We start from the raw sequence: 57,671 nt of genomic DNA on the forward strand, positions 1-57,671 counted from the left end.
GTGTAGAAGCCGGTGAGGTGGTCGTGCTCCGGGTCGCCGACCCCGAGCGCCCCGGAGCGCGCGCCGGTCAGCTCGGCGGCGGCGGCCCCCCGGGGCGGGGGGGGGGCGCGGGGTGGCCCCGGGCCCCCCCCCGGGGCCCCCCCGGCTGCGCGGCCACGCCGTGCGCTCTCGACGCCACAGTCCGAGATCGTCGTCGATCTCACACACGAAAGGTATGAACCAATGTTCGCTGTTCAGTTCGATTCTCCTGGATACATCGATGTGCTCCAGGTGCGAGATATTCCAGTCCCCAGTCCGGGTGAGGGTGAAGTACTCATCGCCCTCGAAGCATCGGCGATCAATCCCGCGGACGTGAAAATTCGTAGCGGGATGATCACACCTCAGGGAAGTGCGCCGTTCACGCTCGGATACGACCTGGTGGGCACCGTCAAGGAGACGGGCCCGAATGCTGACCGATTTCTGCCCGGTGATCGGGTAATTGGTGCCTCGACGTCGGCCGTCACCGGAAACGGGACATGGTCGGAGTTCGTCTGCCTCCCGGAAACGTCCCTCGCCCGTGCCCCCGAAGGCGTCGACCCGGCCATCCTTGCCCAGTTACCCCTACCCGGCCTGACAGCGATGCAGGCCGTCGATGCTCTGCAGTTGACTCAGGGATCTGACGTGCTCGTCGCCGGAGCCGCCGGCGCGGTCGGACGTATCGCCCTGCAGCTCCTCCACCTCCGCGGACACCGCGCGCACGCGTTGGTTCGGCGGGCCGAGCAGGCGGAGTTGTTGCCGACCGGCGTAGCCGCGGAAGTACATGTCGGCTCACTGCCGGTCTCTCGCGTCGACGGAGCGATCGACACCGCCGGAATCGATCTGTCCGACGCGTTACGGCCCGGGGGGCACTACGTCACCGTTGTCCCGGGAAGCCCGCCCCACAGCGGGTCGAAGGAGAACCCGACGCTGGTGATCACTCACGAGTCGGGCCCGATGTTGCACGCACTCGCCGAACTGCTCACCGCCGGTGAGCTCGACCTTCCCGAGTCGACGACGTTCACGTTCTCAGAGATCGAGGCTGCTCACCACGAGTACGACCGCCAGCTGGGACGCCGCATCACGCTCGTCGTCTGACCGGCACGGTAGTCGCTCACCCGGGAACCAGTACAAGACCGCACTCCCGCTCCTCCGGCCGCGCCCGGTCCCACAGACCGTGTGCGGTTGCGGGTTTCGGAAACAATCACCGATACCGACATCGACCCGAAGGGCGTAGCGTTTGCACTTACTACGTCCCAGCGACGTCACCGAGTTGTTGGAGCAGGGCATTGCCCGCAGCCCACTGCCGTGCCGCCGCGTCCGGTTTCGGCGAATAGCTCCGGGTCTCCAAGCGTCGCCGCGTTCTCCGGGCTGACGACGTTCCAGTGCCCACCGAGATCAGTGAAGGATCCATGGACGACGAATCCAATCGAGCCGACCCCGCGGGCGGGCCGGCCGAACCCACCCCGGTGCCCCCGCCACCCACCAACACGACCACGCGATCGGGCGGCGGCTCGGGTCATTCGATACCGGTCCGGGGGCGAGGCAGAACCGGAAACCTGCCGGTGGAGCTGACCAGTTTCGTCGGCCGTCGCCACGAGATCGGCGAGGCGAAGAAGATGCTGTCCGCGTCCCGTCTGGTGACATTGACCGGGATCGGGGGCGTCGGGAAGACCCGGCTCGCGCTGCGAGTCGCCACCGACTCGCAGCGGGCGTTCACCGACGGGGTGTGGCTGGTCGAGCTGGGCGAGCTCTCCGATCCGGACCTGGTGACCGGTGTCGTCTCGGACGTCCTTGGACTGAGGAATCAATCGGCGGGAGCACCGTTGGTCCTACTGACCGACTACCTGGCCGATAAGCAACTGTTGCTGGTGCTGGATAACTGTGAGCACCTGCTCGAGGCGGTGGCGGCGCTGGCGGATACCGTGTTGCGGACCTGCCCGGGGACGCGCATCCTGGCAACGAGCCGGGAGTCGCTCAGACTCAGCGGGGAAGCGGTGTTACGAGTTCCGCCGATGCAGGCCCCCGACCCACGCCGCGCGTCCTCGCTTCGCGGGTTGCCCAGCTACGAATCGGTGGCGCTGTTCGTGCAACGGGCCGTCGCCGCCGTACCCACGTTCGAACTCACCGAGGACAACCAGGTGACGGTGGCGCACATCTGCGCTCGCCTGGACGGTTTGCCATTGCCGATCGAATTGGCCGCAGCCCGGCTGCGAGTCATGTCCGTGCAACAGCTTCTTGACCGCTTGACCGATCGATACCGACTCCTCACCGGCGGTAGCAGGGCCGCACCGGCACGGCAGAAGACGCTGCGGTGGTCGATCGACTGGAGCTACGAGCTGTGCACCCCGGAGGAGCAGCGCCTGTGGGCGCGGTTAGCGGTCTTCGCCTGCAGCTTCGAACTCGACGCCTGCGAAGCCATCTGCGGCGACGGTGATCGGGGCGGCGACCTCGTCGACGTTGTGACGTCACTGGTCGACAAATCGATCCTGATCCGGGAAGAGGCCGGTGACGTGGTTCGGTACCGGCTGCTGGATATCTTGAAGGAGTACGCTCAGGAAAAACTGCAGCCCACGGGCGAATACCCCAATCTGCGCAAACGATTTCAGGACTGGTACCAGCAGCTGATTCTGAGGGCCGCTAGCGACAGCATCAGTCCGCGCCAGCTGCACTGGCTCCACCATCTCGATCGGGAAAAGCCGAATCTTCGTGCTGCCCTTCAGTTCTGCGTATCCGAACCGGGGGAACTCGACGCCGGCCTGCGCATGGCGGTCGGGTTGTTCCCGTTCTGGTTCTTCCGCGGATACTTCCGTGAAGGCCGGCTCTGGCTGGATCGGCTCCTCGACGAATCCAGCACGGATCTGGCCAAAGCCCTGTATCTGGACAGTCTCTTCGCGGGAGTGCAGGGAGACGTGGCTGAAGGATTGAGCCTGATGTCCCACGCCGACTCCGTCGAGGGCCGACCCGGCGACACCTCGATGCCCGCGCTCCGGGGGCACGTCCGAGGATTCCTCGCTCTCTACAACAGCGACGCTGAATCGGCGGTGACACATTTCGAGGAGGCGATCGGCGCCGCAAAGGAAACTGAGGGTGCCGTCTTCTTTCACGTTGGGAGTCTGTTGGGTGAAGGGCTCTCCTACGTGTCGCTTGGCGACGCGTCGAAGGCACGCGTCTGCCACGAGGAGACGCTGGCCCTTGCCGGGACACTCGGCGACGTCGTTTACTGCGGACGGTCCGCGATGATTGGGGCCTGGGCGTGGTGGCGCGACGACGATCTCACCCGGGCGCGAGCGGTCATCGAGGAGGGAATCCGACAGTCGGCTCGTGCCGACGACTCGTTCGGCATCGGATGCAGCCTGCAGGCCCTGGCGTGGATCGAAGCCGGCCGGAATCCCGAGTGTGCCGCAGTCCTCCTAGGTGCCGCCGCCGCAATTTGGGGGGAGGTTGGCGGAACGATGGCCAGCTATCTCACCCGTCTGAGTTACCACGAAGACTGCGAGCAACAGGCTCGCCGGGCGCTCGGTGACCGACAGTTCGAGGAGAAGTTCCGGCATGGCAGCGTTTTGAGCGTCGGTGATGCCGTCACATACGCCTTCGATGAAATACCCAGGCCTGCAGGGCAAGCACCAGAAGTAAGCACCCTGAGCCGACGCGAACAACAAGTTGCCGAGCTCGTCGCCGAAGGACTGACCAATAGGGCCATCGCCGCAAAGCTGTTCATCTCGCCGCGCACAGCGCAGGGCCACGTCGAACGTATCCTGTCCAAACTCGGCTACACCTCGCGAACGCAGATCGCCGCCTGGCTCATCGAACAGAGACACCAGCAGAGTCCCAACCCCGAGGCACGAACTCGCCTCTCATGACCATGCGCGGCGCAATACGCCACTCAAATACGGCCAATCACTGCACGCTGCCGCCACTGATCGCACCGACGAACCACCGGGCGACCGCGACCGATCGCCCACACTGTGCGTCTCTTCTCTTGTCAGGTGGGTGGACGAGCGATACCATCACGATTACCAAAACTGGAAATAAATTTCGAAAGTAGGAAATCTTGAAGGTCCAGCGAATTGCCGTGATCGGCGCAGGTCCCGCCGGGCTCAGTGCCGCCAAACACCTCATCGGGCGGGGCTTCGACGTCACCGTCTACGAGAAGGGGTCCGAGCTCGGCGGGCTCTGGGTATACGAGAACGACAACGGGATCGGCGCCGCATACCAGTCGCTGCGGATCAACTCCGAAGCGAGGGACACCGGTTACCGCGACTTTCCGATACCCGCGGAGGCATCCCTGTTCCCCACTCACTATGAGATGAGGGCTTACTTCAACGCCTACGCTGACCACTTCGGTTTGCGTCAGCACATCGTGGTCAACACGGCGGTCGACAGCGTCGAGCCCGTAGCAGCAGCACCCGGCGCCCCGCGCTGGAAGCTGAAGCTGAGCGATGGCGCGGAACCCGAATTCGACCGTGTGGTGGTAGCGAACGGACACCAGTCGATCCCGAGCCACCCCCCGTTCGCAGCCGACTTCACAGGTGAATACCTGCATTCACGTGACTACCGGGTCCCGGATCGGTTCGCCGGAAAGAAGGTTCTCGTAGTCGGGACCGGAAACAGCGGCCTGGACATCGCTGCGGATGTCTGCATTGTGACGGACCGGACGGTGCTGGCCGCCCGCTCTCCCGTTCTGATCATGCCTCGGATGATGTTCGGTGCTCCGTTGTCACGTTTTCTGGCGAAGGTGGAGCGACCCTGGCTGCCTTGGCCGCTGGCGCGCCGGGTCCGAGAACTGGTCACGCTGGTCACGCACGGGCGGATGGAGCAGTGGGGCTTCACGACACCGAAAACCCGGACGCACCCGGCCAGTCACCCCACCGTGATGTCCCATATCGCGTGGAACCGAATCGACGTTCGTCCCGGAACAAGCAGCGCCGAAGGGACTACCGTTCGATTCGACGATGGAACGGAAGAGGATTTCGACGCCGTGATCGCCGCGACCGGTTACCGGTTCGACATCCCGTTCCTCAGTAGCGAGGTGTCGCCGATCAACGGTGGACGCATCGACCTGTACCGACGGGCCGTGTCGCCAAGTTGGCCTGGCCTCTACTTCGTTGGGCTGTTCGACGTCAGCGGCGGCGCCAATATCCGGATGATCGATATCCAGAGCCGTTGGCTCGCCGCTGTCATCTCCGGAGACGTCGACCTTCCCGACGAGGCCGCGATGCGGCTGGCGATCGCTGAAGAACACCAGCAGATGGCTCGGCTGTATCCGTCGGGGCGGCGGTACGGACTCGAGTTGGACCCACGTGAGTACGGTCTCGCCGTTCGTGAAGACCTCGCGAAGGCGAACGAGAAAGCCGCTGCATCGGCTCCGATCCCGCAAGCCGTCTGATCGGTTGTGCCTCAACCGATACGAATTAATCGCGGTGTCACCGAGAAGCTGAGGAACGAGATGAGCCACCCCGTAGTAGCCGTCAATCACGTGAGCGTGCCAGCTCGTGAACTGGGTGAATCAGTGCGCTTCTATAAAGACTTTCTCCATCTCGAGCAGGTCCCGTCCCCCACCTTCGCAGTTCCGACCGCGTGGTTCTCGGTCGGTGACAGGACCCTTCATGTATACGAGTACGGGCCGACAACGGACGCAAGCTATATTCACCACTTTGCGCTGGAGGTAAGCGATTTCATGGGCTTGTACGATCACGCGACGAACCTGGGAATCAAAGAAAGCGGATTTCTCAGCACCATATATGAGCTTCCAGATGGCGGGGTCCAGATGTATGTGCGGGATCCGGCGGACAACCTCATCGAATTGGTTTGCCGTGACCGGTCGACAGTAGACCGTGCCCGAATTCCCGAATACAAAGTACTTGCCGACACCATCTCACAAAAACCGGCGTCAGAAGGCGCGCGCATGTTCAATTACCGCTGACCGTCCGTCGTTCAATCCAATCGTGTCGAGAGTCGCGTCTCACGCCGGCGACGCTGTTGGAATCCGCCGACTGATCGGCAAGACGTGGTCTCGAGACGTTCTGAACGAAAGGGTCAACCGATGCAGGTCCACAAAGCTCTCGCCCAAGGGCTGATCGACCATGGGGTCAAGACATTGTTCGGCCTGATGGGCGACGGAAACCTCTACCTGGCGAACCACTACTCCTCGATCCCTGGAGCCACATACATCGCATCGGCGCACGAGGCCGGCGCCGTGTTGATGGCCAATGGCTACGCCAGCGTCTCAGGAGAGGTCGGCGTGGCGACCGTCACCCACGGTCCAGGATTGGCCAACGCACTTCCGCCTTTGATCGACAGCGTGCGGAGTCGCATGCCGATTGTGTTGATCTGCGGCGACACCGCAGCCGGTGACCGAACCACCCTGCAAGACATCGCACAAAGAGAATTGGTTCTTCCGACAGGGGCCGGTTTCGAACAGGTACGGCGCCCCGAGACCGCTGTTCAGAATTTGCGCGAGGCCTTGCGGCGAGCCACCGCAGAACGCAGACCAATCGTTCTCAACGTACCGGTGGACTTCATGTGGAAAGAGGTTGACTACCGACATGACCCTCTGCCGCCTGCGGACCGGAACACCACACTGGACCCTGACGCGATGGACCAAGCGGTCGGAATTGTTGCTGCTGCCGAGCGGCCGATTGTCCTGGCCGGCCGCGGAGCGGCGACGCCGAGCGCTCGGGCAGCCATCTGCCGGCTTGCCGAGCGACTCGGCGCGCCGGTCGCAACCACCTTACGAGGAAAGTCCCTATTTTTGGCGGACCCAGGGGCGCTGGGAGTATTCGGCACACTCTCCACCTCCGCGGCGCTGGACCAGATCGGCAAGAGCGATTGCGTCATCGCGTTCGGTGCGAGCCTGAATTCCTGGACCACGGATTCAGGGCCCTCCTGAACGGAAAGCGAGTCGTGCATTGCGATACCGATCCACAGGCGATCAGGCGACACATCGATGTCGATGCTGCTGTGCTGGGCGACGCTGCGACGATCGCGCACGCGATCATCGAGTATCTCGATGAGGCAGAGGTCCCTGCCCGCCGGTTTCGGGAAGACTGGATCGAGAAGTCTGCTGATCTCGAGGACTACGAGATCCCACCGTCTCCCGCTTCTCTCGAGGGGAATATCCCATTCCACGAGACCGTGCGAGCAATCGACCGATTGATACCCGAGGACCGAGTGGTCGTAGTCGATGCCGGTCGCTTCATGTTTGCAGGCTATAAGCTGCTCCATGTTTCTGACCCCCATTCACTGGTGCATACCTGCAACTTCGGTGCGATCGGCCTGGGCATGGGGAACGCGATTGGAGCCGCGCTCGCCGCGCAGGGCCGGCCCGTATTCCTCGTCTGTGGAGACGGCGGCTTCATGCTCGGTGGAATCACTGAATTCGTCAGCGCCGTACAAAACGGGATCGACTTGATTGTCATGGTCCTGAACGACTCGTCGTATGGTGCCGAGCACATTCAGTTTCGTAACCGGGACATGGATCCCTCCCGGACACTGTTCCGGTGGCCGGATCTCTCGGCGCTTGCAATTGCCCTCGGGGGCGAGGGAGTCACGATGCGAGTTCCGGACGATCTCACATCGGTGGAGAAAGCTATTGTCAACCGCACACGACCGCTCCTGATCGAGGTCAAGCTCGACCCCGACGACGTGCCGACCGAGTGATCGAAGCTATAAGCCGGTCGATGCTCGACTGGTGGGCGTCACCTACCGCAGTACCTGGAGCTGTTGGTGCATGAACGTCGACGAACTCGCCGCACTGCAGCTTCAACACCCCTACAGGAGAGAAATACCGATGAAGATCGTCTACACCACCGAAGCCCTCGTGACCGGAGAAGGCCGCAACGGCCATGCCCGCACGTCCGACGGCCGGCTCGACCTGAACCTTGCGATGCCTACCGAGATGGGTGGGTCCGGCGATGGCACCAACCCCGAGCAGTTGTTCGCCGCCGGATACGCGGCATGCTTCCACTCCGCACTCCAGCTGGTCGCCCGTGAGGCGAAGGCGAATGTCGCCGACTCGGCCGTCGGCGCCCGTGTCGGCATCGGCTCGACGGACGGCGGCGGATTCGGTCTCGCCGTCACCCTCGAGGTCTCCCTCCCCCACCTGCCCCGCGCCGAGGCACTCGAGCTGACCGAGAAGGCGCACCAGGTGTGCCCCTACTCCAACGCCACCCGCGGCAACATCGACGTCACCCTCGCGGTCACCGAAGACTGAGAAACCCCGACGGGCGTCGGCGTGGTCGACGTCGTTGCTCCCGCATCGGCACCCGCTCCCGATGCGGCAGCAACACAGGATCACACGACGATCATCGGCGACATCGTGTTCGATCTGGTGGCACCGCTGGGACTTTCGTGGCAGGAAGTCTGGGAGCTGCTCGCCCACCATTGTCGCCGGGGATTGGTCGCAACACTAAGTCGAGTCTCAAATTTCCAGGGTCGAATACCGTTATGGGTGTGGGTAGTTCGGCATATGCAGGTGTCGACGTCGGTCCAATGTAGCTGATGCGCAGTCATCGACGGGGCAGTCGAGGACATCTGCGCGTGAGAGAAGATTTGTCATGGCGCGGATCGCCGAGATCCGGGGCGCCGATCTGCTGAATTCGTTGCGGATCAGTATGATTGGCACCGTTCTGTACGTATGCCGGGTTGGTCATGGGCGTGGTTGTGGCGGCACGAGCGGATGCGAAGGCCCGCCGCCAAGTCGGGATCGCGAGCGTCTGACGCGGACCTGGGGCGAGGTCAGGGCGAGGTCAGATCGCCCCGAAGGGCGCGGCGCAGCGCCTGGATGCGTTGCGCCCATGCCTGACGGGTGCGCTCCGCCCCGGGAGCCAACTGGTCGAATCCGTGGTACGCGCCGGGGTGGACGTGCAGCTCCAGGGATACTCCTGCTGTCGCCAATGCATTTGCGAACCGCAGGTTTTCGGGGAGGAAGAGATCGAGCGAGCCGACGTCGAGGAAGGTCGGCGGCATGCCTGTCAGATCCGTCGCGCGCGCCGCGGCGGCGTCGGCGGGGACCTCGGTCCCTCCTGCCGTAACGCCGAGGATGTGACGCCACGCTTCGATGTTGTGTTCGCTGTCCCAGACGCCGAGCGCCGGCTGAGCGCCTTGCTCGCCGGTGCGGTCGTCGAGCATGGGCGCCGCCAATGCGAGGAGCGCGATGCGCGGGTCTCTGCGGTGGCGCCAACGCAGGGCGAGCGCCGCTGCGAGCCCTCCGCCGCCGCTGACGCCGTAGACGGCAACTCTGTCCGGGTCGATCCCCAGTGTGTGGCCCGATTCCATCAACCAGGTCAGTGCTGCCGTGCAATCGTCGATTGCGGCCGGGTAGGGGTACTCCGGGGCCAACCGGTAGTCGATGGAGACCGTGGTGGCCCCAGTGCCCGCGGCGAGTTGTGCCGCATATGCGTCCTCGGCCTCGATGCTGCCCATGACCATTCCTCCGCCATGGATGTAGAGCAGTCCGCCCTCGCAGCGGTCTTCGGTAGGTTGGTAGATCCGCGCCCGAACCGTCGAACCCGGCTCCAGAACGACGTCGCTCCGGACGACTCCAGGCTGCTCGGTAGGGGCCGTGACGCTCATGCCCAGCCGGTCGTACAGCCGACGCCTTTCTTTCAGGTCGGCGACGCTCAGGAAACCGCGTGGTCCGAGAGAATCACGCAGCGTCGCCAGCTGTCGACGCATCTGCGGGTCTATCCGGTGTGCCTCCGGAATGTCGGTGTCGCTGGGTGCCCTCATGTTTCAGCGCCGCGCCGCTTTTGCGGCAGACTTCGTGGCAGTCGCGCCGGCGGGCCCGCTACCGGGGGTGGCGGTGCCAGGCGAAACCAGCTTGGCGAGGTCGTTGACGCCGAGATCGTCTTGGATCTCCGCAGCGGTCCGCTGGCTCTGCTCGATCAGCTCGTCTTCCCGGTCGGTGTCGAGGCCTGCACTGAGCGCAGAAACGTGGATCGCAGCCACCATCGCCCCCGCAGCGTCGCGAACCGGAACAGCGATTCCAAAGATTCCCGGATAGCCCTCCTCTCGGCTGACAGACAGTCCACGCTGCCGGATCCGATCGAACTCGGCTTCCAGCAATTCCGGTTCGGTGATCGTCGTGGATGTCAACCGACGTTGCGGACGCGCAAGCACCCGCGCGCGCAAGTCATCCTCATATGCGGCATACAGTTTTCCGACCGCGGTCGCATGCAGCGCCAGGGAATCGCCGATCCTGATGTTGACCGACACGGGCTGCGTCCCGCGAAAACGATCCACGTACACGATCCGATCGCCGACCCGTACCGCCAGGTACACGTCGTTGCCCAGCGTCTTGGCGAGACGTTCGAGATGCCGCCGCCCGAGCGTACGTACTTCGAGCGAATTCATTATCTTGATGCCGACTCGAACAGCTCTCGGTCCGACCGTGTAGCGGAGATCGTCTGTGGCCGCGATAATTTCGGCGGCGAGCATCGTCTGCAGCAGGTTGTGAGTGCTGCTGACCGGCGCACCGACCGCCTGGCTGATCTCGGTGAGCCGCAGCCCGTCAGGTGCATCGACGAGTGCGTCGAGGACATCGAATGTCCTCAAGAATCGATCCGGGTTCATACCTTGACCTCCTGATCTGTTGAGGCGATCGAGCCAGATGCGAGCAGCGCGTCGATCCTTGCTTCATCTATACCCGCTTCGCGGAGCACCTCCACCGAGTGCTGTCCCGGTTCCGCCACGCCGCGCCGCACCTGTGTGGGCGTGCGACTGAATCGGGGAGCCGGGGCAGGCTGAGTGATGTCGTCAACCTTGACAAATGCATTCCTCGACACGTTGTGACGATGACTGGGCGCTTCCAGCATGGACAGGACCGGAGTGACGCACGAGTCGGTGTCCTCCAGCAGCGCCGTCCACGCGTCGCGGGTCCGCGTCCGGAAGACCTCTGCGAACACTTCGCGTAGCGCCGGCCACTGACTACGGTCCCACTGATCGGGCAGATCGCGGCCATCGAGCCCAAGCGCCGAGAGTAGGTTCGCGTAGAACTTCGGTTCCATGGCGGCCACCGCGACATACTTGTCGTCGGATGTGGCGTACACGCTGTAGAAGTGGGCGCCGCCGTCGTTCATGTTCGACTCCCTGTCGTGGTCCCACATGCCACGCCCGGACAGCTCGTACATCATTGTCATCAGCAGCGCCGAGCCCTCGGCCATCGACGCATCCACCACCTGGCCCTGTCCCGAGTTCCTCGCTTCGAGCATCGCTGCGACCATGCCGAATGCGAGGAGCAGGCCGCCACCGCCGAAGTCGCCGATGAGGTTCAACGGCACCGTGGGCGCCTGATCTCGGCCGCCGATGTGGTGCAGCACGCCAGCGACCGCAATGTAGTTCAGGTCGTGACCGGCGCGCTGGGCCAGGTCGCCATCCTGGCCCCATCCGGTCATTCTCCCGAAGACCAGGCGCGGGTTTCGAGCCAGACACACCTCCGGCCCCAAGCCCAGGCGTTCCATGACTCCAGGCCGGTATCCCTCGATCAGTCCGTCCGCGTTCTTCAGCAGTTCGAGCACCGTATCGATCCCATCGGGGGACTTGAGGTCGACAGCCACCGAGCGGCGCCCCCGGCCGAGCCCCCCGGTGGTCATTCGGACCAAGTCGTCCGGTGTGCCGCCATCCGCGGAAGGTACCCGGTCGATGGTGATCACATCAGCTCCCAAGTCGCTCAGTAAGAGAGCGACGAAGGGCGTCGGTCCGATGCCTGCAAACTCGACCACACTGATCCCCGCCAACGGACCCATACTTGAACTCCCATCACTCAACTGTTCATTTTACTACATAAAAACGGATTCGAATTCGATATCTCGAAAGCATGGATCCTTGGGTCAATCTCGAAGCATGCTCACCGCGGCCCCATCCTGATCGCGCCGTCGAGCCGGATCACCTCACCATTGAGCATCGAATTCTCGATCACGTGCTGCACGAGACCTGCATACTCATCGGGTTTGCCGAGCCGACTCGGGTGTGGAACCTGCGCCCCCACCGAGGCGCGCACCTCATCCGCGACTCCCGCGAACATCGGAGTTTCGAACAAACCGGGGGCAATGGTGACGACGCGGATCTGGTGCCGGGCGAGCTCCCTCGCGGCCGGCAGCGTCATTCCTACGACTCCGCTCTTGGAGGCCGCGTAGGCCACTTGGCCAACCTGCCCCTCATATGCGGCGATCGAAGCAGTGCAGACCACCACGCCTCGGTCTCCGTCGGTCTGCGCATGCTCACTCATCGCGGAAGCAGCTTGCGCGATGAGGGCATAGGTTCCGCCGAGATTCACAGCCACCGTCTGGGCGAACAGCTCCCCCTTGTCGCTGCGCGGGCCCACAAGACTCCCGCTGGTCGCAATTCCAGCGGCGGCCACCGCGATCCGCAGCGGAGCAAGCTCCCGTGCCGTCTGCATGGCAGCGCCCACGTCGTCCCAATTCGTCACATCCCCGGGTACGAAAACGGCGGCGCCACCCAACTCTGCGGCGAGCGCCGCGCCTGCCTCCTCCGACCGGGGGAGGTCGAGTAGCACTACGCTCGCGCCGGCTCGGGCCAACCGGCGAGCGGCAGCCGCGCCCAGCCCCGACGCTCCCCCGCTGATCACTGCGGAGCAACCTGCAATCTTCATCTCATGTCTCCTGAGGCACGTTCGGTGGTTCGGAAGTCGCCCAGATCGGCTCGGCGGATCATGTCCCAGAAGTCGACCACCTTGAATGGGTTGTTGACCACGACGCGTCCCTTGGAGTTGCGGTAGTAGACGTCCATCCCGGGGTGGGACCACACCATCCGGGAGTGCGCGTCATCAACTTTGCGGTTGTAGTCGTCATAGACGTCCTGGCTGCACTCCACGGAGTCCAGGTCTTTGGTGATCATCTGATTCATCAGATCGACGATGTAATTCATCTGGAGCTCCATCATGGAGATGAGGCTTCCACCGTGTCCGAACTGGGTGTTGGGACCGTACAGGCAAAAAAAGTTGGGGAAGTCCGGAACCGCGACGCCGAGATAGGCACGCGCGTCGTCACCGTCCCAGGCCGCCTCGAGTGTGCGGCCGCTGCGGCCCGTGATCCGCATGGGAGCGAGGAATCTGACGACATCGAATCCCGTTGCGAACAACAGAACGTCGACTGGATGTGTGAGGCCGTCCGTGGTGAGGACGCACTGATCCTGGATCTCGGCGATCGGTGTCGTCTGCAAGTGGACGTCGTCGCGGGCCAGCGTGGCGAACCAGCGGTTGTCGAGCAGCATTCGCTTTCCGAAGGGCGGATAGGTCGGCAACACATCGCCGAGCATCTCCAACTGCCCGTCGAGCTCCTTGACCAGGTATCGGGTGAGGAAACGCCGGTGGCCGTCGTTCATCGCATTGATCGACCGATGCTGGTGCGGCCATTGAGCATCTCTCTGCAATCCGTCGTGGCCGCGGTCGTTGAAGATCCAGGTCAGCCGGAGCCGATACCACGACCGGTACAGCGGGACCTCAGCCATGAGGTAGCGGATCGGCTCTGGAACATCGACCTTGAATTTTTCGAACGGGGCGGCCCACTGTGGCGACCGCTGGAATACCGTGACCGACTCGGCGGCATCGGCGATCGCGGGAACCAGCTGCATCGCGCTCGCCCCGTTGCCGATCACTCCTACCCGCCGGCCTGCGACGTCCAGGTCCTCGGGCCACCGCGCGGTGTGGACCATGGGCCCGGTGAACGAATCGGTGCCCGGGATCGAGGGGATCTTCGGCTTGTTGAAGGCGCCGACTGCGCTGATCACGATCGCGGCAGTGGTGGTCGATCGGTGACCGTCCTGGTCGATCAGATCCAGTGTCCACCGCCGGGTGTCGTCATCCCAGGTGGCGCCCTCGACCTCGATGCCGAACCTGATGTTCGGGCGAATTCCGAACCGGTCGGCAATCTGTTGGAAGTAACCGTGCAACTCGTCCCGCGAGGCGAACCAGCGGGACCAGTCGTGCCGCGCGAACGAGAACGAGTACAGGTGACTCGGTGTGTCGACACCGCATCCCGGGTAGCGGTTCTCCAGCCATGTTCCGCCGACTTCGTCGTTCCGCTCGAGCACGGTGTAGGAAATGCCCATTTCGCCCAGCCGGTAGGCGGCGCAGAGGCCCGACGCGCCGGCGCCGATGACGATGGCGTCGAAGCCTGGCGGCGGGACCATCGGGGGAGCCTCGTTCGTCTCGCCTGCGCCGACCTGCAATTCGTGGTTGGCCATGTCGGCATACCTGTGGGGCACGTGCTCCCCGACCGAGACGCGCAACATCTCGATCAGCTGGTCGGGTGACAGTTGCGGAACCGCGAGGGAACCGCTTCTGCCCCAATTCAGGATCGCCTCTGCTGCTGCGTGTCGAATCTCGTCCTGGAGCGACTGTTCGAGCCCGGCTGTGTCGTTGTCGCTGAGCCCCCGTACAGGGGTAGGCAGGTAGGGTTCGGCCAACCAACGCTGCTCCCCTGTCATCTGGAACAGCACCATCAGCAAGGTCGGCACGTTGGCCACCGCCACAGCCTCGCGGATCTTTCGTTCGTCCAGCCGCGAGGTCTCCCCCTCGACGTCGGTGTTCGTCACTCTGTGTACTCCTTTGTGTTATTGGACGACGCCCACACTTCTTTGGCTTCGTCCAGCAAAGCGTTTCGAATGAGCTTCCCCGTCAAGGTTCGAGGTAACTCGTTATGCCTCATCACGATTCGGCCAGGAACTTTGTAGGAGGCGATGTGATGGCGGCAGTAGTCCACCAGCGCGGCCTCGTCTGTGACGGCTGAGCCGTCGACGCGGACGAACCCGATGGGGACCTGATCCTTGTCGCTGTCGTCGACCCCCACGACCGCCGCCTCCAAGACCTCGTCGTGAGTGAGCAAGAAGTCCTCCACCTCGAGCGGGGAGACGTTGATGCCACCGGTCCGGATCATCTCCGAGGCACGGCCGGCGAAGTGCAGCCTGCCGTCGTCGTCGAGTTGCCCGAGGTCACCGGTGCGGAAGGCGCCGTGTTCGGTGAACGCAACGGCGGACTCATCCGGCTGGTCGAGATAGCCGGATGAGACGAAGCCGGACACTGTGATCTCGCCGACCTTCCCGGCGGGCAGTTCGGCGCCGGTCTCCGGGTCGATGATCGAAACCAGGTTTCCCGTCAGCGGCGGGCCCTGGGTCGAGCACTTCATATCGAGTGGCCAGTCATGCGGTGTGACCGTGGCGCCGCCGTACATTTCCGTCGACCCGTATGCGTTGCAGATGTCGGTCACGCCGAGTTCCTCTGCGGCGGCACGGACATCGGCGTCCGGGCCGATTGTCATCCCCCGTTGCAGACTCGCGGTGCGGGCGCGGGAGAACTCGGGGTTCGCCAGCAGGCTACGGGTGATGGAGGGCAACGTGTAGATGGCAGTGCACTGGTGCCGCTCGATCTGCTCGAGGATCCCGCCCGCATCGAAGGTCTCCTGGAGGACGATCGTGCAACCGGTGACGAGGGCGACCATCAGTGCGTTGGCCCCGCCGTAACTCCAGAAGAGCGGGACGGGCACCACGATTCGGTCCTCGGGTGTGATCCCCATCCGCTCGGCGACCTCGCGGGCGTGGTCGATGGCATCGTGTTGTCCGAGCCGGACGGCTTTCGGCCTCGATGTCGAACCCGATGTGTAGAGAACCAGATCGGTGCCATCGGTGTCGGTCTCGACGTTGGGGACGGCGCTGCCGCGACGATGTTCGCCCAGGGCTCGGAACGCATACGCCCCCTCGGGGACCCGGTTTCCGATGATCACCACACCGCGCAGTGCGGGGTAGGTCGCGGAACGCCAACCTGGCCCGGCGGCACTCCACGCTTCGGGGACGAGCTCGCGGATCGTGGGCATCAGGTCGGTCGGGCCGAATCCATCTACTGTGATGAGCACCTCGCAGCGCGAGTGTGTGAGTAGGTGATCGAGATCCCACCGCCGCGACCAGGTCGCGAAGGCCGCCACGGTGGCTCCGACCGTTATCGCGGCATAGGTAGCGACGAGCCACTCCCTGCGGTTCGTGCACAGCAGACCGACCCGGGTTCCCGGGCCGACTCCGATCGCGCGCAGCCCAGCCGCAGTCGCCGCCACGGACTCCGCGAGTTGACTGTGGCTGAGCTCTCCCTGCTCGTCGATGACGGCGGGCTGGGAGCGGCGTTGCCGTGAGGTGTCCTGAATGATCTCGGAAATCGACGCGGGCAACGGAGTGTCTGGGGCGTTCATCGGTTCCTCCTGCGTGCAGCGCGACGGCGCGCGGCCACTGCGGCCGCATGCACCGTCTCCACCAGAGACGGATGTGGGTGGATGGTGGCCACCAAATCTTCGGCGCGGCAGGAAGTCTCGACTGCGACTGCGGCCTGGGCGATGAGATCACACGCGCTGGGGCCGACCATGTGTACCCCGAGCACCACGTCGGTCTCCGCGTCGACGACGATCTTCACCATCCCGTCGGCCTCGCCGAGCACCACAGCCCGCCCGGAGGTGGCGAACGAGCTACGGCCCACTACTACCTCGTACCCTTGCTCCTCGGCCTGCTCCGCCGTCAGCCCCACGGCCGCGATTTCAGGGTCGGTGAACGCGATGAGCGGCACCTGCGCGTCGAAGGCGCTCGGCAGCCCGGAGATCGCCTCGGCGGCCACGACTCCCTCGGCCATCGCCTTGTGGGCGAGCGCGGGTCCTGTGGTGATGTCCCCGATGGCGAATACGTGGGGCAGCGCGGTCCTGCACTGCGCGTCCACGGGGATGTGTCCGGTCTCAGTCACTGTGAGTCCCAGCCTGTCGAGCTGCAGGTCGCCGGTGACCGGGCCGCGGCCCACGGCGACCAGGATCGCGTGCGCGGGCACCTGGTCGTCTGTGCCGTCCCTGCGGACCAGCAAGTTGTCGGCCTGGACTCCGACGGCGGTCGTGCCGAGGCGGATGTCGATCCCCAGCTCGCCCGCGCGCTCGGTGACCACCTGCACCAGGTCGGGGTCGAATCCCGCGAGCAACCTGTCGGTGGCCTCGACAACGGTGACACGAGTGCCGAAATGGGCGAACGCCATGCCCAGTTCCATCCCGACGTAGCCGCCTCCCACAACTACGAGCGAGGGCGGCACCTCGTCGAAGGCGAGCACTCCCGTCGAGTCGAACACCCGGATCCCATCGACGGGCAGAGCCGCGAGCTCCACCGGTTGGGAGCCGGTGGCCAGGATCGCCTGCTCGAACCGAAAGTGCTGGACGTGATCACCGCTCTCGACCGAGATCCGGTGCTCATCGAGAAAGAACGCGGTGCCGGACACCACCCGCACCCGGCCCAGAGTGGCGCTGACGCCCCCGACCAGCCGGTCGACGACCTGCTTTCGCCAGGCCTGCAGACCGGAAAGGTCGATTCTGGACTGCAGCTGTGGTCCCTGGACGGGAAGTCGTGCGCTACGAGCAAGGTCGTGCGCGGCGGTCGTGAAGACCTTCGAGGGGATGCATCCGACATTCAGACACACCCCACCGAGATCGCTCCGTTCGACGAGCAGAACCTCTTTGCCCAGCTCCGCGGCCCGGGCGGCGGCCGTGTAGCCTCCGGGGCCACCACCCACCACCAGCACCTCGACCGGCTCGGCCATCTCTCCTACAACCATGTCATCCTTCCTCGACGAGAAGCTGCACCGGCGCCTCTAACAGCGTGATCAGTGCCTGGCAGAAGCCGATCACGACGTCGCCGTCGACCAGCCTGTGGTCGGCGGAGTACGAGATCGGCAGCAACGTACGTGCGACAATTTCGCCGTCACGGACGACGGCCTGCGGGGTAGCGCGCCCGAAGCCCAGGATGCCGCCCTCGGGTGCGCGGATGATGGGCGTACCGAAGTTCCCGCCGAGCGGCCCGTGATTGCTGATGGTGAACGTGCCCTCCTGCATCTGCTCGATCGCCACCGTTCGGGTCCGTGCTGCGGCGGTGAGGGCCTCCACCTCGCGCGCGATGGCCAGCAGCGGCTTCCGATCGGCATCCTTGACCACCGGAATGACCAGGCCGTCAGGGGTATTGACGGCAAATCCGACATTTCGCCGTGCCCGCACGATGATTTCCTGGGCTGCGTCATCGAAACTGGCGTTGGCCATGGGGAACTGGGCCAGCGCGAGCGCCGTGGCCTTCACCAGGAACGGGGTCAGGGTGAGGCCGATTCCCTTGGCCTCGGCTCTGGGCAGCAGCGTCTTGCGCAGGGCGAGTAGATCCCCCACGTCCGCGTGGTGCATCGCGACAGTGTGCGGGATGTCGCGGAGTGCACGGACCATCGCCTCCGCGGTACGCCGGCGCAACCCCCGGACCGGTATTCGCTGGTCTTCTGTGAGACCGGCCGGCTGGTGGGTCCCGGACTCCGGAATCGAACGCTCTGTGGCTGCCGCAGTCGCCGCCCCCGCGGGGCCGGCCTCCTCCTGCGATGCTCCGTGAGCGGCAGCGCGAACGTCGTCGTCATTGATGCGTCCTCCGGGCCCTGTGCCCACCAGACCCTCGAGGCTCACACCGACCTCCCTGGCGAGCCGCCGGGTCGACGGTGTTGCCAGTGGCCGCTTCTGCGCACCGGATCCGTTTGCACTCTGGGGAGTGTGATTGGCCGAGCCGGCCGGCGGCGCGCCTGCCTCGCCGTCAATGGACTGCGCCGGCTCGGCCGGCGTGGGGGCCGAGCCATCGGCGATCACGATGAGACGTTCTCCGACCCGGACCATGGCGCCCTCTGGTGCACAGAGCTCGGCGACCTGGCCGGTCGCCGGGGAAGGCATTTCTACCAGCGCCTTATCGGTTTCGATCTCGGCGACGGGCTGGTCCTCGACGACCTGATCTCCCGGGCCGACGAGCCATCGGACTATTTCCGCCTCTGCGATGCCTTCGCCGATATCGGGCAAGTGAAAGGTATAAGACATGTATCGATCCTCAGAAGTCGACGGCAGCGCGGATCGCGCGCAAGATTCGCCTCGCGTCGGGGATGTAGTGATCCTCGAGCTGGGGCATGGGAAACGGGATGTCATATCCGCCGACGCGGGTGACCGGGGCTTCGAGGTGCAGAAAAGCCTCTTCGGCGACGGTAGCGGCGACCTCGCCAGCAAACCCGCCGGTGTAGGGAGCCTCCTGAACAACGATTGCTCGGCCGGTGCGCGCCACAGCCTCACGTATGGTGTCGCAATCGAGCGGGACAAGTGAGCGCAGGTCGATGACTTGCACATCGATACCCTGCTCAGCGGCAGCAGTCGCGGCCTCCATTGCGACCTGGACCATCGCGCTCCACGCGATGACGGTGACATCGGTCCCCTCACGCGCGATGCGCGCCTTACCGAACGGGACGAGGTGGTCACCGTCGGGAACGTCGTCCCGCACAAGCCGGTAGCCACGGAGCGGCTCGAGGACAAAGATCGGATCCGGATCCCGAATTGCTGTGGCCAGCAACCCCTTCATGTCCGCTGCCGTCGCGGGGGCAACCAGCCGCATCCCGGGGTTGTGGGCGAAGAGCGCTTCGAAGGCGTCGGAATGCAGTTCTGGGGTGCGTACGCCACCTCCGAAGGGCGCGCGAATGGTCACCGGCATTGTCAGAGCACCGTTTGTGCGATAGCGCATCCGGGCGAGCTGATTGCCTAGCTGATGGAACCCCTGCTGAGTGAAGCCGAGAAACTGCATTTCGACGACGGGCACCAGGCCAGAGCCGGCGAGCCCGACGGCGGCCCCGATTATCCCCGCCTCACTGGTCGGCATGTCGAAGACGCGGTCCGCCCCGAACTCCGTCTGCAACCGGTCCGTCGCCCGGAAGACGCCGCCCGACTTCCCGACATCCTCGCCGAGCAGGACAACCCGTTCGTCGCGGCGCATCTCTGCCTCGAGCGTGCTGCGCACCGCTTCCACCATGTTCATGCCAGTCATCGGTTCTCCTCGATACTCGTACGCAGTTCCTCCTGCTGGCGACGTAGTCGCATATCGGGCTCTGCGTAGAGGTGCTGCAGCATCTGCCCGGGGTCGGGCGGCGGCGTGGCATCGAACTCGGCAACTGCCGTGGCAATCTGGTCGTCGCACCAGGCGATCGTGTCGGCGTCAGCGGTGTCGTCCCACTGTCCGAGGCCGACGAGGTAGGCCCGGAACCGGTGGATCGGATCAACCTCAGCTGCCCGCTCGTCGAAGTCGGCGGGTCGGTAGCGCTTGGGGTCGTCGGCTGTCGAATGGGCGCCGAGCCGATGGCATCGCGCCTCGATCAGTGTCGGGCCGTCGCCGGCCTCGGCACGGGCCCGCGCATCCGCGACGGCCGTGTAGACCGCGAGCACATCATTACCGTCGACTGCGATCCCTGGGAATCCGTAACCTGCTGCGCGCGACGCCACGGACTCTGCGGCCGACTGCTCATGCCACGGGATCGAGATGGCCCAGCCATTGTTCTGGCACACCATGACGAGCGGCGTGCGTTTGACGCCTGCGATATTGCACGCTTCGTGAAAGTCGCCCTCATTGGAGGCGCCGTCGCCGAACTGGGTCAGTACCACGCCCGGCTTGCCCTGCAGTCGCATTCCCCATGCGAGCCCGACCGCATGAGGCAGGTGCGCGCCAAGCGCGACCTGCTGCGGCCACAACCGGCCGTGGGACGGCAGGGCCGAGCCTGCGGGGTGCCCCATCCGCTGCAGAAGGTAGGTAGATAGCGGCAACCCCCAGTGCAGCATCGTGAGTTGTTCACGGTACTGGGGCACGAAGTGGTCTACTTCGGCATCCATCGCGTATGCCGTGCCGACCGCGGCGGCCTCCTGCCCGGACAAGGGTGGGTAGGTACCGAGTTTCCCCCTGCGCTGCAAGGAAATTGCCTTTTGGTCCAGGCGGCGTCCAAGCATCATCAGGCGCAGCATCGCACGCAGGCGCTCCGGCTCGATCTGCGGCGGCTCACCGACCAGCATTCCGTTCTCGTCGAGTATCCGCACAGGCGTCAGCACGTGCGCTGACGCCGTGGCATTCGACGTGTTTGTACCGTTCATGACGTCCTTTTCTGCCGTCGGGGGAAGGGTGTCCGCGATGGCGGTCAGCACTCGCCCCATCCGCGTCCTGGTCGGCCGCGTCTTGCCGGCGGCACTGCTCCCCTCCGAAAGCAGACCGCGGCGATGATCTTCGCAAATTCGAAATCGAATTCCTAACATCGAAAAGTGTCGTCGCTCAGGTACGCCATGTCAACCCTCATTTCTTTCGCAGCACCCCCACATCGGCCCCATGTGGCACCACATGCCAGCGAGCCGGAGGCCCGTGGACCTCCGGCTTACCGACTAGCTATCGACCCAGCGCGCCTGCATGATTCGGCCCGAACAGCAAGGGGCCATATGCATCCCGGTGCCTCCACGAACAGCAAGGAGACCGAACCCGGTGAGGTAAAGGCATGAACGTGTGTACATGCCGATAAGGCTCGCGATTGCGCGGCGAGTGTGACGGCGGTGATCTACGTGCTTCACTACCTGCATTTCCTACGCAGGTATGCCCCCCCCGTGGGCCCAGCGAAGCATGCCCTGGGTTCAGCCTGGCCCCGCACGCACGAACCTATTTCCCTGCCAGCGCTTCGATCGCGCCGTCGTAGCAGCGGCGTGCTGCCTCGGCTGGTTCGATTCGGGCAAGTTCGTCCGAAATCACCTCGACAGACACCGGCGCGGTCACACCGCCCTCGGTCACGGCGTCGACGAAACCGTCGAGGTCGAAGTCACCGGTGCCCGGCACCGCCCGATGGTGAAGGGTCTCCACCAAGAAGTCAGGATCGGCGGGATCCTTTGGACCGTCGTTGATCTGGATCATCGTGACTCGTCGAGACGGAATCGACCGCAGCATCTCCAGGTCGTTGGCTCCGCGCGTGTGGTGCCACGAATCGACGCAGAGGCCGGCATTGTCCCGGCCGGACTGCTCGATGATCGCGAGAGCCGTGCCCGCGTCCGGAATATTGGTCGTGGGCACGAACTCGAGAGCGATCTGCAGCCCGACGTCGGCTGCACGGTCGCAGAGCGATGCGAATCGCTCCACGACGTCGGGCTCGAGATCCGTTCGGTCGAATGCCCCGACAGCTTGCAAGTGCCGTGCGCCGAAAAGTTCGGCCATGGCCCAAAACTCGTTCAGGTCGTCCGGGGTGGTGTACACGAGCCCACCGCCAAAGGGCACGCCGGTCTCGGCGGTGGGAACGGCAAACCCGAATACTGCTTCGAGTTCGACGATCTCCAGGCCGTTGTCGACCACGACGGCCTGGATCTCCTTCGGGCTCATCTCCTCTGCGACGACCCGACGGTACGTGTCCAGGCTGATGCCCAGCGCATCGAAACCGGCGGCCGCCGCCACCTCGACGCGTTCTCGAAAGCTGGCCGTCGTCACAGTGGTCATGTTGGCCAGCACCACATACTGCTGGCGACCATTCACCTCGATCATTCCCGTACCCGCTACCGAAGAACCGGTTCGGGGGCGCCGGCCGCGGACCCGCTGATCGACCATTTCTCGACGTCACCGCTTCGAGAGAGCGGTGGTTCCTTGTGCCAGACGCCATCCTTCATGATGCCGGTGAAGGTCGACTGATTCTGCAGGATCGCGATGTCCTCCAATGGGTCACCGTCGAGAACCAGCAGGTCAGCGAGGTAACCGGCCTTGATGCAACCCAAATCGTCTGGTTGGAGCATGAGCTCGCCACCGAGGCGGGTCGCGGACTCGATGGCCTCCATCGGGCTGAACTCCAGGAAGTTGACGAAATGCTCCAGGTCCCGGGCATTGTTGCCCATCGGGTTCCAGGGCACGAAGTAGTCGCCGCCGGGCAACACTCGAACTCCACGCTTCTTGAGCTCGATCATGTTCGCGATCAGGCTCTCCAGCTGTTCGTCGAGACCCATCGAAGCAGTGACTTCCGGGGTCAGCCCCCAGTCGCCGGCCTCGTACCTCGACGTGTGGAGGAAGCCGAAGGCCGGGGCCACGAAGTGTTTGTCCTTGTTCTCGGCCACCAGGTCGAGACCTTCCTCGTCGGTGAAATCGGCATGGAAGATGATCTCGATGCCGTGGCGGACGCACATCTTCACCGATTCCGCGCTTCGGGCGTGTGCCGCCACGCGTTTTCCGCGAGCATGGGCCACCTGGCACGTGGCGGCGACCTCCTCGTCGGTCATGGTGGTCATGCGGCCTTTGGCGTATGGAATGAACTCGTCACCAGAGATGTCGAGCTTCATATGGTCGACGCCTTCACGCATGTACCACCGCGTCGTCTGGCGGAATTGATCCACGCCATCGCAGACATGCTCGACGGATTGCCGATGCATGTGCGGCAGCCGGACATCGCCGACTCCTCCGGTGACGGTCAGCTCGGGGGATGCGACCAGCATGCGCGGTCCGATCAGGTTGCCCGCGTTGATTTCGTTCCGGACCACCAGGTCCAGTCGCGGCTTCGCCGATGCGGCGCACAGAATGCTGGTGAACCCCTGATCCAGCATCAGCCGTGCGTTGCGAGCAGTGAGCAACGTGTGCTCCTCGACCGGCAGATCGCCCATTTTGGCAAGGTCGATCTCGGGAAGGAAGCTCGGATGCGAGTGAGCATCGATCAGTCCCGGCATGACCGTCGCGCCGCCGACGTCGATGACTGTGGCGTCGGGGCCCTGCCCGTTCCCGGTCCCCTCGGCAGCGACACTGACGATCCGCTGCCCTTCGATCACGATTTCGGCGAGATACGGCTCTGCCCCCGTCCCATCGATCAGCCGTGCGTTGCGAAGCTTGATCGTCACTTTTTTCTCCTTCTCAGCCTCGAGGAATCCAGGATTGGTGAAGCGCAGCGGCGAGACCCGAACAGGATCGTCCGTTCCAGTTCCGGCGGCATAGGGCGCCGGACGAGCGTCGCCCTCTGTGAGCGGAATACGACGCTGTGCGTACTTCCTAAATTCGGAACCATTTTCCTAGTTGTGAAATGTGTCACCGGACCGCGGCCTTGTCAAGAGAAATCCCGTATCAGTCGGGGGCGGTCATGATGAGGCAAGTCGGCAGACTTGACACCGGCACTGTCCGCCTCGCGCGGCGCTGCCGTCGTGAGGTGAACCGCTGGCTGTGCTCGCATGCGATTAACCTCTCCCGCTTCGCATGTCGCGCCGTCGCGCCGCCGTCGCCCCGGCGGGGCAATTCACGAACACGTGGCGCCAGACGGCCCTGGGCAGTCCGAAGACACCCACCTCCCCGCACCCTTGACGTCGCCACGCGCGGATCGCTAGCATTCGAATACAGGAAAATCATTTCGAAAAACCGAGAGCTTGAGGGTTGCCGGCTCACCGTCGCGAGCTCGCTGAGCAGAACCCCATGAGGAGATAGATCGCAATGTGCCATCACGACTCGAAGAACCATGGCTGACCCACCCGCAGCGGCGAGCCTGCCTGCGCTACTCGCAGCATGCGCTACCGAATCGCCCCAAGCGGAGGCGCTGGTGGTCGACGTCGTGACCGGAAAACTGGTGCGTCGAGGTCTACGCGAACAGGCGGCGGCACTGGTGGAAGCACAACTGATACAGGATCGGAGTTGCGCATGAGCAACAACTGGGGACGATGGGGCGCCGACGACGAAGCCGGTGCACTCAACCTTGTCACAACCGGCGTGACGCGCAGAGCCGCGGGCTTGGTCGCCACCGGACAGACGCTTTCACTGGCCCAACCTCTCGGCCCGAAGACACCTGCGCCCGGCCACCGGCAGCAGCCGTCGCGGTTCATGAACCGCGACGCCGGCGATTACGCGCTCGGCGCACGCACGCCGGGAGGATTCAAATTCGCGGAGGACACAGTGCAATTCGCGACGCACAGTGGTACTCACGTCGACGCACTGTCCCATGCGTGGTCGGGGGACGAACTCTACAATGGGCATTCGTCTGCCCTCATCAGAAGTACGCAGGGCGCACAGCGCTGCGGCGCCGAGAAGCTCGCACCTGTCGCCACCCGTGGCATTCTCGTCGACTTGGTACGCGCATCCGGTGAGCCGCTCGCCGCGCAGACCGCGGTCGGCCCGGAAGACCTCGAGCGTGGCATTTCGGAAGCCGGCGTGTCGGTTGAGCCGGGAGACGCTGTATTGATCCGGACCGGGTGGTGGGAATCGAAGGGATCGAGCGTCTCCTACTTCGCGGACGAACCCGGCATCACCGAAGAGGCCGCCCGCTGGCTCGCAAGCCGTGACGTGGCGTTGGTCGGTGCGGACAATTACGCGGTCGAACAGCAATCGGCTGAACCCGGCTTTCCGGCACATCTGGTGCTCCTCCACCAGTTCGGCGTGCCGCTGATCGAGAACCTGGATCTCGCGGAACTCGGGGAGGCGCTGTCCGTCCTCGACCGTTCGACGTTCTTCCTATTGTTCGCTCCGATCCCCCTCGTCGGCTCGACCGGAACTCCGGTGACGCCCGTGGCGGTCCTGTGAACAGCAACTGGCCTGCCGATCTTGTGCGGCCCGGAGACCTGGTTGTGGTGGCGCAAGGCGTCGGGGAGCCGACGCCACTGCTCAATCAGCTTCTCGCGGCCTGCCCACGCGACGTCGAGATCTTCGTCGGACTCAGCCACAGTGATGCACTCATAGGATCTGCGCCGCAGCGTCCGCTGGTGTCCTTCGGCGCAATGGGGCCGCTCGGCAAGCTCGCGGCCACCGGCCATGCCGAGGTAATCCCCTGCAATTTCGACGACCTGCCACGCCTCTTGCCTTTGCGTGCCCACAGCAACCTCGTTCTCCTGATGCAGGTGTCCCCTGCTGATTCGCATGGATGCTACGGCTTGGGAATGGCGATGGATTACACCTACGAACTGATCGCGGAAGCACGGACCGTGGTGGCCGAGGTCAATGCCGCGATGCCGACCACTTCCGCGCCTACACTTCCGGCCTCCACGTTCGATGCCGTTATCCACACGTCCCGGCCTCTTCCCATTGTGCCCACACCAGCAGTAAATGAAGATCACCACGGAATCGCCAGGCATATCCTGCCGCTGATCCCTGACGGCGGGACCATCCAACTCGGCATCGGCGCGGTCCCCTCAGCCATCGGGAAGGCGCTGACCGCACGCCGCGGATTGCGTGTTCGATCGACCCTCGCCGGCGATTGGCTGCTGGATCTGCATCGCGCTGGATCACTCTGCGAAGAGCCCGGTTCGGTCATCATCAGCGAGGCCGCGGGCTCCGAGGAACTGTACGAGCACATCGCCGCGTCGACAGCGTGGGTACGGCCGGTCGCCGAGGTAATCGGTCCGGCAGCCGCAGCGTCGATCCCGCGACTGTTCGCAGTGAACTCGGCACTGCAGGTGGACCTCACCGGTCAAGTCAATGCCGAAGAGATCGACAGCAGATATTTGGGAGCCACCGGCGGGCAAGCAGAATTCCTGCGGGCCGCTCAGCGCTCGCCCGGCGGGGCCTCGATCGTCGCGCTCGCTGCGACGGCAAACGGCGGTCGAACCTCCCGGATCGTTCGACAGTTGCAGCCCCCGACCGTCACGACGCCGCGAACGAGCATCGACTTTGTGGCCACCGAGTTCGGCGTCGTCGATCTCAGAGGACGGACTCTGCGCGAACGCGCCGAGGCGATGATCGCGATAGCGGCGCCTCAGCACCGATCGAGCCTTCACGAACAGAACGGACACCAACGATGACAGCACCATCCGAGATTGACGACCGTCTCACCAGATTCCTGTCCGACCAACTGGATGGGGTCGGTGCTCGAGTAGTAGGCCTGAACCGCATCGGTGTCGGTAGGTCCCGGGACAATTGGGTGTTCGACCTGGTGACCGACCGCAATGGCACCGAGCATTGCGAGCCGTTGATCCTGCGCAGCGACCCGGACGGAGGCTTGGTCGACACAGACCGCAACGTGGAGTTCGCGTTGCTCGGCATACTGGAGAACAGCGATCTGCCAACCCCGGCTGCCCGCTGGCTCGACGCCGACGGGCGATGGCTCGGCCGGCCCTCGCTCATCATGCAGCGGTGCCCAGGGGACTGCGATTACCGGGTGCTGTCGGACTCGCAACGCTCGATCACTCAGCGGCGGGCGCTTGCCGAAAGCTTCTGCGAACTAATGGCGCAAGTCCACAGCACCGACTGGCAGGCACTCGGATTGTCGGCTGTACTCGATGGTTCCGGCCAGCTCGGTGCGCCCGCCGAACTCGACGCCTGGGAGAAGGTTCTGCGTCAAAACCAGCTGGAGCCTTTGCCCGAGTTGGATTTTGCGATTGCCGGACTACGAGCGTCAGCACCCGAACCGGCTCGCATCGTCCTGGTCCACGCCGATTTCAAACCCGGCAACATTCTGTTGGACGGTGATCGGATTACCGCACTGCTCGATTGGGAGTTGGCTCATCTCGGCGACCCGCTCGAGGACCTCGGCTGGGTGACGCAGCCGCTGCGCAGGGTGGAGCACCTGATCGACGGAGCGTGGGATGCCGACGACCTGATCGCGCATTACGAGCGAGCCACAGGATTCGTGGTCGACCACAGCAGCCTTCAGTGGTGGCAGACCTTCTCGACCTTCAAGACCGCGGTGATGCAGGTCAGCGGTCTGCGATCGTTTCTCGATGGCCGTAGTGACGAGCCATTTCGCCCCACCCGCCGGGTGCTTTCGACATTGCTCGATTTCGTAGTCAAGGAGGATTTCCGATGAGACCGACCATTCACGAGCAATTGTCCGGAGTTGATCGGCTTCTCGATCTCGCTGACGAATCCCATTCGCTTCCGGCCGAGACGTCCGAACTGCTGAGCAACGCCCGCCGACTGATCAAGCGGATTGCCACATCGTGGGACACAGCATTGCCCTTCCTCCTGGACGACAACGCTCGGCTCACCGAACTCCTGGACGCCGGGGTCGAGGCGCAGGCACCTGTCCCGACCGACCTCACAGCCGTCGCCGCGCGAAACGAGGAGCTACGAGGATCGTTGGCTCAGCTCATCTCCACCATTCCCAGAAACCCCGAGTGTCGACAGCGTCGGGCCGAGATCGGACGTTACCTGCAGTGGCGGGTTGCTACCGATCCCACCTGACAGCCAGCAAGGAGAACAAACGTGAACGCACTATCACCAGAATCGATCTCCGGCGACAAGCACTTGGCCGAACAGTTTCCGCTGTCACCGATAGATGACTATTTCGTCCACCAAACCCCGGATCCCGTGCGGGTCATGTGGACAGGGGATCCCCGGGCGTATGAGCGCCACTGGGTGGTGATCCACGACGACACCGGCGAGTTACTGATCGCCACGGGCGGCAGCCTCTATCCGAACCTCGACCGGGCCGAGGCCTACGCGATCGTCAACTCGAAAGGTCGACATACCACTGTCCGGAGTTTCCGCTCGATCGGCGCGGATCGCACCGACCTGCGTGTGGGACCGATCGTGCCCACGATTGTTCGCGGTCTGCGGGAGTGGCGATACGTCCTCGAGCCGAACGAGTGGGGGGTCAGCTACGATTTGACGTTCCACGACACCACTCGGCAGGTCTTTCGCGAGCCGTTGTCGGACTCTGCGCACGGCTTTCCGACTGGCCGCCGCAACGATGTCACCAGCGGATTCGAATGCTTCGGATCGGTGACCGGATGGGTCGAGATCGACGGCGAACGAACCACTTTGGGTCCGAATGCTGCGGGCACGAGGGATCGCCACTGGGGCACCGGCCGCGGCGTCGGGGGACCGGAGTTGTCCCTGGGAGGCCGCCTGCACGTAGGGACCAACGGCAACGCCTTCGTGGCATTTCCGGACTGGGCGCTATGGGGGGACCGACTGTTCTACCCGTTCGGCGACTCGACATCGGGTTCGACACGAGTTTTCAAGCCCACCCGCCGGCTCCGGTTCGAGCCGGACACGGACATCTTCGTCGAAGCCATCGTCGACTACGAGTTCGATGACGGCAAGCAAGTCCAACTCCACTACGAGCGGGTAGGTCAGCAGACGGCCTATCTTCGATGCGGAATGTACGGCGGCACGCCGGATCGCGATATCCACCAAGGCGGTTATGACGGCCCCGACCTGACCGAGGGTGAAACGTATGATCTGAGCCGACCGGAGACCCGGATCGGCATCCGCGGCCTCAACGAGCATCTCTGCCGTGTCACACGTGATGACGGCCAGACCGCTCTCGGGATATACCAGACTATCGACCCCGTGGCCTATGAAGTGTGCATGTCGGGCAGGAAGGGCTGGAACCTCCTCGTCTGAGATGCGCTCCGGTGCGCCCCACCCTGCCTTCACCTTCGAGTGCAGGGTCGGGCGTCCTGGTGGGCAAATGTCGCAATACGACTCCCCTGCAACGGTTTCGGTGCTCGGAGCTGCGCCATTCCGACTGCGCGGCCACGGCTTTCGCGGCCAGGTCAAGAGCTGTGCTGCGCACGTCCTGCGCTGCATCAGGCAGGGACGGTAGGGGCTCGGACGGCCGAAACTTCTCGAAACTCTTGACTTCAGCCATCCGGCGCGACATTCTGATAATCGAAATGCGTTTCGAGTCTATGAACTTTGAATCTCCCATGGCCGTGGCGAACCAATCCAAATTTGGTCGAAGACCATGAGATTGACCAGTTCCGACGCAGCATTGAGCGGTTTCGACCAGTCGCATTCCTCAGTTGCCGGCATTTCTTGCGACGAGAATCTTCCTGAAGGGGCAAATTGTGGTGATTTTACGAGGTGCGCGTCGAGGCGCGTGTGTACTGTCCGCAGCGTTGCTGGCGTCAGTCGGTTTGGTCGCCTGCAGTTCAACGGGTTCCGGCGCATCAGGAGATGCGATCAGAGTTGGCGTGACAACGTCGCTTACCGGATCGTTTGGTACCTACGGAAACATGATCAAGGACGGGTTGGAGGCCGGCCTGTACTGCAGTACCGACGGAACCAACGAAGTTGACGGCAAGCCGATCGAATTCGTCTACGCCGATGACGGCGGCGATCCAGAGCAGACACTCGCTGCGGCCACCAGGATGGTTGGTGACGGGATAAACATCCTCACAGGCACCACATCGTCCGCCGCCGCGCTCCAACTCGGGCACTTCGCCGAGCAACAGAATCTCCTGTACATCTCCGGTGCCGCGGGAATCGATGACGTCACCGGTCTGAACGCCAACACTTTCCGTGCCTCGCGACAGGCGTATCAGGAAGCGGCTGCCCTGAGCAGCGTGCTCGAGAAGAACAATAACAAGACGGTAGTGCTTGCCCAGGACTACGCATTCGGACAGAAGTACGCCTCTACGATCACCGGCATCCTCGAATCGAGCGGATCTGAAGTAGAAGAAGTGCTTGTGCCTTTGGACACGAATGAGTTCACTCCCTACGCGCGGCGAATCAGCGAGTTGAAGCCCGATCTACTGATTGTTGTGTATTACGGCGATGGGGCTCCGTCCATGTGGCAAGCGATGTCGCAACAAGGGATCTTGGACACGACCACGGTGGCGAGCGTGCTGGTCGAGAAGCCACACTGGTCCATCTACGGTGATGCCGCCGAGAAGATCAACTTCGTGACGCACTATTACCCCGGCGCACCAGGTGGCGAAATGAACGAATGCCTGACCGAGCGCGTACCTGATGCGGACCTGTCCACCCACGACGGCTTCGTGGCTGCTCAGCAGATCGTGCACGCAATCTCCACTGCGGGCCCCGACGACGTCGAAGGCATGATCGAGGCACTCGAGGGGTGGTCATTCGAGGCACCGAAAGGACCTATGACAATCCGCTCAGGTGACCACGCCCTACTTCAGGATATGTACATTGTCTCGCTCAGTGACAGCGATGGCGAATTGGCCGCCCACACCGTCGGAAACGTCGGTAGCGAGGCAGCGAAACCATGAAGAATACCGCAGCGCCGGCCCGAAGGGGGCCGGCATCACAGGCACTGGGTCCGGCGATGGAGTATGTGCTCGAGACAGTTGATCTCTCGTGGAGTGTAGGTGGATTCGCCATCGTCAGTGATGTCGGACTCAGTGTTCGGCGTGGCGAGTTTCTCACCGTTATCGGGCCGAACGGGGCCGGCAAGAGCACGTTGATGAATCTCCTGTCAGGGGTATATCGCCCCTCATCGGGTTCAGTCCACTTCGATGGTCAGGACATCACCAAGATGGGAGCCGCACATCGTGTCCGGCGCGGCTTGGGACGGACGTTCCAGACATCGAGCCTGTTTGCTGGATTGACGGTCCTCGAGAACGCACGGTTGGCGGCCCAGGCTGCGCTGGGTGGGAGCATGAACCTTTGGGGCAGGCCATCGGCCCACGATCGAGCCACTGAGCGTGCGCGAGAGCACCTCGAAGAGGTCGGCCTGCACGACATGGGCGCAAACATCGTTTCCGACCTACCGTACGGAGACAAGCGGAAGCTCGAGATAGCCCTCGCGTTGTGCGCGCGCCCGCGCGTATTGCTCTTGGACGAACCGACGGCCGGCGTCTCCGCCGAGGATGTCCACGCGCTGATCGACGTCGTACGGGCGGTGCACGACTCGGGCCGTACGGTGGTAATGGTCGAGCATCGAATGGATCTGGTTCTCGACGCGTCAGATCGTATTGCCGTCATGCAAGACGGCGGTCTTCTCCTGTGCGATGAGCCGAACGCAGTGATGTCCGATCCGCGGGTCCAAGCCGCCTACCTCGGGCCGGAGTTCTGATGTCCGCCGGCGACGCGGCCCTGTCCGTGCGAGACCTTCAGGTGCACCGCGGCGAAGCACATGTGCTGGAGGGCGTGTCATTCGAGGTACGTCCACGTCGTGTCACCGCACTGCTCGGTCGCAACGGTGCGGGGAAGACGACAACTTTGATGACAATTCTCGGTTTGCTCGAGGGCAGCGGCAGCATCAGGCTCTACGGCGAAGAGACCTTGGGCGTGCCGACCCACCACCTGGTCCGCCGAGGTATCGGATACGTGCCCGAGGACCGCGAGGTATTCAGCACGTTGACTGTCGCCGAGAATCTTCGATTGGCTGCTCGGACACCGGAGGCGACCCAACGACTGGATCTCGTACACGAATTGTTTCCAGACTTGCTGCGCCGGAGCGCTCAGCGGGCGGGAGCGCTGTCCGGAGGCCAGCAGCAGATGGTGGCAATCGCGCGTGCCATCCTGAACCCGAACCGCTTGCTCCTCATCGACGAGCCGAGCAAGGGATTGGCGCCCATCGTGGTCGGCCAGGTAGTCGAGGCTCTGGCGAAGGCTGCCAGCGCCACCACAATCTTGCTGGTCGACCAGAACATCCGAGTCGCGCAGCGCCTGGCCACTGATGCGATCGTACTGGACCATGGCGCAGTTGTATTTACCGGTTCGATGGAGGATTTGGCCGCAGATGCGGATCTCACGCAGCGCTACCTCGGTGTCGCACCGTCTTCCCGCGACAGCAACACGATCGGGACCGAAAAGGGGTCTGCACAATGACAACTCTTATCGTCCTCACTGCTACCAGCCTCGGACTCGCGGGCCTGTATTTCCTCCTGTCTTCAGGGCTTTCCCTGATATTCGGCTTGATGGACGTCTTGAATGTGGCGCATGCCGCCATCTTTGGGGTGGGCGGATATGTGGCCTGGGTCGTCATGGACCGGTTCGACTTGATAGATTCCCTCGCTGCACGTTTCGCTGTCGCCATAGTTGTCGCGGTCATATTCGGATGCGTTCTAGGATATTTCGTAGAGCGGACGCTGATAGCGCGCAACTATGGTGATCACCTCACGCAGATCCTTATCACGTTGGGGCTCGCATTCGTCGTGGAGGGTCTCATCGGCGGTATATTTTCGTATTCGCCGCAATCGATCGCACAGCCGGCCTGGTTCACCGACGTCACGGTGATCCTCGGTGGACGCATTCCCAACAGCAGAATCCTTATCTTCGGCATATCAGCCTTGGTGCTGGTGAGCTTGCTGTTCTTCATGAAGAAGAGCAAGTATGGGTTGATCATCCGCGCAGGTGTCGAGAACAGGCGGATGGTTCAGGCGCTGGGAATTGATGTCGCGCGGAGCTTCACCTTCGTGTTCGTACTGGGCGCAGCCTTGGCCTGCCTGGGTGGCGCGCTGGGCGCGGTCTACTTCACGGGAATTACTCCTGCACTCGGTCCGAATTTGTTGATCTTCGCTTTCATCGTGGTGATTATCGGCGGACTCGGATCTATCGGCGGCACCGCCATCGCTGCCGCTCTCGTCGCCTTTACTCAGCAAATCGTGAACTTCTACGTCAGCACCGGACTGGGCGACATCGCGGTCGTCGGTCTGCTTGCGGCTGTGCTATTACTGCGCCCACAGGGCTTGCTCGGAAGGGTTGCATCAGCATGATTCCGTTATCCGGTACCCAAACAGAGTTGCCCGTCGATCGTGGTCCGGGGAAAATGCGTCCGAGTCGGATTTCCGTCGGGGCGCGAGTGGGCCTCACGGTCGTTCTCGTTTTGGCTGCCCTACCGATGTTGGATGTTCCGATTCCGATCCTTCTCCCCGGACAGTTGTCGAGTTCTGGTTCTCTGCTCATCTTGTCGATTGGCCTCGTGTTCGCTGGTGTCGCGATATCTTTCGACGTCGTATTTGGATACACCGGCCTGCTGAGCGCTGGTCATGCCCTGGTTTTCGCTCTGGGAATCTACGCAACCAACCTGCTGATGCACGCAGGCCTGGGGTATTTTTCCGCCGCAGCGCTCGCCATCGTGCTGTCTGGGCTGGTCAATACCGCGCTGGGAGCGATCGCCCTTCGCGTGAAGGCAGTCGCCTTCACAATGGTCACACTGGCGTTCGGCGAGGCCTTCTATATCTTGCTCCTGGTAGATCCTGTGGGGATTTTCGGCGGCGAGGAGGGCCTGCCTGTTGCCTTCAAGCAGATCCCCGATCTGCTCGCGAGCGCCCGCGATGTCCGCTGGCTTTACTGGCTATCGCTTGCATTCGCCGTCGTCGCCTACCTTCTGGCATGGATGGCGACGCGGTCTCGTTGTGGCCAGGTTTGGCAAGCGATCCGCGAGAACGAGGATCGGGTCGAAAGTCTTGGGTTGTTGTCGTACAGCTACAAGCTGGTTGCATATGCTTTCGGCGGCGTGATCGCGGCGGCAGGCGGGGCGGTTTATCTCTTGGTTGCGCGTGGCGCCAATCCGTCCAGCGCGTCAGTGCATTTCAGTCTTGCATTGATCGTCGTGGTGGTACTGGGCGGACGCGGCCGGATCTGGGGTGCAGCGATCGGTGGCCTCGTATACGGAATCCTGACTTTGAGGCTGCCCGAGCTTTCTACATCCGGCGTCCTCGACGGCCTACCTGGATGGGCAAGTCGCACAGTGTCCGAACCGCTCTTCGTCCTAGGATTTCTGTTTATCCTGATTGTGCTGTTTTTTCCAGATGGCATAGTCGGTCTTGTCGACCGTACCAACTCCTGGCTCCGGACAATGCGACCGCAGAACATGAATGAAAATGCACGAATTCTGCCTTCGGATGAACCGATTGGAGTGGATGAGATCAGGAAGAAGCATTAGGGGAAGGCAGGTTTCGCACGGCCTTCCCGGCGTCCAATTTGCTCGCAGTCCCGAAAGGAATGCAAATGGAATCACCGAACGTCTATCACTACGGAATTCTCGTCAGAGACATCGACAACGCAATCAAGCTGTACGGTCAGCTTTTTGGGCTTACCTTCCACGAGCCGACTGAAGTCCATCTCAATAGGCTGGTCGATCCCGACGAACACGAGTTCGATCTGCGAGTTACATATTCTCAACAAGGACCCCCCTATATGGAACTGCTCGAAGCCAAGGGTGACGGAGTTTATTCCACTGGTCACGGGGAGGGCGTGCATCACATCGGCATGTGGGACCCGAAAATCGATGAAAACAAGAAGCGGTATCTCGATTCCGGAGTGGAATCGGATGGCGAGGTTTTGAACCCCGATGGGACCACATTTGCGTGGTACACGAACCCGAAGACTACCGGCGGGGTTCGCTTCGAGTTCGTTGATGAATCCGCACGGGAAGATCTCGAGAAATGGATTCAAACCGGGGTAATGGGGCCGGGCGGTTTCGTCGTCTGAGGCCAATCGCCTCCCGGGTTTGTTCCGATAGTCGACCGGACCGGTCGCTACTCGCGAGAGTGGCGACGCGGTCCGGTGCCAATTGGACGCGTGGTCCTCGCGCTCGATTGCTGAGGTGCGGCCGGCGAATCGGAGTCGGACGCTTGCACCAGCGGGCCTGGCCCCCGTACGAAACAGGTCCACTACACGCAGAAAGCTGAAGTCACTTATCAAAAAGAGTTAGCACTCGCCTCGCATGAGTGCTAACTTCTTTGAAGGGTCCAGTCACAAGCTGGATACCACTCTCGACCGAGTCGTGACTGCCGCCCACTAATCGGCCTCGACACCGTCGCCTGGGTTCGTCAACTGACAGTCCCCGAGAACGCTTCGGTCGTGTGACGCGGACATATGCCCGCCGACTCGTCAACCGCGCGAAGGAGGATCATGACCGCCACCGTCCCCCGCGGCTCACGTGCCGACAACGGCGTGTGCTTCTCCGGCAGCGAGGAGGTATCGACGCGGCATGGTTCACGGTTACCTGCCGTGTCGATCATCCTGGGGGCGATCTCCATTGGTTCGTTCTGGGTGGTCGGACTCGGCTTCGTCCTGGGCGTGACAGCGGTCCTCTGCGGGGCCATCGCCACGTTGCGGTCCTCGGTGGCCGACGACGAGGCCGCATCCTTGCGAGCTTTGCTGGGCGTCGTCGCCGGCGCTGCGGGGATCACCGTCTCCGCGATCGCGCTGTTTCCTATGCTGGCGTTCATGTGAACCGTCAAGCTGGCTCTGCAGCTTGGGGACATGACCCTTCCGCCAGGACAAGAGAGGTTCGGCGCAACCGGATGTCGACAATGTAGCGAACCACGCCAGCCCCCGGATGAGTGTGCACACCGAGGTGAGATCCGCCGACCCGCCCGCTCGTCCGGCTACCGTTTCCGAGTATGGGACCACCTTCCACCGGCTTAGCGCGTGGCCGCACATCACCCGCGCAATCCGCACGCGCGGGCCCCGGCATGCCGCGATCGCCCACCTCGACCACGACGCCCGCCCTGCTGCCGCTGCCTGCCGGTGACGTCCTCGTCGTCAATCGCCTCCAAGGCCGCGGTGCGCGCACATGCGACCTCCTCGCTCGCATCCTGAGAGTCGAAGCGACCTTGCACATACAACCGATTGGTTGTATGTTCTGATTGTGTCAGAAACAGATGAGGACCAGGCCGATGCCCTGTTCCACGCGCTTTCCGACCGAACGAGGCGCGACATCATGCGTCGCGTGCTGGCCGGCGAGCATTCCGTCTCGGCACTGGCAGCGAAGTACGACATGAGCTTCGCTGCGGTACAGAAGCACGTCGCCGTCCTCCAGAAGTCCGGCTTACTCGTCAAACGACGCAGCGGCCGTGAACAACTCGCCACGGGCGATGTGGAAGCAGTTCGCGCGGTGTCGTCCATGCTCGCCGAGCTGGAACAGGTCTGGCGTGGGCGTATCGCACGCATCGACGAACTGATCGCAACGCAACCCCAACGGAAGGAATGAACGATGCCTGTCACCAATGTCAGCCACGACACGGATGCGCTGACCCTGACCATCACCGCCGAGTTCGCCGCGCCCCCGGCGCGGATCTGGCAGATCTATGCCGATCCCCGCCAACTCGAGAAGATCTGGGGTCCACCGACGTACCCGGCGACGGTGGTCGACCATGAGTTCACCCCCGGCGGTCGGGTCACCTACTACATGACCGGACCCGAGGGCGACAAGCATGCGGGGTACTGGAACATCATCTCCGTCGATGAGCCGACCGGCTTCACCTTCACCGACGGATTCGCCGACGCGGATTTCACCCCGATCGAATCGATGCCGGTGTCCACCAACGAGTTCTCCTTCGAGGACAGGGACGGCAGCACCATCGCCACCTACGTCAGCACCTACGCAACAGCCGAGGGTCTCCAGCAGGTGCTCGACATGGGCGTGGTGGAGGGTGCCTCGCAGGCGATCGGCCAGATCGACGACCTCATCAAGGGTTGAAGCCGCCGGTGATGCTGTGGCCGGTCCGACGGCGATGAGTTTCGCAGTGGTTCCCAGTCTGTACCTGTACCGATCACAACCGGACTCGAGGAGAACGACATGACCGCGACCTACACCTTCGACGTCTTTTCCAGCCTCGACGGCTACGGCGGCATCAGCGGCGGCGACTGGGGCGGCTACTGGGGCAAGCAAGGCCCCGAGTTGCTCGACCACCGCCTTGCCTTGTACGAGACGGAGCAGCGGATGGTCTTCGGGGCCAACACCTATCGGGCATTCACGCAGATGCTGGCCTCGAGCGCCGAGGAGTCCGAAGTGCGCGACCCATGGGTCACCCGGATGAGGAGTCTGCCGGCGACGGTGGTGTCGACCACCCTGCATGGACCTCTCGACTGGCCGGACGCGACCGTCGTGAGCGGTGACGCCGTCGACGTCGTCGCCCGGCTCAAGCGGGAGTCCGAGGTGCCGTTGCGCTCGCACGGCAGCCTGTCGATGAACCGGGCGCTGATGGCCGCCGGCCTGGTCGACCGCCTGCAGGTGACGCTCTTCCCTGTGATCACCGGTCAGACCGGTGATGACCCGATCTTCCAGGGTGCGGCCGACTTCGACCTGGAGCTGCTCGAGAACCGGACGCTCGACGGCCACATCCAAGAGCTCATCTACCGCCCTACCCTCCACTGACCTCACTCCATCGCGGTCGAGTCGATGGGCCGTCACGCGGGGTGAGGGCGCCGTCGGAGGTGTCAGTCCAACTCACCGCGGGCGCGCCGGTAGCGCTCGTAGATCACACGCGAGCCGAAGGTCCTGGTCTCGATCAGGTCGAGCGGGACGTCTTGGGTGACCGGCGGCAGGAACGGCGTACCGCCACCGATGACGACCGGATTGCGGAAGATACGCAGTTCGTCGACGAGGCCGAGCTCGATAGCCGCCACGGCCAGGCCGGCGCCGCCGATCGAGACATCCTCGCCGGTCGGGTCGAGCGCCGCAGCGGCCTCCTCGGCCAGTGTTGCCTCGGCGAGCCGGGCGTTGCCCTGGACGCCGTCGAGTGTGCGGCTGAAGACCGCCTTCGGGATCGCGCACCAGACGTCGGCGAACGCGGCCTGAGCTCGTTCTCGCGCAGAGACGGATCCGTCTCCCACGGCAGCATCGTCTCGTAGAGCTTGCGGCCGCACAGGTAGCCGCTGAGCTCGCGTGTAAGCGCGGTGTGGAAACGAAACTGCTCGTCGCTGGGGGTCGTCCACCCGAACGCGCCCTCGCGGTCGGCGATGAAGCCGTCCACGGAGACGCTCATCGAGTAGATCAGCATGGCTTCCTCATCGTCGTGGGCGGTCCAAGCGAGCGTACGGCCATTGCCGGCGCCGTACTGAGATTCCGGAAGCGGAACGGTGACCGGCGGCGATATCCTGGGGTACATCGTCGAGAGGTGAACAGTGTGGCATTTGTCGGCAGTGCCTCGAGCGGGATGAATCGGTGTAGTCGATGACTGATGTCGATCCGTTCGCGACGCAACGCGACGTGTCCGGTTCGGCCACGGCGGAGTTGGCAGCGGCCGGATTCGAGGATGCCGGGGAGATCGGCCGCGGCGGATTCGGCATCGTGTACCGGTGCACCCAGGCTGCGCTCGACCGCACCGTGGCGGTCAAGGTCCTCACCGCCGACCTCGACGAGGAGAACCGGGCACGGTTCCTGCGAGAACAGCGCGCGGCCGGCCGGCTGACCGGTCACCCCAACATCGTCAACGTCCTCCACGCCGGTGTCACCGAGAACGGCCGGCCCTTCATCGTGATGCCGTACCACGCTCAGGGTTCCCTCGACGAGCGGATCCGCCGCCACGGACCGCTCCCAGTGGACGAAGCGCTGCGACTCGGGGTGAAGATGGCCGGCGCCCTGGAGACCGCACACCGCCTCGGGATCCTTCATCGCGACGTCAAGCCCGGGAACATCCTGCTCACCGATTACGGCGAGCCTGCGCTGACGGATTTCGGCATCGCCCACATCGCCGGCGGGTTCGAAACCACGGCCAGTGTCGTGACGGGTTCGCCGGCGTTCACCGCCCCCGAGGTGGTGGCCGGCGAGCCGCCGAGTCCCGCCGCCGACGTGTACGGGCTCGGCGCCACCTTGTTCGCGGCGATCACCGGTCATGCGGCGTTCGAACGCCGGAGCGGTGAGCAGCTGATGGCACAGTTCGTGAGGATCACGTCCGAGCCGGTTCCGAACCCGCGCGAGCACGGCATTTCCGAGGACATCAGCGCCGTCATCGAACGTGCCATGTCCAGCGAACCCGGCGGCCGCCCCTCCGCCCTGGAACTGGGTCGGCAACTCCGTGAGTCCCAACTTCATCACGGCTTCCCGGTCGACGAGATGGCCATGCATGCCGAACCGGGTGCTGCGGAGGAAGGCGCGGGCCGCCGGCCTTCGTGGTCACCGGCGGACTCGGGCCGCACGGGTGGACTTCCGCTGGAGCTGACCAGCTTCGTCGACCGCCGCACGGAACTGGCCGAGGCGACGAACCTACTGGCTACGTCGCGGCTGGTGACGTTGACCGGAATCGGCGGGGTGGGAAAGACCCGGCTTGCGGTGCGAGTTGCCACCAAAGCGCAACGGAACTTCTCCGACGGTGTGACCTTGGTGGAACTGGCCGAACTGCTCGACGATTCGCTGTTGGCAGGGGTGGTGGCGGCCGCACTGGGGTTGCGCGACCAGTCGGCGCGGCCCTCGCACGAGGCGCTCGTCGATTTTCTAGCCCCGCGTGACCTGTTACTCGTGCTGGACAACTGCGAGCAGGTGGTGGCCGCGGCCGCGAAGCTCGCTGAGACCCTGCTTCGCGCGTGCCCTCGGCTGCGAATTCTCGCGACGAGTCGCGAACCGCTCGGGATCGGCGGGGAAACGGCGCTCCTGATCCCCCCGCTGCCCGTCCCGGATCCCGATCACCTGCCGAAAGGACTGCCCCGCAACGATGCGGTCACCCTGTTCGCGGAACGCGGCGCCGCCGCAGTCCCGGGATTCGAGCTCACCGAGGACAACAAGGTCACCATCGCCCGAATCTGTCAGCGGCTGGACGGGCTGCCGCTACCGATCGAGCTGGCGGCGGCCCGGCTACGGGCGATGACGCCCGACCAGATCCTGCAGCGCCTCACCGACCGCTACCTGCTGCTCACTCGCGGCAGCAGGGACGCGCCGTCGCGGCAGCAGACGTTGAGAATGTGCATCGACTGGAGTTACGACCTGTGCACACCTGTGGAACGACGAATGTGGGCGCAGCTCTCCGTTTTCGCGGGCAGTTTCGAACTCGAAGCTGCGGAACAGGTCTGCGATGGTGACGACGCCGTCGACCTCCTCGATACGGTGACGTTCCTCGTCGACAAGTCGATCCTGACGAGAGAAGAGTCGGGTAGCGCGGTGCGGTTCCGGATGCTCGAGACCCTGCGCGCCTACGGGCGGGAAAAAGCGCAGGAGACTGGCGACTACACCGAGCTTCGCCGCCGGCACCGTGACTGGTGCGAGCGGCTGGCGGTCGAGGCGGAATCCGACTGGATCAGCTCCCGGCAGCTCGCGTTGATCGCCAAACTAGGGCGGGAACAGCCGAATATCCGCGAGGCGCTGGAGTTCTGCGTGTCCGACAATCCGGACTCCGGAGTTCGGATCGCTGCCGCTCTGTACCCGTACTGGCTCTCCCGGGGTCTGTTCAGCGAGGGGCGGCGGTGGCTCGATCGCCTCCTTGCTCGACAGCCATCCGAGCCCACGAGCGATCGCGCCAAGGCGCTCTACGCCGGCGCTGTACTGGCCGGAGTGCAGGGTGACATTCCGGCGTCGGACACACTGGCGGAGGAAGCGCAGGCGCTCGCCGCTCGGACGACCGACCCGGTGGTGCGCGCGCACATCGACCACGCGATCGGATACGCGGCACTGTTCGGGGGCCGTCTTCCCGACGCACGCGCACATCTCGAGAAGGCCGCCCAGGTGTTCACAGCACGCAACGACGTCTTCGAGGTCGCCGCAGTCGTGGGCCTCGGCATGACGCACGACCTCTTGAACGACACGGAACGGGCCATCGAATGCCATGAGCGCATTCTCGCGATCACCGAGGCACAGGGCGAATCGGTGTATCGGTCGTATTCGCTGTGGGCGCTGGCTGTCGCGGTGTGGCGGCTCGGGGAGAGAGCACGAGCGGTGCGGATCCTCGGGCAGGCGCTCCAGCTCGACCGTCGGGTGAACGACCGGCTCAATGCCAGTGTGTGCGTGCAGGCCCTCGCATGGATTGCCGCCGACGAGCAGAACATGGATCGGGCGGTCGTGCTGATGGGAGCGGCAGAGGCGCTCACCCTGTCGGTGGGCAGTTCGACGGTGCTGGTGCCCGGCCTGAGCGTGTACCAGGACGAGTGCGAACGCCGGACCCGAGAGGCGATGAGTGGGCAGGCCTTCGCCGCCGCCCACAGAAAGGGTGCGGCGCTCGGTTTCGACGCAGCCGTCTCCTACGCTCTGGGCGAGCAGGTTTCGCCCTCTTCGACGTCCTCCGGTCCGTCGCCCAAGCCGACGAAGCGGGAGCGTGAGGTTGCCGCACTCATCGCCGAGGGGCTGACCAACAAGGAGATCGCCGCTCGTCTGGTGATCTCGCCCCGCACCGCCCAGGGGCACGTGGAACATCTCCTGACGAAGCTGGGATTCAATTCCCGTGCGCAGATCGCGGCATGGGTCGTGGAATCGCAGGGCGAGCTTTGATCAGGGCGGGGCCACGCGGCACGCGAACGCCCGGGATTGCCGTGGCCGCGATGATCCTGACCGTGGCGGCGTGCGGGCAACCGTGAAGCGACTCTGCCGTCGACGACGCCCCGTTGGGGAATCCCACGGTCACCGCCACGGTGGGTCCTGGCCGCTGCGTTGACTAGCGGTGGGTCCTGGACGACCTGTCTGTCAGTGACGTGATGCCGTCAAGTCGCGAAGCGCCTCAATCGAATTCCAATCTGCGGCAGCTGCGCAGTTACGCTGCAACAGCGCGAGAATGAGGCGGTTCACCACATCGTTGTCCGGGAGAACCGCCACGGCGGCGAGCGTGACGTACAGGCCGCTGAGTAGCTGGATCCGGTAGTCGGCGGTCGCCTGATGCTCGTCGTATCCGGACGATTTCTCCGCGAACACCTCGATGTACCTTTTGAGCAATCGCGTTTCGTGCAGACGGCGTTCGGTAACATCGACACTGCCCGACATGAAGTAGCCGAAGTCGTACATCGGATTGCGCAAGCCGGTGACCTGCCAGTCCAGGAGCACGGCGGACACCCCTGCATCCGAGTTCTCGAAGAGAACGTTGTCGACCCGCGGATCGCCGTGAGTGAGTGTCAGGTGCTGCTGAGGCAGGGCATACCAGGTCCGCACGAGTGCGGCGCCGTCCGCGATGGTGGCGAGGAAATCCGGCGGCAGGTCCTCGGCGAAGCGAGTGAGCACAGCGGGTGTCCCTCTTTCCGCCGCATCGGACCAGTAGCCGGAGACCTCGGACATGCGAATCAACCACGAGGGGGCCGTGTCGTCGGTCAAGGGGTAGAAGCTCGAGTGCAGGCGAGCGAGTTCGGTGACAACGGATTCCGTCTCGGCGACACCACAGCCGGCGACTTGGTCGCCGGGGGTCGTCGTTTGTGTCAAGTCCTCCATGACGAGGTTGATGTTCGTTTCGTCGCCGGCCACCCAGTAGCACTGCGGAATCCGACAGGCCTGTCTGCCGCTGACCTCCCGGTAGGCGCCGATTTCACGGTGGTATGCGCCGCTCCGCAATGCGTGCGCGTGCACGTCAGCTGCACTGGGCCGGAGTTTCACAACCACCGCCGCAGGAGAACCGTGGTCTGCGCGTGTGTATTCGATGCCGATTCGTCGAGGAACGGATCGCGTTCCAGGTCAGCGTCGCGAAATCCTTGTCGCCGGAAAGGTTGACAACCTCGAAGTGCGGTTGGTTCGACGCAAGGTCGGCACGAATACGCTCAACCTGCTGATTTCGACTGAGCGCCACCACGTTGCCCGCTTCGTGTCGCAGGACGGGGTCTGCGCAGAGTTCGTGGACGAGTTCGATCTGTCGCTTGTTATAGAGCTCGAAGACGTACTGTTCGACCAGTTCCACCGGCCTCGTCACGTGAGCCTCGTATAGGCTTCGACGACCGGCTCGAGTTCGGCTGGCGTCGAGCAGTGCATGATGACGCCGTCGACGCCCAGTTCGAACTGGGACGAGACCCTCTTGGCGCAGGCATCCGCTGATCCTGTGGCCGCCGCGTCGAGCCACTCGGCGGGCAGTATTCCACTGATGTGTTCGATCTCGGAGGGGGTTGCAACTGCATCGCACCAGCCCTCGAGGCCGGTAACCACCGGATCGTCGCGGAACGTCTGAAGCGCTCCGGGATCCCAGTTGTTCGTTTTCACCATCAGGTCTCCGTAGACCTGTAGGTACGTGGCGAGTCTGGCCACGGACTTCTTCAATTGCAGCTCGACGGGTAGGTGATCTGGAACCGTCGCGAAGCACGACCACACCTTCACCATCGCCGGGTCCCGGCCGGCCTTCTCCGCTGCGTTGCGAACAGCGTTGACACACCGCGCCACGGTCTCGTCCGAGAAGTACGTGTGCAGGACGACGACATCAGCGGCTCGTCCCGCCAGAGCCAACGTGGCCGGTCCGAAAGCGGTCAACCCGATCGGGATGTTCTCGTCGAACGCCGGGTCGAGGCGCAGCGTGGGATAGCTCCCGGCCGGGCCGGAATGCCCATCGACGGTCTCGCCGCGCCACAATCGTCGCATCAGGCCGATGAAGTCCTCCATCTGAGCAGTGGTGACCGGAGGAAGCCCGAAGGCCTTCAGCTGCGGCGCCAGCCCACGACCGAGTCCGAGCACGAACCGGCCGTTCGTCAATCGGTGCATCGTCGTCGCCCACGCGGCGGTAACCATCGGGTGTCTGGTGTTGTGGTTGGTCGCAGCAGTGGCAATGTTCAGTCGCTCGGTCACCGCGCCGGCCGCGCCCGTCAATTTCGCAAGTTCCTTGACGTTGAATCGTTCGGAGAAGAATGCGGTGCCCAAGCCGAGACGCTCGGCCAGCGCCAGTTCGTCGTACATCTCTCTGGGTGACTCGACATGCCCGCCGAGTGCATAGAAGCCAAGTTCAGGCATTGAATCTCTCACTGAGAAGTCCTTTCGTGAGAACTGCTGATGCCCGACGAGGTTCCGGTGGATCACCCGTTGGCGCCGTTGCGCGCCGAACGCCTCGAGCGGGCATAACGCGAGGTCAGCACGATGCGACAACCATGGTTAGTGATATCTTGTTCGCAAACGCGGGGGAAGGCGAGGAACTAGAGATGGCCACACAGAACCCGGCCACGCCGCGATCGCTCGACGACGTCTACACCGACGCCGGCCTGATCGATCCCGCCGCACCCGCACCCAAGCGGCCGAACCGGCGTGGGGAACTCACCCGCGAACGCATCGTGCAGGCCGCGATCGAATGCTTCAGCGAATACGGCTACACCCGCACCCGGGTCTCCGACATCACCCACCGGGCCAAGACCGCGCAGGGGAACTTCTACCGGCACTTCACCGACCTCGACGACGTGTTCCTCGCCGCCATGCACACGGGGTTGCAGGAACTGTCCGAGGCCACCAGCCGTAAAGCCACCACCAGCGGGGAACTCGAGGCGTTGATCGAGGTCAACATCACCTACCTGCACGCGTACTCCCGGCACCGGCACATCCTGCGGTTGCTTCGTGAAGCCGCCGCGGCCAGCGCCAACGAGGGATTTCAGCAACTGTGGCTGAAACTGCGTGAGGACTTCATCTCACGCACCCGGCGCTGGCTGCAGAAGCTGCAAGACCGCGGGGAGATCGGCGAGACCGACCTCGACCTCCTCGCCGAATCGCTCGGATGCATGACCGAGCAGATGGCGTACGTCCACGTCGGCCTGCCCGCATCCACCCCGAAACGTGAACGCATCGACGAACTCGGCCGCGCCCTCGGCGAGGTCTGGTTCCGTGCACTCCCACCCCCGGTCACCGCGCCGGACCATCGCTGACCGAACACCCTCATCCCGGACCCTGCGTGCATGCAGGCATCCGTCAGTTCCCATGCCCTGAGGTGCTGACACGAAGGAACCGCCATGACTACCCTCGCACCCGAATCCCTCGGATACACCGTCCGTGTGGCCGAGGTGATCGAAGAAACCCCGGACGCCTCGTCCCTCGTCATCGACGTACCCGACAACCTCGCCGACCGCTTCGCCTACCGACCCGGACAATTCCTCACCATCCGCATCCCCAGCGATCGCACCGGTTCGGTGGCACGCTGCTACTCCATCGCGAGTTGCCCGCTCACCGACGATCGCATCAAGGTCACCGTCAAACGCACCGCCGACGGATACGGTTCGAACTGGTTGTGCGACAACGTCACCGCGGGTGACGACGTCCATGTCCTCTCGCCGTCGGGAACGTTCACACCCCACCGCCTCGACGGCCACTTCCGCCTGTTCGCCGCCGGCAGCGGGATCACACCGGTGATGTCCATCCTGAAGGCGGTGCTCGAATCCTCCACCGGCACAGTTGCGTTATATTACGCCAACCGGGATCACGGATCGATCATCTTCGGTAGCGAACTCCTCGGCCTCACCGAGCGGTACCCGGATCGGCTGACCGTCGAGCACCGGCTCGAAAGCGAGTCGGGGCTACCGACTCCCGAGAGTCTCGCAACTTTCGCGGGCGGCGGTCAGGAAAGCGACGTATTCGTCTGCGGCCCCGCACCGTTCATGGCGATGGTCAAGGACACCCTCACCGGCATCGGATACGACCGGCACCGGGTGCACATCGAGGAATTCAAGTCCCTCGACGGCGACCCGTTCGCCCCGATCCGGACTCTCACGCCCGCCGACGACGCAGACTCCGCCACCGTCGAAGTGGCTCTCGACGGTGACACCCACGTGCTGCCGTGGCCCGCCGACGCCACACTGATCGACGTCATGGTCAATGCCGGCATCGATGCTCCCTACTCGTGCCGCGAAGGCGAATGCGGCGCCTGCGCCTGCGCCCTCGTGGAAGGCACCGTGAACCCCGGCGTCACCGACGCCCTCGACCCCGACGACGTCGCCGACGGCTACATCCTCGGCTGCCAGGCGAAGCCGACCAGTCGAGTGTTGAAGATCGAGTTCTGAGGCGACCGCTCCGTAGTTTTCGGCCGCGGGCGGGTCGGCGTGCGTCACTGTTGTGTGAGACCGAAACCCGCGGCCACCTGGAGACGGTATGAACGTCGGCGTGACACGAAAAGCGATCGGCGTCGGCGTCGCGGTGCTGGTATTCGGTGAACGGGCCGGATGCGGCGACACGACTGAGACGGCGTCGATGTCGGCGACTACATCGAGCAACGCGACCGACGAGCAGGACGCAGTTCTCCGAGAATATTCGTCGGGATTTGACGTGCCCGGTAGCAGGATCGGCGAATCCTGCGCCAGTCGCTGGTGATCATCGCACTCGATGTCGTCGTGATCCGTTTCCCGTGGCTGTTTCGTCGGGTGGGTAGGGTCACGCTGCCGAGCGGCCCTGGGTGCCGTCCTGGGAGCCGGGTGAGGCCGCACCGGACGGCGGTCCGGCACGGGGCAGGAACGCCGCTGCGCCGAGTCCGATCACACCGACGGCGGCCAGGACGATCATGGCGAGCGCGTAGGAGCGCTCGGGGGTAGTGGTGATGCCAGCGACGAGGATGGTTCCGGCGATCGCGGCGCCGAGGGACGAGCCGAGGTTCGACACGCTGCGGGAGAGGCCGGAGATCTCGCCTTGCAGGTTCTCGGTGAAGGCGGACTGCACGACGTTGACCGACGGGGTGAGCATGACACCGAGACCGAGTCCGATCAGCAGCAGTCCCGGCGCGAACGCCCAGACGTTGGGGGTCCCGCTGACCAGCGCCACCAGGATGGCGATGCCGCCGATGACGACGAGGAAACCGGCCAGGATCAGGGTGCGTTGCGCGCGGCGCTTCGCGAATCGTTCGGCGGCGAGAGAGGCGGCGAGCAGACCGGCTGTTTCCGCGGTGAAGATGACGCCGGTTTCGATCGCGTCGTAGCCGCGGACGACCTGCAGGTAGGCCGCGACCACGAAGGACACCCCGGTCAGCAGCAACCATTGGGCGTTCTGGGTGACCAAGCCCAGGTTGGAGGTGCGGCTGCGGAACAGGGCGGTCGAGAGCAACGGTTCGGTGCCGGCGCGTTCCTTGGCCCGCACCGAGGAGAAGAACCACACCAGTACCAGCGCACCCGCAATAAGCAGGGCGAGCATCACCCAGACGTTGTTGTCGGCGGCGAGGATTCCGGTGACGACGAGAACGAGGCCGACCGCCGAGAGGACCGCCCCACCGGTGTCGAACGGGCGGGTGCGGTCCGCCGGCAGGGGGTCGGTGATATCTCGGGACAGCCACACGATGGTCGCGATGACCAGGGCCTGGAACACGAACGCGGCCCGCCAACTGATCGCCGAGGTGATCAGGCCGCCGATCAGCGGTCCGGCGGCGGCGCCGATGCCGCCCATCGCGCTGATCGCACCGAAGGCGCGTGCGCGCGAGGTGAGCTCGGTGAACAGCAGGGTGGTGAGGATGTAGACCGGCGGGATCAGCAGCGCGGTGCCGACTCCTTCGAGGATCGAGTTGCCGAGGATGAGCACACCCAGGCCGGGGGCTGCCGCGCTGATCACGGCGCCGATGCCGTAGACGATCAGGCCGGCGGTGAAACAGCGCTTGCGCCCGTATTTGTCGGTCAGCTTGCCGCCGGGAATCATCAGGGCCGCCATCACCAGCAGGAAGATGGTGATCGCGACTTGCACCCCTTGCACGCTGGTGTTCAGGTCTTCGCTGATGTCGTTGATCATCACGTTCATGTTGGAGCCGGCGAAGCTGCAGATGAACTGCGCCAACGCGAGCGGAATGAGAACCCGGCGGAGGGCGGCCGAGCGTTGACCTGTCTGATCTTGTGGAGCCATCTCCCACCTGTTCCGGGTCGGCGGCCGTGACAGCGACTCCAAAGCAGCCTCCACGCAGTGCGCCCGCGCGCAAAAAACGGCGTGCCAGGGAATCTGACGTTGAGTGATCCTACCCGCCGGATGAGTTCGTCGGGCGGTGAAACGGCGCCGGGGCCCCAGCGAACGCACGTGCCTGCCGTCGCGCCCGCAAGAATGTTGCCGGGAGGTGAAATCACCTCCATCGCCTGCCCGCTCGGAGGACACTTGCAGTCGGAGACCATTTTCTCACTCGTCCCGGAAAGGGAACGTCATGTCCGAGGAATCGTTGGTCAAACAAGGTGTGGCACAAGGGACCGCGATGGGCGGGGCGGTCCTCCTCGTTACCGTCGGCGTCCTCGAACTACTCCAGGGCCTGTCCGCGATCGCCAAGGACGAGGTGATCGTCACCGGCGTCGACTACACCTACCAGTTCGACCTCACCGCGTGGGGATGGACTCACCTGGTTCTCGGCGCGATCGTCACCGCCATCGGTATCGCCCTGTTCACCGGTGCGACGTGGGCACGGTTGGGCGCCATGGTGATCTGCGCGGTGTCGATCCTCGTCAACTTCCTCTGGTTGCCCTACTACCCCATGTGGGCGATCACGATCATCGCCCTCAACGCCGTTGTGATCTGGGCTGTGTCGAGCTGGAATCCAGCGGACGCCTGAACCGCACGGCCGCACCCATCGCGTCGATGAACACAAAGTGAACAGTACTGCAACTCTTTTCGTCCACGAGGGGAACATCCGAGGATCGGGAGATCGGTTATGCGTATCGAGGACTACGGGCTCATCGGCGACCTACAGACCGCCGCTCTGGTCGGCGGCAACGGCGCCATCGACTGGCTGTGCCTGCCCCGCTTCGACTCCGCGTCGTGCTTCGCCGCCCTGATCGGCGACGAACGGCACGGCCGCTGGATCCTGTCCCCGGCCGGTGAGGTCAGGGTCAGCGCCCGCCGCTACCGTCCGGGGACGCTGGTGCTCGAATCGGACTTCGAGACCGCCGACGGCATGGTGCGCATCATCGACTTCATGCCGCGGCGCGGTGACGGTCCACCCCGGGTGATGCGGATCGTCCAAGGTGTGCGCGGCCGGGTTCCGATGCGGATGGAGCTGATGATCCGCCCCGACTACGGGGCCAGTGCCCCCTGGGTCGAGCCGGCACCGGACGGAATCCGCGCCACCGCGGGACCGGACACCTTCCGCCTCAGCACACCCGTGCCGCTGCACATTGGCAACGGCACCGTCGGGGCCGAGTTCGTCGTCACCGAGGGTGGTCGGGCGCGGTTCACCCTGTGCTGGCACTCCTCCTTCACACCCGCACCGACGATCGAGGACGCCGACTCGGCACTGGCCCGCACCGAGGCGTGGTGGCGGGAGTGGAGTGGACGCTGCACCTACTCGGGCCCCTACCGCGACCAGGTGCTGACCTCCCTGATCGCGCTCAAGGCGATGACTTCGGAAAACACCGGCGGAATGGTCGCCGCACCAACAACCTCCCTGCCCGAGGACATCGGCGGGGTGCGGAACTGGGACTACCGCTACTGCTGGCTGCGCGACTCCGCGCTCGCCCTCGAGGCGCTGCTCGCCGCCGGATACACCGACGAGGCGCTCGCCTTCCGGGACTTCCTCACCCGGGTCGGCACCGGCGACCCGACGAAAATCCAGATCATGTACGGAATCAGCGGGGAGCGGCGCCTGACCGAATTCGAACTCGACGGCTTCCCCGGCTACGAGAACTCCGCACCGGTCCGGGTCGGCAACGCGGCATCCGAGCAGTTCCAACTCGACGTCTACGGCGAGGTCGTCGCCATGCTGTTCGCCGGTGCGCAGATCCTCGGCCGGATCGACCCCCGGCGGTGGCCGCGCTGGCGGACGGTGATCGAACACATCGAAACCATCTGGCGCCAGCCCGACGACGGCATCTGGGAGGCCCGCTGACCACGCCGACACTTCACCCACTCCAAGGTCATGGCCTGGGTGGTCTTCGACCGCGCCGTCCGCCTGGCCGAACGGTTCGAACTCCCCGCCCCGATCGAGCGGTGGGCCCGCGTGCGCGACGAGATCCACCGGGAGGTCTGCGAACACGGTTTCGACACCCGCCGGAACACCTTCACCCAGTACTACGGGTCCACCGAGCTCGATGCGAGCGTGCTCACGATCCCGCTCGTCGGGTTCCTGCCCGGCACCGACCGCCGGGTGAGCGGCACGATCGACGCGATCACCCGGGAACTCGGCCGCGACGGGTTCGTCTCGCGCTACTCCACGGCACAGACCGACGACGGACTGCCCGGCGACGAAGGGCAGTTCCTCGCCTGCTCGTTCTGGCTGGTCAGCGCGCTGGCCCTGAACGGGCGCACCGACCGGGCGCGGGCCCTGTTCGAGCGGCTCACCGCTTTGTCCAACGACCTGGGCCTCCTCGCCGAGGAGTACGACGTCGGCCGCCGCCGGCAGGTCGGCAACTTCCCCCAGGCGTTCAGCCATCTGACCCTTATCGGCGCGGCCTACGCCATCGCCGGCGCCGAAGCCGATGGGGACGCGCGAGAATCGGCGGCCGAAGTCCCCCACGTGTCGATCAGAACGCGCGTCGTCCAGGTCGTTTCCGACACGTGACCCTCGGTGCACGAAGGGAGAATGTCGAGACGAGGTACCTGATTCGGTCGACCGGACCGAGTGAGGATCGCAGGAATGAGATGACGACGGTTCCGATTCACCCGGTGTTTCGACGCACCAGATGACGCAGGCATGAAGTACCGGTAGACATTTCGTGAAGCGGACCGAGTGTGGGGATAACGCGCCCACACTGAGTGGGGGAGTGGGATCAGTGGGCCTCGATCGCGAAGCTCGGATTGACGATGTCGCTTCCTCGCTGGCCTCGTCGACGGAAAGGGCGGTTTCATCGTGGATGTCGCAGATGAGGAAGGCCGGCCCGCGGCTTCGCGCTGGCGGTCGGCGACCCATCCTTTCCTGTACGAGATCAACACGTGGCCTTGGCTGCACCGGCTGAGCACCGACCACGGTCGCCGCGTCCATCTCGGGAGTGTGCCCGACGAGCAGTGGGATGCCATCGCCGACCTCGGTTTCGACGCGGTGTGGCTGATGGGCGTATGGGAGCGCAGCCCGGCGGGCGTGACCATCGCGTTGGCCAACGACGACCTCGTCTCCACCTTCGCGGCGACGCTCGGCGACTACACACCCTCCGACGTCGTCGGATCGCCGTACTGCGTCCGTGACTACGAGGTCGACTCGAATCTGGGCGGTCGGGCGGGTCTGGCGTCCGCGCGGGCAGCCCTCGCGAGGCGGGGACTCGGCTTGATCCTGGACTTCGTCCCGAACCACGTGGCACCCGACCACCCCTGGACGGCAACTCATCCGGAGCTTTTCGTTCAGGGCACCGCGGCGGATCTGCGGCACGACGCCACGTCGTTCGTCGATGTCGCCGGCCGAGTGCTGGCCAACGGGCGGGATCCCTACTTCCCGGCGTGGCCCGATGTCGTACAGCTCAACGCCTTTTCGCCGGATCTGCGGTCGGCGGTGGTGGAGACGCTCCGTCGCATCGCCGACCAGTGTGACGGCGTCCGATGCGACATGGCGATGCTCATGATGAACGACACCTTCGCCCGAACGTGGGGCGCCCGCGCCGGCGACGCTCCCGCCGACGACTACTGGCCGACCGTGATTCCCGCGGTGCGCGCGAGCCACCCGACGTTCCATTTCATCGCCGAAGCGTACTGGGACCTGGAGTGGGCGCTGCAACAGCAGGGCTTCGACTTCTGCTACGACAAGCGCCTCTACGACCGCCTGGTCCAGGGGGACGCCAAGCAGGTGGCCGGCCATCTCCTCGCCGACCTCGACTACCAGGAGAAGCTGGTGCGCTTCATCGAGAATCATGACGAGCCACGGGCCGCGATGGTATTCGACCCGGAACAGGAGAACGCCGCAGCGGTGGCGACGCTCACCCAGACCGGGGCGCGTCTGGTGCACGAGGGCCAGATGGAGGGCCGGCGCGCACGGCTACCGGTCTTTCTCGGGCGCTTCCCCACAGAGCCGGCCGACGCCGACCGGTCCGCGTTCTACCGCTCGCTGCTGACGGCACTCGGCGACACCACGTTCCGCACCGGTTCGTGGAAGCTGTGCGACCGCTCGGGCGGTAACGAGAGCGTCGAGAATCTGGTGGCGTGGTGCTGGGACGGCAACCGCCGATGGCTGGTCGTGGTGAACCTGGGCCCCGACACCGCGGTCGGCTACGTGCGCGTGCCGTGGCACGACCTGCGAGGAGTGCCGTGCCGGCTCGTCGACCCCACCCACGACGCCGTCTTCGACCGTGCCGGTACCGACCTCTGTGACGGGCTGTACGTCGAACTCGGTCCGTGGCAGTGGCACCTGTTCCGCATCGACTCCGCAGAGGAGCACCCATGAGCAAGCATGCATCCCACGGACGGACCACGGCGGAACACGCCCGCCTCGCCGAGGCCACCGGGCGCGCCGAAGACGACCTGTTCGCGGCGAACCCGTGGTACGAGTGGGGTCCCTACCTGTCGGAGCGGGCGTGGGGCACCGTACGCGAGGATTACAGCGACAGCGGCGACGCCTGGGGGTACTTCCCCCACGACCACGCCCGTTCACGCGCCTACCGGTGGAACGAGGACGGCATGGCCGGGCTGTCCGACATCCACCACGACCTCTGCCTGGCGCTCACGCTGTGGAACGGCGCCGATCCGATCCTCAAGGAACGGATGTTCGGTCTCACGGGCCCGCAGGGCAACCACGGCGAGGACGCCAAGGAGTACTGGTGGTACCTCGAGGGCCTTCCGAGTCACGCACTACTCCAGTGGCGGTACCACTACCCCCAGGCCGAGTTCCCCTATCAGCAGCTGATCGACGAGAACGCACGCCGCGGCCGCGGCGACTTCGAGTTCGAACTGCTCGACACCGGGGTGTTCGACGACGGGCGGTTCTGGATCGTCGACGTCACCTACGCGAAGGCCGGTCCCACCGAAGTGCTGGCCCGCATCACCGTCCACAACCACGGATCCGAAGAGGCCGACATCGACGTCCTCCCCACGGCATGGTTCCGCAACACGTGGCGTTCGTCCGGAAGCGCCGAGATCCCCGGGCTGTCCCTCGACGGGGACGCCGTCGTCGTCGACCACCCGCGCCTGCGCGGGTATCGGCTCGAGGCCGCCCCCGCGAGCGACGGCACGCGGCCCGAACCGTTGTTCTGCGACAACGAGACCAACACCGCCCGGCTGTTCGGTGCGGCACCGATCACCCCGTTCCCGAAAGACGGCATCAACGACCACATCGTCTCCGGCACCGACACCGTCAACCCCGGCCTGCGAGGAACGAAGGCGGCGTGGCGCTACCACCTGACGGTTGCCGCCGGGGAACCCGTGGAGCTGCGACTGCGTCTGTGGCGGCCCGAGTCGACCAGCCCCGCACCACAATCGGTGACGTGGTCGACGACCGCCTTCGACAACGTCCTCGCCCGCCGGCACGCGGACGCCGACGAGTTCTACCGCGCCCTCGCCCCGAGCGACATCGACCCCGAACGCATGCGGATTCTCCGGCAGTCGTGTGCCGGTCTGATCTGGAGCAAGCAGATGTATCCGTATCGGATGGCGACCTGGCTCGACGGCGATCCCGCCGAACCGGCTCCACCATCGGGACACCGGAACGGTCGCAACACCGGGTGGCGGCACCTCGACTCGTTCGACCTCCTCGCGATGCCCGACCCGTGGGAATACCCCTGGTTCGCCGCGTGGGACCTCGCCTTCCACACGGTCCCCTGGGCACACCTCGATCCTGCCTTCGCCAAGTACCAGCTCATCGTGCTGCTCAAAGAGTGGTTCCTCCACCCCAACGGCGCACTCCCCGCCTACGAATGGAGCTTCGACGACGTGAACCCGCCCGTTCACGCCCTGGCCGCACTGCGGGTATTCCTCATCGACGGCGCCGAGGACGTCGCGTTCCTCGAACGCGTCTTCCAGAAACTCCTGCTCAACTTCACGTGGTGGCTCAACCGCCAGGACCCCGACGGGAACAACCTCATCGGCGGCGGCTTCCTCGGGCTCGACAACATCAGTCCCCTGGACCGCTCCCACCTCCCGGCGGGGGTACGACTGGAACAGGCCGACGGGACGGGGTGGCTGGCCTACTACTCCGCCGCCATGCTCGTCCTCGCCCTCACCCTCGCCGACAGCAACGACGTCTACGAGGACATGGTCGTCAAGTTCCTGGAGCAGTTCGCGCTGATCAAGGAGGCGCTCGACGAGTCGGGGCTGTACGACACGAACGACGGATTCTTCTACGACCGGCTCGTCGACACCGAAGGGAACGCCACCCCGATCCGGGTGCAGACGCTGGTCGGCGTGATACCGGTCCTGGTGGCGGTGTCCATTCCCGAGCGCAATTCGGAACGAGCGCAACGGCTGAGCAAGCGCTTCGCTCGCATGGTGCGCGCAAACGGAGGCAGCTCGGATCAGTCGTGGCGGGTGCGGGCCGCCGACGGTGAGCGCCGACTGCTGCTGTCGGTGCTGACAGAGCAGCAGCTCCGGACCGTGCTCGCGACCCTCTTCGACGAAGGCACCTTCCTCTCACCGCACGGGCTGCGCTCGCTGTCCAAGCAGTTCGAGTCGCCGTACACCCTGCCGGGCACACCGGATGCGGTGATCGACTACCAGCCGGCCGAGTCCCGCACCACGATGTACGGCGGCAACTCGAACTGGCGGGGTCCCGTCTGGTTCCCCGTCAACTACCTCGTGATTCGGGCGTTGCTGCAATACGCACAGTTCTTCGGTGACGACTTCACCATCGACTACCCCACCGGTTCGGGGCAACGCCTCACCCTCCGGCAGATCGCCGACGACCTCGCCGACCGCCTCGTCGGCATCTGGCTGCCGGACACCGAAGGAAACCGGCCGGTGAACGGCGGCGAGAAACTACTCCAGACCGACCCCGCATGGAAAAATAACCATCTGTTCTACGAATACTTTCACGGCGACAACGGTGCCGGCCTCGGCGCGTCCCATCAAACCGGCTGGACCGCGCTGGTGGCCGATCTGATTCTCGACCGGCCCGGCCGCAGTGCATGGAAGTTCGGATCCGATTCCGCATCCCCCGCCCCCGAAAACCCCGCGACTGATCAACCTCCCTGTGATCACTGTTCGAGCTGAGGGAGCGACGACTCATCAGGGTCGCTACAGCTGCACTTTGGCCAACACCCCGGGCGAGAACGGGTTCGCGTTCGGGCTGCTGTACGCACTCGAACTACAGGCCGCCCAACGGGGCCCGGGCGGACGCCGCACGTCTGGTCCGCTGACCACCCACCGCGCCTGGTTGTGAGCTCGGGTTTCCTGCCGCTGCACGCTCGGCCGGACCGCTGATCGGCCAGGTCGAATGCTCGGTGGGCGGGATCGGCGGCGGCTGACGCGGGTAGTCGTCACCGACCTCGCGTGTCGCCGGTCGGTGCCTGGCCCGGATCAGTGCCCCCATAGGTGCGACGCCCGGAGTCGTCGTTCAAGGCCGGGTTCCAGGTCGAGACTGCCCAGATGACCACGACGTCGAGGGCGATGATCACCAGCGACCACACCGGGTAGTACGGCAGCCACAAGAAGTTCGCCAGAATCGAGACCGCGGCAACGATGATCGCCGACACCCGGGCCCATCCGGCGCCGGTGAACAGGGCGAGGCCGACGATCGCGACGACGGCACCCAGGACGATGTGGATCCAGCCCCAGGTGGTCAGGTCGAACTTGTAGACGTACTCCACCCCGGCCACGAACACTTCGTTCTCGGCGACGGCGGCGATGCCCTGGAAGAACTGAATGATGCCGACGGTGACCATGATGACGGCCGCCGCCATCGAGGTGCCGCCCGCGAAGCCTTGTTTTGCCGAGGGATACTCCGACACGGCTGTCCCCTTCCCGCGCAGATCCGATTGGTTCAGTACCACGATTGTCCGCCGCACCGGACAGTCTTCGCCGGAAAACCCGAATTCCCGCCGGACGCCACCGGCGACGAGCAATGTTCCTGGTCAACGAGATACTTTCCGGCCGGTGCCATCTTGACGCCGCCGATCAGCGGGGCAGACGATATTCAACATGACTGGCGACGACGAAAGTCTCCACGTCGAACAGGTCATCGGGCGGTTGATCGCCCGGTACCCGTCCGTCTCAGCGGGGGACATCGAACACACCGTGCGGACCATCCACAAGCGCTTCGACAACGGGCGGATTCGCGATTTCGTTCCGCTGCTCGTCGAGAAGGCGGCCCGACGGGACCTCGAGAACCACCCCAGGGCCGCACCCGGCGTCGCTGCACCCGGCGTCATCGCATCCGACGCTTCGGTTCTCGGTGAGATCGGCGGGAGAGGACTTTCTCCCCTACCCGCCCCGATCCTCGACTAGAACACTGACGGGTGACCGGGAGGCGTGCCCGTGCCCGGCCGCTCCGCTCGGTCCCAACCGTGCTACCGAGAGCAACCAGATGACCCACCTTCACGCTTCGTCCACGAGCGCACCGCATCACGCGATTCCCACCGGCCGGGTGTTGAGCACGCCGGAGATCCTGCAACGGATCCGGGCGATGTACGCCGACCGCGGCGACCCCGGCTCAGCTGACCCCGACCAGAAGCCGTCGCCCACCTGACCTGCACGTATTCCTGCCCCCAGCCGCGACCCGACACAGGTGTCGCGGTGCACCCCACCGAATCCGATGCACGACTCTCCCCACGCCCGCCTCGCGGCCTCGCCGACGATATCCGATCCCGTGGCCTGACCCCAGCCCGCTCGACTCGTGGTGGCGGCGGGTGATGTCCGACAGCAACGAGCCGGCGCACCCGAGGTCCGCTCTCGCACTCGGGGTCCGGCCCCACGACCCCCGCGACAGGCTGAAACCGACAGGGGACGCGCTGTTTCCGTGAGCCGGTCGCGCGGAGTCGGCGTGTAATCGCCACCGCGCGTCTGGGTTCCCCCCGAGGTGACACTGGTGTCACCAAGAGAGGCGGTGACCGGTCACCGTCCCGCGTCCGACTCGGAGGCGGTCGGAAAGGGGCTGGGGCCGAGGTCCAGTGTGAGGGAGGCCGGGCGCAGGCCGATCTCGGCCCAGGTGGTGGTGACGGTCAGTGACCCGGAGCGGGGATAGGTGCCGATCCAATACATCGGGGTGGTCCGGTACGGCCCGGATCCGTCGGACGGGGGTTCGCTTCGGTGGAGTGGGTCCGCGGGGCCGTCGAGGTCATCGGCACTCACCCGCACGGCCAGGTACGACCACTGCGCCGACCAGTCCTGCGGGTCGGTCAGCGGGCGGGTTTCGTAGCGGGCGAAGTCGGCCCGGATCCCGGTCACCCGCATCGCCAGTTGCAGCAACAGCCCGGAGGCGAACGCGGTGACCGCGGACAATTCGAGGGCCAGGTCCTTCTCGGCCACGATCGAGGTCGGTGCGAGCACACGAAGACCACGGTCGGAGGGCGGCGTGATGGCCGGCCAACGGTGGCGGCGCATGCCTCATCTTCGCACCACTTCCGCCCGCCGTGGTAGGGAACGGACACCCGGGGGGTGATTGCTGCTACGACGGTGCGGCACACTCCCGCAACGCATCCGGCGCGCCGGTACGGGTGAGCTGGTGACGGCTTCCCGAGCCGAACCGGCACCCGGCGGCGGTCGCCGAGCTTCGCGGCGGCGGATTCCGTACGCGTACACCGATTTGAGCAGAGTGGCGTCCCGCATCGCCGCGGTCGCACCCTTGCAGTGGTGCGCGCGGATCTGTTCGACG

At 64.6% G+C, this 57,671-nt stretch carries 52 protein-coding genes and 3 pseudogenes (1 of these 55 cut by a window edge); 34 read left to right on the plus strand and 21 right to left on the minus strand.

Annotated features, from left to right (window positions below; all coding sequences use genetic code 11):
- Positions 1–222: 222 nt before the first annotated feature.
- The 7 genes from ACFVJ3_RS32975 (at position 223) to ACFVJ3_RS33005 (ending at position 8,230) form a co-directional block, all read left to right on the plus strand.
- Positions 223–1,113, plus strand: coding sequence for an NADP-dependent oxidoreductase (locus tag ACFVJ3_RS32975; protein WP_378456061.1), 891 nt, complete (start codon positions 223–225; stop codon positions 1,111–1,113).
- A gap of 314 nt (positions 1,114–1,427) precedes the next feature.
- Positions 1,428–3,878 carry an ATP-binding protein gene (locus ACFVJ3_RS32980; protein WP_378456062.1) on the plus strand — a complete coding sequence of 817 codons (2,451 nt, stop codon included), beginning with the start codon at positions 1,428–1,430 and terminating at the stop codon, positions 3,876–3,878.
- Between the two features lie 191 nt (positions 3,879–4,069).
- A complete protein-coding gene (locus ACFVJ3_RS32985; RefSeq protein WP_378456063.1) occupies positions 4,070–5,404 on the plus strand; it encodes a flavin-containing monooxygenase in 1,335 nt (444 codons plus the stop codon).
- 60 nt (positions 5,405–5,464) lie between these two features.
- Positions 5,465–5,941: a VOC family protein gene (locus ACFVJ3_RS32990; protein ID WP_378456064.1), complete on the plus strand. Its 477-nt coding sequence runs from the start codon at positions 5,465–5,467 to the stop codon at positions 5,939–5,941.
- Positions 5,942–6,061: 120 nt separating this feature from the next.
- Positions 6,062–6,907: a thiamine pyrophosphate-binding protein gene (locus tag ACFVJ3_RS32995; RefSeq protein ID WP_378456065.1), complete on the plus strand. Its 846-nt coding sequence runs from the start codon at positions 6,062–6,064 to the stop codon at positions 6,905–6,907.
- 14 nt (positions 6,908–6,921) lie between these two features.
- A complete protein-coding gene (locus ACFVJ3_RS33000; protein ID WP_378456066.1) occupies positions 6,922–7,677 on the plus strand; it encodes a thiamine pyrophosphate-dependent enzyme in 756 nt (251 codons plus the stop codon).
- A 130-nt stretch (positions 7,678–7,807) separates the two neighbouring features.
- Positions 7,808–8,230 carry an organic hydroperoxide resistance protein gene (locus tag ACFVJ3_RS33005; RefSeq protein ID WP_378456115.1) on the plus strand — a complete coding sequence of 141 codons (423 nt, stop codon included), beginning with the start codon at positions 7,808–7,810 and terminating at the stop codon, positions 8,228–8,230.
- Between the two features lie 524 nt (positions 8,231–8,754).
- Here the strand turns inward: ACFVJ3_RS33005 and ACFVJ3_RS33010 are convergent.
- From ACFVJ3_RS33010 to ACFVJ3_RS33070, 13 genes and pseudogenes are all read right to left on the minus strand, one after another.
- Positions 8,755–9,747: an alpha/beta hydrolase gene (locus tag ACFVJ3_RS33010; RefSeq protein WP_378456067.1), complete on the minus strand. Its 993-nt coding sequence runs from the start codon at positions 9,745–9,747 to the stop codon at positions 8,755–8,757.
- 3 nt (positions 9,748–9,750) lie between these two features.
- The gene (locus ACFVJ3_RS33015) at positions 9,751–10,455 is read right to left on the minus strand and encodes an IclR family transcriptional regulator (RefSeq protein ID WP_378456116.1); all 705 of its coding nucleotides are present in this window, start codon (positions 10,453–10,455) and stop codon (positions 9,751–9,753) included.
- Between the two features lie 3 nt (positions 10,456–10,458).
- Positions 10,459–10,590: pseudogene (locus ACFVJ3_RS33020) on the minus strand (helix-turn-helix domain-containing protein); the annotation flags it as partial.
- On the minus strand, positions 10,587–11,762 hold the full coding sequence (locus ACFVJ3_RS33025) for a CaiB/BaiF CoA transferase family protein (RefSeq protein ID WP_378456068.1): 1,176 nt from the start codon (positions 11,760–11,762) through the stop codon (positions 10,587–10,589). The pseudogene ACFVJ3_RS33020 and the gene ACFVJ3_RS33025, both read right to left, overlap by 4 nt.
- Positions 11,763–11,863: 101 nt before the next feature.
- Positions 11,864–12,628, minus strand: coding sequence for an SDR family NAD(P)-dependent oxidoreductase (locus ACFVJ3_RS33030; protein WP_378456069.1), 765 nt, complete (start codon positions 12,626–12,628; stop codon positions 11,864–11,866).
- Positions 12,625–14,571, minus strand: coding sequence for a flavin-containing monooxygenase (locus ACFVJ3_RS33035; RefSeq protein WP_378456070.1), 1,947 nt, complete (start codon positions 14,569–14,571; stop codon positions 12,625–12,627). Before ACFVJ3_RS33035 ends, ACFVJ3_RS33030 begins: the two co-directional genes overlap by 4 nt.
- Positions 14,568–16,211 (minus strand): class I adenylate-forming enzyme family protein, encoded by a 1,644-nt coding sequence (locus tag ACFVJ3_RS33040; RefSeq protein WP_378456071.1) that lies wholly within the window; start codon positions 16,209–16,211, stop codon positions 14,568–14,570. Before ACFVJ3_RS33040 ends, ACFVJ3_RS33035 begins: the two co-directional genes overlap by 4 nt.
- Positions 16,208–17,599: a dihydrolipoyl dehydrogenase gene (gene lpdA, locus ACFVJ3_RS33045; RefSeq protein WP_378456072.1), complete on the minus strand. Its 1,392-nt coding sequence runs from the start codon at positions 17,597–17,599 to the stop codon at positions 16,208–16,210. Before lpdA ends, ACFVJ3_RS33040 begins: the two co-directional genes overlap by 4 nt.
- Position 17,600: 1 nt before the next feature.
- A complete protein-coding gene (locus ACFVJ3_RS33050; protein ID WP_378456073.1) occupies positions 17,601–18,878 on the minus strand; it encodes a dihydrolipoamide acetyltransferase family protein in 1,278 nt (425 codons plus the stop codon).
- Between the two features lie 10 nt (positions 18,879–18,888).
- A complete protein-coding gene (locus tag ACFVJ3_RS33055) occupies positions 18,889–19,866 on the minus strand; it encodes an alpha-ketoacid dehydrogenase subunit beta (protein ID WP_378456074.1) in 978 nt (325 codons plus the stop codon).
- Positions 19,863–20,879 (minus strand): thiamine pyrophosphate-dependent enzyme, encoded by a 1,017-nt coding sequence (locus ACFVJ3_RS33060; RefSeq protein ID WP_378456075.1) that lies wholly within the window; start codon positions 20,877–20,879, stop codon positions 19,863–19,865. Before ACFVJ3_RS33060 ends, ACFVJ3_RS33055 begins: the two co-directional genes overlap by 4 nt.
- A gap of 628 nt (positions 20,880–21,507) precedes the next feature.
- Positions 21,508–22,374, minus strand: coding sequence for a sugar phosphate isomerase/epimerase family protein (locus ACFVJ3_RS33065; protein ID WP_378456076.1), 867 nt, complete (start codon positions 22,372–22,374; stop codon positions 21,508–21,510).
- Positions 22,375–22,385: 11 nt separating this feature from the next.
- Positions 22,386–23,705, minus strand: coding sequence for an amidohydrolase family protein (locus tag ACFVJ3_RS33070; RefSeq protein ID WP_378456077.1), 1,320 nt, complete (start codon positions 23,703–23,705; stop codon positions 22,386–22,388).
- A gap of 605 nt (positions 23,706–24,310) precedes the next feature.
- On the opposite strand from ACFVJ3_RS33070, the gene ACFVJ3_RS33075 reads away from it, so the two are divergent.
- From ACFVJ3_RS33075 to ACFVJ3_RS33155, 17 genes and pseudogenes are all read left to right on the plus strand, one after another.
- Positions 24,311–24,493 carry a hypothetical protein gene (locus ACFVJ3_RS33075; RefSeq protein WP_378456078.1) on the plus strand — a complete coding sequence of 61 codons (183 nt, stop codon included), beginning with the start codon at positions 24,311–24,313 and terminating at the stop codon, positions 24,491–24,493.
- Positions 24,490–25,365 (plus strand): cyclase family protein, encoded by an 876-nt coding sequence (locus ACFVJ3_RS33080; RefSeq protein ID WP_378456079.1) that lies wholly within the window; start codon positions 24,490–24,492, stop codon positions 25,363–25,365. The genes ACFVJ3_RS33075 and ACFVJ3_RS33080 overlap by 4 nt, the downstream gene beginning before the upstream one ends.
- The gene (locus tag ACFVJ3_RS33085; RefSeq protein ID WP_378456080.1) at positions 25,362–26,579 is read left to right on the plus strand and encodes an acetyl-CoA hydrolase/transferase family protein; all 1,218 of its coding nucleotides are present in this window, start codon (positions 25,362–25,364) and stop codon (positions 26,577–26,579) included. Before ACFVJ3_RS33080 ends, ACFVJ3_RS33085 begins: the two co-directional genes overlap by 4 nt.
- Complete coding sequence (locus tag ACFVJ3_RS33090; RefSeq protein WP_378456081.1) at positions 26,576–27,583, plus strand: phosphotransferase family protein; 1,008 nt, start codon at positions 26,576–26,578, stop codon at positions 27,581–27,583. Before ACFVJ3_RS33085 ends, ACFVJ3_RS33090 begins: the two co-directional genes overlap by 4 nt.
- On the plus strand, positions 27,580–27,960 hold the full coding sequence (locus ACFVJ3_RS33095) for a hypothetical protein (protein WP_378456082.1): 381 nt from the start codon (positions 27,580–27,582) through the stop codon (positions 27,958–27,960). Before ACFVJ3_RS33090 ends, ACFVJ3_RS33095 begins: the two co-directional genes overlap by 4 nt.
- A 21-nt stretch (positions 27,961–27,981) precedes the next feature.
- Positions 27,982–29,127: a hypothetical protein gene (locus tag ACFVJ3_RS33100; RefSeq protein WP_378456083.1), complete on the plus strand. Its 1,146-nt coding sequence runs from the start codon at positions 27,982–27,984 to the stop codon at positions 29,125–29,127.
- Positions 29,128–29,528: 401 nt separating this feature from the next.
- Entirely contained in the window at positions 29,529–30,740 is a 1,212-nt protein-coding gene (locus tag ACFVJ3_RS33105) for a substrate-binding domain-containing protein (RefSeq protein WP_378456084.1), read from the plus strand.
- Positions 30,741–30,796: 56 nt separating this feature from the next.
- Positions 30,797–31,546: an ABC transporter ATP-binding protein gene (locus tag ACFVJ3_RS33110; RefSeq protein WP_378456085.1), complete on the plus strand. Its 750-nt coding sequence runs from the start codon at positions 30,797–30,799 to the stop codon at positions 31,544–31,546.
- Positions 31,546–32,304 carry an ABC transporter ATP-binding protein gene (locus ACFVJ3_RS33115; protein WP_378456086.1) on the plus strand — a complete coding sequence of 253 codons (759 nt, stop codon included), beginning with the start codon at positions 31,546–31,548 and terminating at the stop codon, positions 32,302–32,304. The genes ACFVJ3_RS33110 and ACFVJ3_RS33115 overlap by 1 nt, the downstream gene beginning before the upstream one ends.
- Positions 32,301–33,191: a branched-chain amino acid ABC transporter permease gene (locus ACFVJ3_RS33120; RefSeq protein WP_378456087.1), complete on the plus strand. Its 891-nt coding sequence runs from the start codon at positions 32,301–32,303 to the stop codon at positions 33,189–33,191. The genes ACFVJ3_RS33115 and ACFVJ3_RS33120 overlap by 4 nt, the downstream gene beginning before the upstream one ends.
- A complete protein-coding gene (locus ACFVJ3_RS33125) occupies positions 33,188–34,363 on the plus strand; it encodes a branched-chain amino acid ABC transporter permease (protein ID WP_378456088.1) in 1,176 nt (391 codons plus the stop codon). Before ACFVJ3_RS33120 ends, ACFVJ3_RS33125 begins: the two co-directional genes overlap by 4 nt.
- Before the next feature lie 65 nt (positions 34,364–34,428).
- On the plus strand, positions 34,429–34,911 hold the full coding sequence (locus ACFVJ3_RS33130) for a VOC family protein (protein ID WP_378456089.1): 483 nt from the start codon (positions 34,429–34,431) through the stop codon (positions 34,909–34,911).
- A gap of 423 nt (positions 34,912–35,334) precedes the next feature.
- Entirely contained in the window at positions 35,335–35,658 is a 324-nt protein-coding gene (locus ACFVJ3_RS33135) for a hypothetical protein (protein ID WP_378456090.1), read from the plus strand.
- A gap of 106 nt (positions 35,659–35,764) precedes the next feature.
- Positions 35,765–36,021, plus strand: a pseudogene (locus ACFVJ3_RS33140) (hypothetical protein); the annotation flags it as partial.
- Between the two features lie 55 nt (positions 36,022–36,076).
- Positions 36,077–36,418, plus strand: a complete 342-nt coding sequence (locus ACFVJ3_RS33145) for a helix-turn-helix transcriptional regulator (RefSeq protein WP_005254327.1) — start codon at positions 36,077–36,079, stop codon at positions 36,416–36,418.
- A gap of 3 nt (positions 36,419–36,421) precedes the next feature.
- Positions 36,422–36,907, plus strand: coding sequence for an SRPBCC domain-containing protein (locus ACFVJ3_RS33150; protein ID WP_378456091.1), 486 nt, complete (start codon positions 36,422–36,424; stop codon positions 36,905–36,907).
- A gap of 99 nt (positions 36,908–37,006) precedes the next feature.
- Positions 37,007–37,585 carry a dihydrofolate reductase family protein gene (locus ACFVJ3_RS33155; RefSeq protein ID WP_378456092.1) on the plus strand — a complete coding sequence of 193 codons (579 nt, stop codon included), beginning with the start codon at positions 37,007–37,009 and terminating at the stop codon, positions 37,583–37,585.
- A gap of 62 nt (positions 37,586–37,647) precedes the next feature.
- Here the strand turns inward: ACFVJ3_RS33155 and ACFVJ3_RS33160 are convergent, their stop codons facing one another.
- Positions 37,648–38,043 (minus strand): dihydrofolate reductase family protein, encoded by a 396-nt coding sequence (locus ACFVJ3_RS33160; RefSeq protein WP_378456093.1) that lies wholly within the window; start codon positions 38,041–38,043, stop codon positions 37,648–37,650.
- Positions 38,044–38,383: 340 nt separating this feature from the next.
- On the opposite strand from ACFVJ3_RS33160, the gene ACFVJ3_RS33165 reads away from it, so the two are divergent.
- On the plus strand, positions 38,384–41,623 hold the full coding sequence (locus tag ACFVJ3_RS33165; protein ID WP_378456094.1) for a protein kinase: 3,240 nt from the start codon (positions 38,384–38,386) through the stop codon (positions 41,621–41,623).
- Between the two features lie 192 nt (positions 41,624–41,815).
- On the opposite strand, the gene ACFVJ3_RS33170 is transcribed toward ACFVJ3_RS33165, so the two are convergent.
- Genes ACFVJ3_RS33170 through ACFVJ3_RS33180 form a run of 3 tightly spaced genes read right to left on the minus strand, consistent with a single transcriptional unit; the run spans position 41,816 to position 44,041 of the window.
- Positions 41,816–42,715: a phosphotransferase family protein gene (locus ACFVJ3_RS33170; protein ID WP_378456095.1), complete on the minus strand. Its 900-nt coding sequence runs from the start codon at positions 42,713–42,715 to the stop codon at positions 41,816–41,818.
- Positions 42,684–43,007, minus strand: a complete 324-nt coding sequence (locus tag ACFVJ3_RS33175) for a hypothetical protein (RefSeq protein ID WP_378456096.1) — start codon at positions 43,005–43,007, stop codon at positions 42,684–42,686. Before ACFVJ3_RS33175 ends, ACFVJ3_RS33170 begins: the two co-directional genes overlap by 32 nt.
- Before the next feature lie 8 nt (positions 43,008–43,015).
- Positions 43,016–44,041 (minus strand): TIGR03857 family LLM class F420-dependent oxidoreductase, encoded by a 1,026-nt coding sequence (locus tag ACFVJ3_RS33180; RefSeq protein WP_378456097.1) that lies wholly within the window; start codon positions 44,039–44,041, stop codon positions 43,016–43,018.
- A gap of 185 nt (positions 44,042–44,226) precedes the next feature.
- Here ACFVJ3_RS33180 and ACFVJ3_RS33185 point away from each other — a divergent pair, with 185 nt between their 5' ends.
- Together ACFVJ3_RS33185 and ACFVJ3_RS33190 are read left to right on the plus strand one after the other, a co-directional pair.
- Positions 44,227–44,937, plus strand: coding sequence for a TetR/AcrR family transcriptional regulator (locus ACFVJ3_RS33185; RefSeq protein ID WP_378456098.1), 711 nt, complete (start codon positions 44,227–44,229; stop codon positions 44,935–44,937).
- 84 nt (positions 44,938–45,021) lie between these two features.
- Positions 45,022–46,065, plus strand: a complete 1,044-nt coding sequence (locus ACFVJ3_RS33190; protein ID WP_378456099.1) for a 2Fe-2S iron-sulfur cluster-binding protein — start codon at positions 45,022–45,024, stop codon at positions 46,063–46,065.
- Between the two features lie 367 nt (positions 46,066–46,432).
- Here ACFVJ3_RS33190 and ACFVJ3_RS33195 read toward each other — a convergent pair whose 3' ends face one another.
- A complete protein-coding gene (locus ACFVJ3_RS33195) occupies positions 46,433–47,878 on the minus strand; it encodes an MFS transporter (RefSeq protein ID WP_378456100.1) in 1,446 nt (481 codons plus the stop codon).
- Between the two features lie 289 nt (positions 47,879–48,167).
- Here ACFVJ3_RS33195 and ACFVJ3_RS33200 point away from each other — a divergent pair, with 289 nt between their 5' ends.
- The 5 genes and pseudogenes from ACFVJ3_RS33200 (at position 48,168) to ACFVJ3_RS33220 (ending at position 55,241) form a co-directional block, all read left to right on the plus strand.
- A complete protein-coding gene (locus ACFVJ3_RS33200) occupies positions 48,168–48,566 on the plus strand; it encodes a hypothetical protein (RefSeq protein ID WP_378456101.1) in 399 nt (132 codons plus the stop codon).
- A gap of 99 nt (positions 48,567–48,665) precedes the next feature.
- Positions 48,666–50,510: pseudogene (locus tag ACFVJ3_RS33205) on the plus strand (glycoside hydrolase family 15 protein).
- Between the two features lie 288 nt (positions 50,511–50,798).
- Positions 50,799–52,316 (plus strand): alpha-amylase family glycosyl hydrolase, encoded by a 1,518-nt coding sequence (locus ACFVJ3_RS33210; protein WP_378456102.1) that lies wholly within the window; start codon positions 50,799–50,801, stop codon positions 52,314–52,316.
- The gene (locus tag ACFVJ3_RS33215; RefSeq protein ID WP_378456103.1) at positions 52,313–55,072 is read left to right on the plus strand and encodes a glucosidase; all 2,760 of its coding nucleotides are present in this window, start codon (positions 52,313–52,315) and stop codon (positions 55,070–55,072) included. The genes ACFVJ3_RS33210 and ACFVJ3_RS33215 overlap by 4 nt, the downstream gene beginning before the upstream one ends.
- 37 nt (positions 55,073–55,109) lie before the next feature.
- Entirely contained in the window at positions 55,110–55,241 is a 132-nt protein-coding gene (locus ACFVJ3_RS33220; protein WP_378456104.1) for a hypothetical protein, read from the plus strand.
- A gap of 97 nt (positions 55,242–55,338) precedes the next feature.
- On the opposite strand, the gene ACFVJ3_RS33225 is transcribed toward ACFVJ3_RS33220, so the two are convergent.
- Entirely contained in the window at positions 55,339–55,809 is a 471-nt protein-coding gene (locus ACFVJ3_RS33225) for a hypothetical protein (RefSeq protein ID WP_378456105.1), read from the minus strand.
- Between the two features lie 190 nt (positions 55,810–55,999).
- On the opposite strand from ACFVJ3_RS33225, the gene ACFVJ3_RS33230 reads away from it, so the two are divergent.
- Positions 56,000–56,305: a three-helix bundle dimerization domain-containing protein gene (locus ACFVJ3_RS33230; protein WP_378456106.1), complete on the plus strand. Its 306-nt coding sequence runs from the start codon at positions 56,000–56,002 to the stop codon at positions 56,303–56,305.
- Positions 56,306–56,384: 79 nt separating this feature from the next.
- A complete protein-coding gene (locus ACFVJ3_RS33235) occupies positions 56,385–56,546 on the plus strand; it encodes a hypothetical protein (RefSeq protein WP_378456107.1) in 162 nt (53 codons plus the stop codon).
- A 365-nt stretch (positions 56,547–56,911) separates the two neighbouring features.
- Here the strand turns inward: ACFVJ3_RS33235 and ACFVJ3_RS33240 are convergent, their stop codons facing one another.
- Positions 56,912–57,400 carry a hypothetical protein gene (locus ACFVJ3_RS33240; RefSeq protein WP_378456108.1) on the minus strand — a complete coding sequence of 163 codons (489 nt, stop codon included), beginning with the start codon at positions 57,398–57,400 and terminating at the stop codon, positions 56,912–56,914.
- A gap of 3 nt (positions 57,401–57,403) precedes the next feature.
- Positions 57,404–57,671, minus strand: partial view of a hypothetical protein gene (locus ACFVJ3_RS33245; protein WP_378456109.1) — the final stretch only. The gene runs 386 nt beyond the window's last position; only the last 268 of its 654 coding nucleotides appear in the window; the start codon falls outside the window, past its right edge — the gene reads right to left on this strand; the stop codon is at positions 57,404–57,406.

The sequence above is a fragment of the Rhodococcus sp. NPDC127593 genome (assembly GCF_042671975.1).
Classification (GTDB): Bacteria; Actinomycetota; Actinomycetes; order Mycobacteriales; family Mycobacteriaceae; genus Rhodococcus_F.

What these genes read in the sequence shown, in the direction of transcription:
- ACFVJ3_RS33025 (WP_378456068.1), bottom strand. Translation starts at nt 11,762, where the DNA reads ATGGGTCCGTTGGCGGGGATCAGTGTGGTCGAGTTTGCAGGCATCGGA.
- ACFVJ3_RS33215 (WP_378456103.1), top strand. Translation starts at nt 52,313, where the DNA reads ATGAGCAAGCATGCATCCCACGGACGGACCACGGCGGAACACGCCCGC.
- ACFVJ3_RS33185 (WP_378456098.1), top strand. Translation starts at nt 44,227, where the DNA reads ATGGCCACACAGAACCCGGCCACGCCGCGATCGCTCGACGACGTCTAC.
- ACFVJ3_RS32975 (WP_378456061.1), top strand. Translation starts at nt 223, where the DNA reads ATGTTCGCTGTTCAGTTCGATTCTCCTGGATACATCGATGTGCTCCAG.
- ACFVJ3_RS33115 (WP_378456086.1), top strand. Translation starts at nt 31,546, where the DNA reads ATGTCCGCCGGCGACGCGGCCCTGTCCGTGCGAGACCTTCAGGTGCAC.
- lpdA (WP_378456072.1), bottom strand. Translation starts at nt 17,599, where the DNA reads ATGGTTGTAGGAGAGATGGCCGAGCCGGTCGAGGTGCTGGTGGTGGGT.
- ACFVJ3_RS33135 (WP_378456090.1), top strand. Translation starts at nt 35,335, where the DNA reads ATGACCGCCACCGTCCCCCGCGGCTCACGTGCCGACAACGGCGTGTGC.
- ACFVJ3_RS33165 (WP_378456094.1), top strand. Translation starts at nt 38,384, where the DNA reads ATGACTGATGTCGATCCGTTCGCGACGCAACGCGACGTGTCCGGTTCG.
- ACFVJ3_RS33155 (WP_378456092.1), top strand. Translation starts at nt 37,007, where the DNA reads ATGACCGCGACCTACACCTTCGACGTCTTTTCCAGCCTCGACGGCTAC.
- ACFVJ3_RS33235 (WP_378456107.1), top strand. Translation starts at nt 56,385, where the DNA reads ATGACCCACCTTCACGCTTCGTCCACGAGCGCACCGCATCACGCGATT.
- ACFVJ3_RS32995 (WP_378456065.1), top strand. Translation starts at nt 6,062, where the DNA reads ATGCAGGTCCACAAAGCTCTCGCCCAAGGGCTGATCGACCATGGGGTC.
- ACFVJ3_RS33065 (WP_378456076.1), bottom strand. Translation starts at nt 22,374, where the DNA reads ATGATCGAGGTGAATGGTCGCCAGCAGTATGTGGTGCTGGCCAACATG.
- ACFVJ3_RS33005 (WP_378456115.1), top strand. Translation starts at nt 7,808, where the DNA reads ATGAAGATCGTCTACACCACCGAAGCCCTCGTGACCGGAGAAGGCCGC.
- ACFVJ3_RS33015 (WP_378456116.1), bottom strand. Translation starts at nt 10,455, where the DNA reads ATGCTCGCCGCCGAAATTATCGCGGCCACAGACGATCTCCGCTACACG.
- ACFVJ3_RS33180 (WP_378456097.1), bottom strand. Translation starts at nt 44,041, where the DNA reads ATGCCTGAACTTGGCTTCTATGCACTCGGCGGGCATGTCGAGTCACCC.
- ACFVJ3_RS33195 (WP_378456100.1), bottom strand. Translation starts at nt 47,878, where the DNA reads ATGGCTCCACAAGATCAGACAGGTCAACGCTCGGCCGCCCTCCGCCGG.
- ACFVJ3_RS33200 (WP_378456101.1), top strand. Translation starts at nt 48,168, where the DNA reads ATGTCCGAGGAATCGTTGGTCAAACAAGGTGTGGCACAAGGGACCGCG.
- ACFVJ3_RS32980 (WP_378456062.1), top strand. Translation starts at nt 1,428, where the DNA reads ATGGACGACGAATCCAATCGAGCCGACCCCGCGGGCGGGCCGGCCGAA.
- ACFVJ3_RS33240 (WP_378456108.1), bottom strand. Translation starts at nt 57,400, where the DNA reads ATGCGCCGCCACCGTTGGCCGGCCATCACGCCGCCCTCCGACCGTGGT.
- ACFVJ3_RS33230 (WP_378456106.1), top strand. Translation starts at nt 56,000, where the DNA reads ATGACTGGCGACGACGAAAGTCTCCACGTCGAACAGGTCATCGGGCGG.
- ACFVJ3_RS32990 (WP_378456064.1), top strand. Translation starts at nt 5,465, where the DNA reads ATGAGCCACCCCGTAGTAGCCGTCAATCACGTGAGCGTGCCAGCTCGT.
- ACFVJ3_RS33050 (WP_378456073.1), bottom strand. Translation starts at nt 18,878, where the DNA reads ATGTCTTATACCTTTCACTTGCCCGATATCGGCGAAGGCATCGCAGAG.
- ACFVJ3_RS33030 (WP_378456069.1), bottom strand. Translation starts at nt 12,628, where the DNA reads ATGAAGATTGCAGGTTGCTCCGCAGTGATCAGCGGGGGAGCGTCGGGG.
- ACFVJ3_RS33190 (WP_378456099.1), top strand. Translation starts at nt 45,022, where the DNA reads ATGACTACCCTCGCACCCGAATCCCTCGGATACACCGTCCGTGTGGCC.
- ACFVJ3_RS33055 (WP_378456074.1), bottom strand. Translation starts at nt 19,866, where the DNA reads ATGACTGGCATGAACATGGTGGAAGCGGTGCGCAGCACGCTCGAGGCA.
- ACFVJ3_RS33125 (WP_378456088.1), top strand. Translation starts at nt 33,188, where the DNA reads ATGATTCCGTTATCCGGTACCCAAACAGAGTTGCCCGTCGATCGTGGT.
- ACFVJ3_RS33110 (WP_378456085.1), top strand. Translation starts at nt 30,797, where the DNA reads ATGGAGTATGTGCTCGAGACAGTTGATCTCTCGTGGAGTGTAGGTGGA.
- ACFVJ3_RS33075 (WP_378456078.1), top strand. Translation starts at nt 24,311, where the DNA reads ATGGCTGACCCACCCGCAGCGGCGAGCCTGCCTGCGCTACTCGCAGCA.
- ACFVJ3_RS33120 (WP_378456087.1), top strand. Translation starts at nt 32,301, where the DNA reads ATGACAACTCTTATCGTCCTCACTGCTACCAGCCTCGGACTCGCGGGC.
- ACFVJ3_RS33010 (WP_378456067.1), bottom strand. Translation starts at nt 9,747, where the DNA reads ATGAGGGCACCCAGCGACACCGACATTCCGGAGGCACACCGGATAGAC.
- ACFVJ3_RS33090 (WP_378456081.1), top strand. Translation starts at nt 26,576, where the DNA reads ATGACAGCACCATCCGAGATTGACGACCGTCTCACCAGATTCCTGTCC.
- ACFVJ3_RS33080 (WP_378456079.1), top strand. Translation starts at nt 24,490, where the DNA reads ATGAGCAACAACTGGGGACGATGGGGCGCCGACGACGAAGCCGGTGCA.
- ACFVJ3_RS33040 (WP_378456071.1), bottom strand. Translation starts at nt 16,211, where the DNA reads ATGAACGCCCCAGACACTCCGTTGCCCGCGTCGATTTCCGAGATCATT.
- ACFVJ3_RS33060 (WP_378456075.1), bottom strand. Translation starts at nt 20,879, where the DNA reads ATGCTGGTCGGTGAGCCGCCGCAGATCGAGCCGGAGCGCCTGCGTGCG.
- ACFVJ3_RS33130 (WP_378456089.1), top strand. Translation starts at nt 34,429, where the DNA reads ATGGAATCACCGAACGTCTATCACTACGGAATTCTCGTCAGAGACATC.
- ACFVJ3_RS33095 (WP_378456082.1), top strand. Translation starts at nt 27,580, where the DNA reads ATGAGACCGACCATTCACGAGCAATTGTCCGGAGTTGATCGGCTTCTC.
- ACFVJ3_RS33150 (WP_378456091.1), top strand. Translation starts at nt 36,422, where the DNA reads ATGCCTGTCACCAATGTCAGCCACGACACGGATGCGCTGACCCTGACC.